Source organism: Hyphomicrobium sp., from assembly GCF_036833075.1.
In the GTDB taxonomy this organism is placed as follows: Bacteria; Pseudomonadota; Alphaproteobacteria; order Rhizobiales; family Hyphomicrobiaceae; genus Hyphomicrobium_C.
Window position 1 is genome coordinate 1 of record NZ_DAITQL010000010.1, and the last position, 55166, is coordinate 55166.

59 protein-coding genes and 1 tRNA gene (1 of these 60 running past the window's edge) are annotated in these 55166 nt (G+C 66.2%); 25 read left to right on the forward strand and 35 right to left on the reverse strand.

Features of this window, described 5'->3' with window-relative positions; genetic code table 11:
• Nucleotides 1-407: 407 nt before the first annotated feature.
• Nucleotides 408-950, forward strand: a complete 543-nt coding sequence (locus tag V7082_RS04780) for a VOC family protein (RefSeq protein WP_334146479.1) — start codon at nt 408-410, stop codon at nt 948-950.
• A 51-nt stretch (nt 951-1001) separates the two neighbouring features.
• On the opposite strand, the gene V7082_RS04785 is transcribed toward V7082_RS04780, so the two are convergent.
• Nucleotides 1002-1913, reverse strand: coding sequence for a PhzF family phenazine biosynthesis protein (locus tag V7082_RS04785; protein WP_334146480.1), 912 nt, complete (start codon nt 1911-1913; stop codon nt 1002-1004).
• Nucleotides 1914-2002: 89 nt separating this feature from the next.
• Nucleotides 2003-2734: an NUDIX hydrolase gene (locus V7082_RS04790; RefSeq protein ID WP_334146481.1), complete on the reverse strand. Its 732-nt coding sequence runs from the start codon at nt 2732-2734 to the stop codon at nt 2003-2005.
• Nucleotides 2735-2898: 164 nt separating this feature from the next.
• Between V7082_RS04790 and V7082_RS04795 the strand changes: the two genes are divergently transcribed.
• From V7082_RS04795 to V7082_RS04805, 3 genes are all read left to right on the forward strand, one after another.
• Complete coding sequence (locus V7082_RS04795) at nt 2899-3393, forward strand: MaoC family dehydratase (protein WP_334146482.1); 495 nt, start codon at nt 2899-2901, stop codon at nt 3391-3393.
• Between the two features lie 149 nt (nt 3394-3542).
• Nucleotides 3543-3632 carry a pyrroloquinoline quinone precursor peptide PqqA gene (gene pqqA, locus V7082_RS04800; protein ID WP_334145354.1) on the forward strand — a complete coding sequence of 30 codons (90 nt, stop codon included), beginning with the start codon at nt 3543-3545 and terminating at the stop codon, nt 3630-3632.
• Between the two features lie 575 nt (nt 3633-4207).
• Nucleotides 4208-4408, forward strand: coding sequence for a hypothetical protein (locus tag V7082_RS04805; protein WP_334146483.1), 201 nt, complete (start codon nt 4208-4210; stop codon nt 4406-4408).
• A gap of 79 nt (nt 4409-4487) precedes the next feature.
• Here V7082_RS04805 and V7082_RS04810 read toward each other — a convergent pair whose 3' ends face one another.
• The 3 genes from V7082_RS04810 to V7082_RS04820 form a co-directional block, all read right to left on the reverse strand.
• Nucleotides 4488-5507 (reverse strand): DUF1775 domain-containing protein, encoded by a 1020-nt coding sequence (locus V7082_RS04810; RefSeq protein ID WP_334146484.1) that lies wholly within the window; start codon nt 5505-5507, stop codon nt 4488-4490.
• Between the two features lie 73 nt (nt 5508-5580).
• Complete coding sequence (locus V7082_RS04815) at nt 5581-7818, reverse strand: TonB-dependent receptor family protein (protein WP_334146485.1); 2238 nt, start codon at nt 7816-7818, stop codon at nt 5581-5583.
• Between the two features lie 91 nt (nt 7819-7909).
• On the reverse strand, nt 7910-8290 hold the full coding sequence (locus tag V7082_RS04820) for a hypothetical protein (protein ID WP_334146486.1): 381 nt from the start codon (nt 8288-8290) through the stop codon (nt 7910-7912).
• A 189-nt stretch (nt 8291-8479) separates the two neighbouring features.
• Here V7082_RS04820 and V7082_RS04825 point away from each other — a divergent pair, with 189 nt between their 5' ends.
• On the forward strand, nt 8480-9241 hold the full coding sequence (locus tag V7082_RS04825) for a DUF1194 domain-containing protein (RefSeq protein WP_334146487.1): 762 nt from the start codon (nt 8480-8482) through the stop codon (nt 9239-9241).
• Nucleotides 9242-9302: 61 nt separating this feature from the next.
• Here the strand turns inward: V7082_RS04825 and V7082_RS04830 are convergent, their stop codons facing one another.
• From V7082_RS04830 to V7082_RS04850, 5 genes are all read right to left on the reverse strand, one after another.
• On the reverse strand, nt 9303-9503 hold the full coding sequence (locus V7082_RS04830) for a hypothetical protein (RefSeq protein ID WP_334146488.1): 201 nt from the start codon (nt 9501-9503) through the stop codon (nt 9303-9305).
• Nucleotides 9504-9592: 89 nt separating this feature from the next.
• Nucleotides 9593-10402 (reverse strand): formylmethanofuran dehydrogenase subunit C, encoded by an 810-nt coding sequence (locus V7082_RS04835; RefSeq protein ID WP_334146489.1) that lies wholly within the window; start codon nt 10400-10402, stop codon nt 9593-9595.
• Nucleotides 10399-11307, reverse strand: a complete 909-nt coding sequence (fhcD, locus tag V7082_RS04840) for a formylmethanofuran--tetrahydromethanopterin N-formyltransferase (protein ID WP_334146490.1) — start codon at nt 11305-11307, stop codon at nt 10399-10401. The genes V7082_RS04835 and fhcD overlap by 4 nt, the downstream gene beginning before the upstream one ends.
• Before the next feature lie 2 nt (nt 11308-11309).
• Entirely contained in the window at nt 11310-12998 is a 1689-nt protein-coding gene (locus V7082_RS04845) for a formylmethanofuran dehydrogenase subunit A (protein ID WP_334146491.1), read from the reverse strand.
• Between the two features lie 23 nt (nt 12999-13021).
• Nucleotides 13022-14323 carry a formylmethanofuran dehydrogenase gene (locus V7082_RS04850; protein ID WP_334146492.1) on the reverse strand — a complete coding sequence of 434 codons (1302 nt, stop codon included), beginning with the start codon at nt 14321-14323 and terminating at the stop codon, nt 13022-13024.
• Nucleotides 14324-14513: 190 nt separating this feature from the next.
• Between V7082_RS04850 and V7082_RS04855 the strand changes: the two genes are divergently transcribed.
• The 4 genes from V7082_RS04855 to V7082_RS04870 all read left to right on the forward strand — a co-directional run bounded on the left by V7082_RS04855 (nt 14514) and on the right by V7082_RS04870 (nt 17246).
• Complete coding sequence (locus V7082_RS04855; RefSeq protein WP_334146493.1) at nt 14514-15041, forward strand: SRPBCC family protein; 528 nt, start codon at nt 14514-14516, stop codon at nt 15039-15041.
• A complete protein-coding gene (locus tag V7082_RS04860) occupies nt 15041-16018 on the forward strand; it encodes a YncE family protein (protein ID WP_334146494.1) in 978 nt (325 codons plus the stop codon). The genes V7082_RS04855 and V7082_RS04860 overlap by 1 nt, the downstream gene beginning before the upstream one ends.
• Nucleotides 16019-16188: 170 nt before the next feature.
• Nucleotides 16189-16866 (forward strand): hypothetical protein, encoded by a 678-nt coding sequence (locus V7082_RS04865; RefSeq protein ID WP_334146495.1) that lies wholly within the window; start codon nt 16189-16191, stop codon nt 16864-16866.
• The gene (locus V7082_RS04870; RefSeq protein ID WP_334146496.1) at nt 16863-17246 is read left to right on the forward strand and encodes a hypothetical protein; all 384 of its coding nucleotides are present in this window, start codon (nt 16863-16865) and stop codon (nt 17244-17246) included. The genes V7082_RS04865 and V7082_RS04870 overlap by 4 nt, the downstream gene beginning before the upstream one ends.
• 129 nt (nt 17247-17375) lie before the next feature.
• On the opposite strand, the gene V7082_RS04875 is transcribed toward V7082_RS04870, so the two are convergent.
• Together V7082_RS04875 and V7082_RS04880 are read right to left on the reverse strand one after the other, a co-directional pair.
• Complete coding sequence (locus V7082_RS04875) at nt 17376-18218, reverse strand: quinoprotein dehydrogenase-associated SoxYZ-like carrier (protein ID WP_334146497.1); 843 nt, start codon at nt 18216-18218, stop codon at nt 17376-17378.
• Between the two features lie 49 nt (nt 18219-18267).
• Nucleotides 18268-19251 (reverse strand): quinoprotein relay system zinc metallohydrolase 2, encoded by a 984-nt coding sequence (locus V7082_RS04880; RefSeq protein WP_334146498.1) that lies wholly within the window; start codon nt 19249-19251, stop codon nt 18268-18270.
• A gap of 554 nt (nt 19252-19805) precedes the next feature.
• Here V7082_RS04880 and V7082_RS04885 point away from each other — a divergent pair.
• From V7082_RS04885 to V7082_RS04900, 4 genes are all read left to right on the forward strand, one after another.
• Nucleotides 19806-21632, forward strand: a complete 1827-nt coding sequence (locus tag V7082_RS04885) for a PQQ-dependent dehydrogenase, methanol/ethanol family (protein ID WP_334146499.1) — start codon at nt 19806-19808, stop codon at nt 21630-21632.
• A 215-nt stretch (nt 21633-21847) separates the two neighbouring features.
• A complete protein-coding gene (locus tag V7082_RS04890; protein WP_334146500.1) occupies nt 21848-22432 on the forward strand; it encodes a c-type cytochrome, methanol metabolism-related in 585 nt (194 codons plus the stop codon).
• Between the two features lie 45 nt (nt 22433-22477).
• Complete coding sequence (locus V7082_RS04895; protein ID WP_334146501.1) at nt 22478-23347, forward strand: substrate-binding domain-containing protein; 870 nt, start codon at nt 22478-22480, stop codon at nt 23345-23347.
• Between the two features lie 129 nt (nt 23348-23476).
• Nucleotides 23477-24037 (forward strand): PQQ-dependent catabolism-associated CXXCW motif protein, encoded by a 561-nt coding sequence (locus V7082_RS04900; protein WP_334146502.1) that lies wholly within the window; start codon nt 23477-23479, stop codon nt 24035-24037.
• A 26-nt stretch (nt 24038-24063) separates the two neighbouring features.
• Here V7082_RS04900 and V7082_RS04905 read toward each other — a convergent pair whose 3' ends face one another.
• From V7082_RS04905 to V7082_RS04925, 5 genes are all read right to left on the reverse strand, one after another.
• Nucleotides 24064-24765 (reverse strand): hypothetical protein, encoded by a 702-nt coding sequence (locus V7082_RS04905; protein WP_334146503.1) that lies wholly within the window; start codon nt 24763-24765, stop codon nt 24064-24066.
• 69 nt (nt 24766-24834) lie between these two features.
• Nucleotides 24835-25923, reverse strand: a complete 1089-nt coding sequence (locus V7082_RS04910; protein WP_334146504.1) for an ABC transporter permease — start codon at nt 25921-25923, stop codon at nt 24835-24837.
• On the reverse strand, nt 25920-26714 hold the full coding sequence (locus tag V7082_RS04915; RefSeq protein ID WP_334146505.1) for an ABC transporter ATP-binding protein: 795 nt from the start codon (nt 26712-26714) through the stop codon (nt 25920-25922). Before V7082_RS04915 ends, V7082_RS04910 begins: the two co-directional genes overlap by 4 nt.
• 196 nt (nt 26715-26910) lie before the next feature.
• The gene (locus tag V7082_RS04920) at nt 26911-27909 is read right to left on the reverse strand and encodes a PQQ-dependent catabolism-associated beta-propeller protein (RefSeq protein WP_334146506.1); all 999 of its coding nucleotides are present in this window, start codon (nt 27907-27909) and stop codon (nt 26911-26913) included.
• Between the two features lie 28 nt (nt 27910-27937).
• Nucleotides 27938-29173, reverse strand: coding sequence for an ABC transporter substrate-binding protein (locus tag V7082_RS04925; RefSeq protein ID WP_334146507.1), 1236 nt, complete (start codon nt 29171-29173; stop codon nt 27938-27940).
• A 340-nt stretch (nt 29174-29513) separates the two neighbouring features.
• Here V7082_RS04925 and V7082_RS04930 point away from each other — a divergent pair, with 340 nt between their 5' ends.
• From V7082_RS04930 to V7082_RS04965, 8 genes are read left to right on the forward strand one after another with little or no spacing between them, the layout of a single operon-like run.
• On the forward strand, nt 29514-30047 hold the full coding sequence (locus V7082_RS04930; RefSeq protein ID WP_334146508.1) for a DUF3280 domain-containing protein: 534 nt from the start codon (nt 29514-29516) through the stop codon (nt 30045-30047).
• Nucleotides 30044-31030 (forward strand): ABC transporter substrate-binding protein, encoded by a 987-nt coding sequence (locus V7082_RS04935; RefSeq protein ID WP_334146509.1) that lies wholly within the window; start codon nt 30044-30046, stop codon nt 31028-31030. Before V7082_RS04930 ends, V7082_RS04935 begins: the two co-directional genes overlap by 4 nt.
• Nucleotides 31017-31805, forward strand: coding sequence for an ABC transporter permease (locus tag V7082_RS04940; protein WP_334146510.1), 789 nt, complete (start codon nt 31017-31019; stop codon nt 31803-31805). The genes V7082_RS04935 and V7082_RS04940 overlap by 14 nt, the downstream gene beginning before the upstream one ends.
• Nucleotides 31793-32545 (forward strand): ABC transporter ATP-binding protein, encoded by a 753-nt coding sequence (locus V7082_RS04945; protein WP_334146511.1) that lies wholly within the window; start codon nt 31793-31795, stop codon nt 32543-32545. The genes V7082_RS04940 and V7082_RS04945 overlap by 13 nt, the downstream gene beginning before the upstream one ends.
• 46 nt (nt 32546-32591) lie before the next feature.
• Nucleotides 32592-33446 (forward strand): (5-formylfuran-3-yl)methyl phosphate synthase, encoded by an 855-nt coding sequence (locus V7082_RS04950; RefSeq protein ID WP_334146512.1) that lies wholly within the window; start codon nt 32592-32594, stop codon nt 33444-33446.
• On the forward strand, nt 33443-33865 hold the full coding sequence (locus V7082_RS04955) for a dihydroneopterin aldolase (RefSeq protein ID WP_334146513.1): 423 nt from the start codon (nt 33443-33445) through the stop codon (nt 33863-33865). Before V7082_RS04950 ends, V7082_RS04955 begins: the two co-directional genes overlap by 4 nt.
• The gene (locus V7082_RS04960) at nt 33862-34521 is read left to right on the forward strand and encodes an amino acid kinase family protein (RefSeq protein ID WP_334146514.1); all 660 of its coding nucleotides are present in this window, start codon (nt 33862-33864) and stop codon (nt 34519-34521) included. The genes V7082_RS04955 and V7082_RS04960 overlap by 4 nt, the downstream gene beginning before the upstream one ends.
• A 23-nt stretch (nt 34522-34544) precedes the next feature.
• Nucleotides 34545-35129, forward strand: a complete 585-nt coding sequence (locus V7082_RS04965; RefSeq protein ID WP_334146515.1) for a DUF447 domain-containing protein — start codon at nt 34545-34547, stop codon at nt 35127-35129.
• Nucleotides 35130-35135: 6 nt separating this feature from the next.
• On the opposite strand, the gene V7082_RS04970 is transcribed toward V7082_RS04965, so the two are convergent.
• Both V7082_RS04970 and V7082_RS04975 read right to left on the reverse strand, forming a co-directional pair.
• Nucleotides 35136-35270, reverse strand: a complete 135-nt coding sequence (locus V7082_RS04970; protein WP_334146516.1) for a hypothetical protein — start codon at nt 35268-35270, stop codon at nt 35136-35138.
• Between the two features lie 140 nt (nt 35271-35410).
• Nucleotides 35411-36433 carry a hydantoinase/oxoprolinase family protein gene (locus V7082_RS04975; RefSeq protein WP_334146517.1) on the reverse strand — a complete coding sequence of 341 codons (1023 nt, stop codon included), beginning with the start codon at nt 36431-36433 and terminating at the stop codon, nt 35411-35413.
• Between the two features lie 59 nt (nt 36434-36492).
• Between V7082_RS04975 and V7082_RS04980 the strand changes: the two genes are divergently transcribed.
• Nucleotides 36493-37221: a HisA/HisF-related TIM barrel protein gene (locus V7082_RS04980; RefSeq protein WP_334146518.1), complete on the forward strand. Its 729-nt coding sequence runs from the start codon at nt 36493-36495 to the stop codon at nt 37219-37221.
• 56 nt (nt 37222-37277) lie between these two features.
• On the opposite strand, the gene V7082_RS04985 is transcribed toward V7082_RS04980, so the two are convergent.
• The 6 genes from V7082_RS04985 to V7082_RS05010 form a co-directional block, all read right to left on the reverse strand.
• On the reverse strand, nt 37278-38084 hold the full coding sequence (locus V7082_RS04985) for a sulfite exporter TauE/SafE family protein (protein WP_334146519.1): 807 nt from the start codon (nt 38082-38084) through the stop codon (nt 37278-37280).
• A 179-nt stretch (nt 38085-38263) separates the two neighbouring features.
• Nucleotides 38264-39019 (reverse strand): sulfite exporter TauE/SafE family protein, encoded by a 756-nt coding sequence (locus tag V7082_RS04990; protein ID WP_334146520.1) that lies wholly within the window; start codon nt 39017-39019, stop codon nt 38264-38266.
• A 50-nt stretch (nt 39020-39069) separates the two neighbouring features.
• Complete coding sequence (locus V7082_RS04995; protein WP_334146521.1) at nt 39070-40629, reverse strand: sulfate adenylyltransferase subunit 1; 1560 nt, start codon at nt 40627-40629, stop codon at nt 39070-39072.
• 1 nt (nt 40630) lies between these two features.
• Nucleotides 40631-41536 (reverse strand): sulfate adenylyltransferase subunit CysD, encoded by a 906-nt coding sequence (gene cysD, locus V7082_RS05000; protein WP_334146522.1) that lies wholly within the window; start codon nt 41534-41536, stop codon nt 40631-40633.
• A complete protein-coding gene (locus V7082_RS05005) occupies nt 41533-42342 on the reverse strand; it encodes a phosphoadenylyl-sulfate reductase (protein WP_334146523.1) in 810 nt (269 codons plus the stop codon). Before V7082_RS05005 ends, cysD begins: the two co-directional genes overlap by 4 nt.
• A 195-nt stretch (nt 42343-42537) precedes the next feature.
• Nucleotides 42538-42978: a VOC family protein gene (locus tag V7082_RS05010; RefSeq protein WP_334146557.1), complete on the reverse strand. Its 441-nt coding sequence runs from the start codon at nt 42976-42978 to the stop codon at nt 42538-42540.
• 562 nt (nt 42979-43540) lie between these two features.
• Between V7082_RS05010 and V7082_RS05015 the strand changes: the two genes are divergently transcribed.
• The 3 genes from V7082_RS05015 to V7082_RS05025 all read left to right on the forward strand — a co-directional run bounded on the left by V7082_RS05015 (nt 43541) and on the right by V7082_RS05025 (nt 44937).
• A complete protein-coding gene (locus tag V7082_RS05015) occupies nt 43541-44143 on the forward strand; it encodes a cold-shock protein (protein ID WP_334146524.1) in 603 nt (200 codons plus the stop codon).
• 67 nt (nt 44144-44210) lie between these two features.
• Nucleotides 44211-44750, forward strand: a complete 540-nt coding sequence (locus V7082_RS05020; protein WP_334146525.1) for a DUF192 domain-containing protein — start codon at nt 44211-44213, stop codon at nt 44748-44750.
• Between the two features lie 110 nt (nt 44751-44860).
• Nucleotides 44861-44937 (forward strand) — tRNA-Pro (locus V7082_RS05025).
• Between the two features lie 168 nt (nt 44938-45105).
• On the opposite strand, the gene V7082_RS05030 is transcribed toward V7082_RS05025, so the two are convergent.
• The 10 genes from V7082_RS05030 to ppk2 form a co-directional block, all read right to left on the reverse strand.
• The gene (locus tag V7082_RS05030; protein WP_334146526.1) at nt 45106-45339 is read right to left on the reverse strand and encodes a hypothetical protein; all 234 of its coding nucleotides are present in this window, start codon (nt 45337-45339) and stop codon (nt 45106-45108) included.
• A gap of 188 nt (nt 45340-45527) precedes the next feature.
• A complete protein-coding gene (locus tag V7082_RS05035; RefSeq protein WP_334146527.1) occupies nt 45528-46733 on the reverse strand; it encodes an NnrS family protein in 1206 nt (401 codons plus the stop codon).
• A gap of 7 nt (nt 46734-46740) precedes the next feature.
• A complete protein-coding gene (locus V7082_RS05040) occupies nt 46741-47967 on the reverse strand; it encodes an NnrS family protein (protein WP_334146528.1) in 1227 nt (408 codons plus the stop codon).
• On the reverse strand, nt 47964-48713 hold the full coding sequence (locus V7082_RS05045; RefSeq protein WP_334146529.1) for an ABC transporter ATP-binding protein: 750 nt from the start codon (nt 48711-48713) through the stop codon (nt 47964-47966). Before V7082_RS05045 ends, V7082_RS05040 begins: the two co-directional genes overlap by 4 nt.
• On the reverse strand, nt 48710-49522 hold the full coding sequence (locus V7082_RS05050; protein ID WP_334146530.1) for an ABC transporter permease: 813 nt from the start codon (nt 49520-49522) through the stop codon (nt 48710-48712). Before V7082_RS05050 ends, V7082_RS05045 begins: the two co-directional genes overlap by 4 nt.
• A gap of 7 nt (nt 49523-49529) precedes the next feature.
• A complete protein-coding gene (locus tag V7082_RS05055) occupies nt 49530-50501 on the reverse strand; it encodes an ABC transporter substrate-binding protein (RefSeq protein ID WP_334146531.1) in 972 nt (323 codons plus the stop codon).
• Nucleotides 50502-50566: 65 nt separating this feature from the next.
• Nucleotides 50567-52924: a TonB-dependent receptor family protein gene (locus tag V7082_RS05060; protein WP_334146532.1), complete on the reverse strand. Its 2358-nt coding sequence runs from the start codon at nt 52922-52924 to the stop codon at nt 50567-50569.
• Between the two features lie 139 nt (nt 52925-53063).
• On the reverse strand, nt 53064-53750 hold the full coding sequence (locus V7082_RS05065) for a Crp/Fnr family transcriptional regulator (RefSeq protein WP_334146533.1): 687 nt from the start codon (nt 53748-53750) through the stop codon (nt 53064-53066).
• A 364-nt stretch (nt 53751-54114) separates the two neighbouring features.
• Nucleotides 54115-54651: a c-type cytochrome gene (locus V7082_RS05070; RefSeq protein WP_334146534.1), complete on the reverse strand. Its 537-nt coding sequence runs from the start codon at nt 54649-54651 to the stop codon at nt 54115-54117.
• A gap of 80 nt (nt 54652-54731) precedes the next feature.
• Nucleotides 54732-55166: the end of a polyphosphate kinase 2 gene (ppk2, locus tag V7082_RS05075; protein WP_334146535.1), read on the reverse strand. The gene runs 441 nt beyond the window's last position; only the last 435 of its 876 coding nucleotides appear in the window; the start codon falls outside the window, past its right edge; it ends in the stop codon at nt 54732-54734.

Below are 55166 nucleotides of genomic sequence, written 5' to 3' on the forward strand. Positions count from 1 at the left end.
GGTCTCGCATCCCCTGAGCACCTGCCCGGCAGTAGCCGGGCCCCCGGTTCTCAGGGGCCGATAAGGAGGAGGGTCAGGAGGCCGGCGGACAGCACCGCGTGGCCGGGCGCGAAAGCGCCGGTCCGGGGCCTGTCGGAGCGGGTGGACGTGCGGCTCATGGGTGAGCGTCTCGGCCAAAAACAAGTCTGTTGCGTTGACACTTACGCGATGCCCCCCCGGGAGCGCAAGAGGCCGGGCCGAAGAGCCGCGCCCCGCGCCGGGCTCCGCGGCCCTTTTTCAGGTGCTCTCCCGATTCCGGACCGGTCCCGCACCGTCGTCCTCACGGGCGGAGGAGCCGCGCGAGGGAACCAATCACGCGCTCCTGAATCAATGGGTTGTAAACTCGAAGAACAGGAAGGGAGACCGACATGGCCAATGCAAAGACCGAGGCAAAGCCCGCGGAGATGGCCGGCGCAGCTTCCCGCGAAAAGCCCGCAAAAGGTGAGCCCCGCGCCCTGCCGACCGTCACGCCGCATCTCGTCGTTGCCGGCGCGGCGAAGGCGATCGCGTTCTACGAGAAGGCGTTCGGGGCCGAGGAGATCATGCGCCTCGAAGGCCCCGACGGCAGCATGTGGCACGCGAGCATCAGGATCGGCGGTTCCCCCGTCATGCTTGTCGACGAGTTCCCGGCCATGGGCTCGGTCGGGCCGCTCACCCTCAAGGGCTCCCCCGTCTGCATTCACCTCAATGTCCCCGACGCCGACGCCTTCGTCGAGCGCGCGGTGGCGGCGGGCGCGACAGTGACGATGCCGGTCACCGATGCGTTCTGGGGCGACCGCTACGGCCAGATCGTCGACCCCTTCGGCCACAAATGGTCGGTCGCAACGCACGTCAGGGACATGACGGTCGAGGAGATCAAGGCGGCGATGCCCGATATGTCCGGGTGTGGGTCCGGGGCGCAGACGGCATAGGCGAAGCGAAGGCAGTCGCGCGTTGCCTCTGCCGAAGAACGTTAGGCGAGGTCAGACGTCGATCGTCCCCTCGGACACGCGCACGGCCGAGCCGCCGATGCGCACCGAGGCGAGCTTCCCGCCGGCCGCGACGAGCGTCAGCACGATCTGGCTCGGCCGGCCCATCTCGTAGCCTTGCTCGACGATGCGCCGGTGCGTGCCGTCGCGCAGGCGGTCGGACTGGTGCACGATGCCGGCAAGCCCGACGGCCGCCGACCCCGTCGCCGGGTCCTCGGCAATCCCGATCTGGGGCGCGAACATGCGCACGTGGAAGGCGCTGGTCGTATGCTCGCACTGGCGCGTGTAAACATAGACGCCCGAGATGCCCTGCTGCTCGAACGCGCGCTCCCAATGGCTGCCGTTGACGCGGGCGCGCCCGATCGCCTCGAGCGATGCGACCGGCACGAAGGCGAACGTGTTGCCCGCGGCATAGCAGATCGGCGCGTGGTTCTCGAAGCCGACCTCGCTCGGGATGAGGCCGAGGCCGGCGGCGAGCACGTCGACCGGCGGCAGCACGCCGGCCTCGGCCGGCAGCTTCGGTGCGTCGAACTCGGCGAACGCGGCACCACCGGTTCTGAGCCGCGCCCCGACGCGCACCGTACCGATGGCCTGCTCGAGAACGACGAGCGCGTCCCTCTCCCCATTGTGGGCCGGTGCGTTGAGCTCGGCGAGCAGAATCGCCGTGCCGATGGTCGGATGGCCGGCGAAGGGGATCTCGCTGCGGGGCGTGAAGATGCGCATCCGCGCCGAGTGGGCCGGGCGCGTGGAACTCTGTACGAACACCGTTTCCGAAAGATTGAACTCCCGCGCGATGGTCTGCATCTGGTCGTCGGAGAGGGTGTCGGCGCCGAGAACGACGGCCAGGGGGTTGCCGCCGAAACGCCGGTCGGTGAACACGTCGAGCGTGTGGAACTTGAGCGCCATTGAAAGTCCGATGAATGGTTCGATTGACCGGTCTGAGAGCGGCCGCACTCTGCCCTATCCGCCGCCCCGCTCCAAGCGGCGTGGATGCCTCAGGACGGGATTTTCAGGCGCGGAAGCCCGGCGAGCAGCACCCGGGCATAATCCAGCATGGGCAATCCGGCGGGGACGTCACCCGGCGTGACGAGCCGGAGATCGGCAAGCTCGCTCTCGCTATCCGATGCGATGTGCGGGCGGGCCGCGTGCAAAAGCGCAGGGCCGGGCAGGGGCGACAGGAACGGAACGGCAATGGAGAGCACCGGCCCGGCGCGGGTGACGATGTAGCCCTCGCCGCGTGCGACCGCGGGCGGCGCGAGCCCCGTCTCCTCGGCGACCTCCCGCGCGACGCTTGCATCGATGTCGATCGCGCCGTCTTCCCGGACGTCTGCGGCGTCGATGAACCCGCTCAGCGGATAGCAGAGACCGCTGTTGAGGTTCCCCGCTCGCTGGCGGCCGAGCAGAACCTCGCCGTCGGCCGAAAGAATGAGCGCCGAGCCGAACCCGTCGAGAACGCTTTCGTCCCGAAATCCCGTCTCGCGCCAGTAGAGGAAGCTCTTGAAGTCGGTGCGGACGAATTGCGCCGAGAGACGGCCGCCGGCCGAAACGGTGCAACTCGTCACCACGAAGACGGCGCCGTTGAAGAAGCCCGGCGTCTCGCGGACCCGCCGCGCCCAGTGGACTTCGATCTCGCTGCGATGGCGGTCGGCGAAGGGCCACGTGCCGCCCGTGACGCGAAGATCGACCCCGGAGACGGTAAAGACCCGTTCCTCGCCGTGAGCCCACATGACGACTCCCTCTTCGCTTCGCACGCCCGCCTGTCTCGACGAGGAGGCCGGAATTCCCTACAAGCGCCCCGACAGGACCGAGACGTAGCACAGGATCGTCTCGGAATGAGCCTCGGTGCGCACACGTGTGTGACGGCCGCAAAGACCGCGGGATCCAGCCATCCATGACTCTCGACAGCCAGACCCCTGACGCCGTGAGCGGCGACGAAACTGGTGCCCGCCTCTATTTCGAGGATCTCGCCGTTGGATGGCGCGTGACGACCGGCACGCTCACGCTTGACGCGGAAGCGATCAGGCGCTTCGCGGCCGAGTTCGATCCGCAGCCCTTTCACCTCGATGCGGCGGCGGCGGAGAAGAGCTTCTTCGGCGGCCTCGTCGCCAGCGGCTGGCACACGGCCGCGCTCACCATGCGCCTCCTGGTGACGAGCGGTCTGCCGATCGCGGGCGGTGTCATCGGTGCGGGCGGCGAGGTCGCGTGGCCGCGGCCCGCGTATCCCGGCGACACGCTCACCGCTGTCTGCGAGGTGATCGCGGCGAAGCCCTCGCGCTCGCGGTCCGACCGGGGCATGGTGACGGTGCGCAGCGAAACGCTGAACCAGAAGGGCGAGGTGGTCCAGGTCATGACCGCGCGCCTGGTGGTTCCGCGCCGCCCAGCCTGAGGCGCGCAAACTGTTACATCATAGCATCAGTGCCGCTGATAGGCGGTCACGGAAAATACGATTGGCCCGGCCCGGGGACCTTGCGGTAGGTTTTCCTCACAAGACAGGCGGATCCGAAACCCTCCGCTGCCAACCCAAGGAGAAGACTCATGAAGACCTGGATGAAGCCCTCGGTTCGCGAGCAGGAAGTCGGCCTCGAGGTGACCTCGTATCTGCCGGCTGAGATCGACCTCGTCTAAGTCGATCGCATTCGAACGAACGTGGGCGGCGGTCGCGAAGCGGCCGCCGCTTTGTTTTTGGCCTCGCCTGCCGGAGGTGAGATGCGGACGGTCTTCGCGCACCGGCGCCCTGCGAGCTCACGACGGCTCGGGCATGAAGCTGACGGCCAAGTCAAGATGTCGCATCGCTGGAGGCGGAGGCTGTCATGCTGCTGCCGCACGCCTGCAGTTAGATCATTGTCGGGCATGAGCCCGGCTCTCGAGCAGTTGCGTTGCGAGGGCCGAGAGATGCACGAAGCCGGCCATGGAAGTTTCCCTGGATGAAAGGAGATGATGCGGAAACGAAGGCGCGAGCGGAGTGTGTCGATTTCTTGACGCGTCGTTTTTTGCGGCGCGTCATGAGATTGTGAAGAATATATCTTCGATTTTCACTTTGCGTGTCGCGCTGCGCGGTGTCTACTCGCCGCCACGAGGGGCATGAAAGCGAAAGTCTGCAAGCGCAAGCCGCTGAAGCCAGACGGGGGAACCGGCGCGGAGCTTACGAGTTCACGTCGGGCCACTGAGCCGAGAATGAAGCGTAACGGAGTAGCCGCCTCATGAACAACTCAGCAGCTCCTTCCAATGTGTCGACGAAGCAGGCGTCGACCGTGACTTGCCTCCACTTCAAGAACCGCCACGCGGCCGAACCGCTTCCGATCCGTTATCCCTGGACGGAAGAGCTTGAGCGCCGTCGCAAAGCCGTCGCCCGGTGGAGGGGAAACGACTCCGGCCTCAAAGAGACGATGATGCGCGAATGATCGCGCGGACGTAAAATCCTTCAACACGCGACGCGGATCCGCGCCTCAGCCACTCGGGCGCGGATCCGCTTTTTACCGCTTAATGGTGGCTGTGGCCGTTATGGTCGCCGCTCTTGTGGTCACCGCCCTTCTTCGCGCCGAGCGCCCGGACCGGGAGAACCACGTCGCCGGTCGCGCCGCTCTTGAAGGTCAGCGTCACGGTCACCGTCGCGCCCTGAACCAGCGGCTCCTTGAGATCCATGAACATGAGATGCATGCCGCCCGGCTGGAGCGTGACGTTCCCGCCCGCAGGGATCTCGATGCCGTCCGGCAGGTGACGCATGCGCATCACTCCGTCGGTCATCGTCATGTCGTGGATCTCGCCGCGCCCCGCGACGGACGTCTTGATCCCGACCAGCGTGTCCGCGGCGCTTCCGGTATTGCGGATGGTGAGATAGCCCGCGCCGACTTTTGCGCCGTCTGCCGTCGCGCGCGTCCAGGCCCCCTCGATGGCAAGGGATCCGATGGTCGCGGCCCCGCCCTCTGCTGCGGCGGCCTTCGCATCGCCGTGGCCATGGTGATCGTGCTGAGTGCCCGCCGCGCTGTTATCGGCGATCCGGAGCACCGCAGCCGGCGCCTTGAGATCGTGCGGATCCTGGCCGGCGGTCGGAACCTCGGTCCACCGCTCCTCGCCCTTGGCGCACTCCTGGACGACCTTGAAGTAAAGCGCCGTGTCGGTGAGCTCGCGGGCGATGAAGCCGTTGGCCACGAACTCGTCATAGTAATCGTCCGGTAGGTCTCCGTCCGACCATTCGATCTGCCGCACGCCCTCGCTGACCGAGCCGTGATGGGTGCCATAGCTCTGCGCGTAGGCGCCGCGCGTGGTCTTGAGGGTCCAGCCCGGCTTCGGCATCGGCTTCACGCCGACGAACCCCTCCGGAACATCGACGCGCACCGTGTGTGTCGCCGTCCCGTCGCAGCCGTGCGGGACCTTGAGCACGGCCTTGTAGAAGTTGCCGCGGGGGGCTTCGCCGCGTTCCAGGGTGACATGCGCGTGGGCCGGGGCGGCGGCGAGAATGAGGAGCGCGGCCCAGGCTGGGACTTTCGATGTGATGGTCATGATAAGCCTTCCGTGTCTGAAAGAGGGAGGGGGAGTGCGAGAGTTTGTGAGGGTGGGTGGATCCGCGTGAGGGTCACCACCTCACCTGGAGCCCGCCATAGATGGCCCGCCCCGTGCCGGGCTCGAAGAGCGCGCTCGTGCCGTCGGCGGCCGTCGCGATCGAGCTCGACGCGATGTAGGCTTTGTCCGACAGGTTGCGCCCTTCGAGATAGGCCGTGATCGGGCCTCCGTTGTCGAAGCCGATCTTGGCGCCCCAGACGGCATACGCTTCGGTCTCGAGCGAGTTGGCGCTGTCGACGTAGTAGGCGTCCGGCACCCACTCGACGTTCGGACCGAGGTAGAGGCCGCTCGGGTGCTTGTAAAGCAGCTCCGCCCGTACGAAGTGCCGCGGCGCGCCGGGAATCTCGTTGTTGCCCCAGAGCGGATCGTCGTCATAGCGGAAGTCGCTGAGCGTATAAGCGGCGGTGAGCCAGAGCTTGTCCGGATCGGCGCCGCCCGCGATCATCGATTTCATCACCGCGGCACCGAAGCCGAGCTCGATACCCTGGTGGATCGTTTCATCGGCATTGCCGACCTGGCATGTGCCCATCGCCGGATTGCTCGTGAAGCAGAGCAGCTCGTTGTCGATGTTGGCGCGATAGAGCGCGAGATCCCAGGTGAAGTCCTCCGTCCGCCCGCGCGTGCCAATCTCGTAGGTCGTGGCCCGCTGCGCCTTGACGTCTGCAAACGAGATGTCGAGCGAGGCCACGCTTTCGCCGAAGCTCGGCACCTCGGCGCTGCGCGAGATGTTGCCGAACATCTGCCAGTCGCGCGTCACGTCCCACAGCACGCCGCCCTTTGGGCTCCAGATGTTGAACTCGGTTTCTCCGGGCGTGGCGCCGAACACGACGCCCCGCTCGCGCGTCGCATGCAGGAACTGCGTGCCGGCGATCAGCGCCACGTCGGATCTCACATAAAAATGGTTCTCGAAATAGGCGCTGAGGTTGCGGGAGGTGTCCTCGGCATCGACGGTCTGCGCGCCTTTGTGCCCGCCGGCATTGACGTACTGGCGCACGTCGGTCGTTCCGTTGTGGATGTTGAGGCCCGCGATCGTCCGGTTCGCGAAGCCCCCGATGCGGCTCTCGCCGGTGATGCGCGCAAAGCCCCCGTAGTCGTCGTAGCGATAGTCGAGCCATTGGTAGATCGGATGCATCAGGTGGCGGTCGACGTTGAAGGCGCCGAGCTCGACGAAGGTGCCGGGCGCGAGACGCACGGTCGTCTTGTTGGCGATGCGCACCGTATCGATGTTGCGCTGGTAGTCGTTGAGGACGTTGCCGGCGGCCGCCGTCCTGGGGTCCGTCAACGCGGCGTGCTTCGTCACGCTGCCGGGAATGCGCTGATCGACGTCGTTGGCGTTGAGATAGAACCGCGTCTCGATGGCCTCCGTGAGCCGGTAGCCGACGTTGAGCGATCCGCGCACGCTTTCGCCGTCGCTGTGGTCGCGGAAGCCGTCCTGCTCCTGCCACGTGCCGGCCATGAAATAGTCGACCGGCCCGGAGACGCCGCCCGAGCTCGCCGCGAGCTTGTGGAAGCCGAAGCTGCCGGCATCGACGCGCGCGCCGAAGAGGTCCGCGTCGTAGCCGGTCGCCATCACGAAGTTGATCGCCCCGCCGAGCGCGTTGGCGCCGAAGCGCAGCGCATTGGCGCCCTTGAAGACCTCGATGTAGCGATAGGCCGTCGGGTCGATCTCCTGGAAATCGCCGTAGCCGTCCGCCGTGTTGATCGGGATGCCGTCCATGAAGAGCTGGATGCCGCGCAGATGGAAGTTGCGCGAGAGCCCCGAGCCGCGGATGGAGAGGCGCGAGTCCTCGCCCCACTTCGGCTGCACGAAGACGCCGGGCACGTAATCGAGCGCGTCCTTGATGGTGACCGCCGGCGTCGAGGCCTTGTAGGCGGTGTCGGGCACGACCTCGACCGCGCCGGGGGTGCGCTCGATGTCGGCCGTGGCTTCGGCCGTCGTCGGGACGCCGAGGCTTCCCGAGCGCGTGCCCGGCGCCGGTAGCCCGGCCTCGCTGGCCGCTTCCACGGCTGCTTGCTGCGGTGCGCCGGACGGAGAGAGCGGGGCGGTCTTTTTCACCGCGGCGGCCTTGGCCTTGGGCGTCGTCGTGACGACGTTGACCGGCGGAAGCTCGGTCGCGCCCTCGGTGCTCTCCTGAGCGAGCGAGGGGAGCGCCGAAAGGCAGAGGCCGGCCGCGGACAGCGCCGCGAGTCCTCCGGCATGGAAAAGAAGGGATGCCCCGGGCAGTTCCCGTGGACGGCGGAACGTTGACATGACGGCAGTCCGGATTTGGGTCTGAGCGCGCGGCCCACGCGCACGCTCCAGCTAACGGAACGCAACGCAGGGCGACAGATGACAAGCGGAATCAGATCGATGCGGACGGGGGAGGGCCTCGGGCCGACGTGGCCCCAGGCTTGGGTGTCTCGGCAAAAACGGCGACCGCCATCGTATAGGTGACGGAGGCGTATTCGGCTTCGCCGACGAGGCTCCTGGGCTCCGCGGCCGCCAGGGCCGCCGCACCCGCGGCGGCGAAGGGGCAAAGCCCGGTATCGACGGACTGCGGTCTCGCCGGAGCGGGCGTGCCGTCGGCCTCGGCGGCGATCAGCTTCTGCCCTGCGCTCGTGCAGATGACGATCTCGGGTGCGCCCGAGGCGGCTGCGACCTGCACCATGTAGCCGGCCGGCAGCAGGCTGCGAAGAGCCAGCACGGCGAGCAGAACGATGTTGGCGACGGCGCGGATGGACACGGGGAGACAAACCCTGATACTGCCGGAGCAGACCCCCAACCCTAGAAGCACCCGCCGGCCTTGGCAAGGCGCGCGGCACTCGAAGCGCATCGGGCGTGCCGTGCGCGCCACGGTGCGCGAGCCTCTGGCGGCTGGACGCTCTCAAAGGTTAAGATCGCCCCAGATGATCAGGCAAATGAGAACAAGAATATGAGATCTCGCGTTTCGGCCGCCGCATGGGGCCTCTTTGCGGCTGTAGCCTTGGTGGCGGCTGGTACGGTCGGTCCGTCGATGTTGTCACGCGCGAGCGCCGGGGCGCAGCAGCCCGATGTCGACACCGCCCTGATCGTCTCGGTCGACGTCTCGAACTCGGTCGACGAGCATCGCTACAAGCTGCAGATGGAAGGCATCGCCAAGGCGCTCGAGGACCCGGACGTATTGAAGGCGATCCTCAACGGTCCGCAAGGCGGCATCCTGTTCTCCATGGTGACCTGGGCCGACAAGCCGAAGCTGGCGCTGCCGTGGCTGCGCATCGCGAGCGCGGCCGACGCGGCGGCCGCGGCGGCCAGGGTGCGCACCCTGCCGCGTCAGACGGGCGAGTTCACGTGCGTTTCGGGCATGCTGCGCTCGATCTCGGACAAGGTCGTGCCGCAGATCCCGGCCAAGGCGCTGCGCATCGTGGTCGACGTGTCGGGCGACGGGCGCGAGAACTGCAACCCCAATGAGCCGCCCGCCCTGGTGCGCGACGAGCTCGCCGCCGGGGGCGTGACGGTCAACGGGCTCCCGATCCTGGAAGGCGAGGAGGGGCCGGTCCTCGAGCAATGGTATCGCGACAACGTCATGGGGGGCCCGGGGGGGTTCGTCCTGCCGGCCGACGGCTTCGATGACTTCGGCCGCGCCATCCGCCAGAAGTTCATGATCGAGATCAGCGGCCTGCCTCTGCCGATCAAGGAAGCCCGCGCCTCAGACTGAGCGCAGCCCGAATCATCACGGCCACTGCCCACTGCTTGCGGCCTGCCCGCTGCCCGCTGCCTCAAATATCGTTCATGGACGACGGCTGGCACGTCCAGCGCCGGATCTGCCACTGCGGATGCTCTTCGGCCCATTGCGCGAAGTAGGGCGGCGCCGCCATCGCGCAATGCAGGGCGTCCATCGACGTATCGAGCGGGATCTTGAAGTCGCGGCACTGGGTCGGATCGGCGATCAGGCAAGCCGAGAGGATGATGCTGAGCATGCATGCGTCTCCTGGTGCCGGACACGGACGCGTCTAGTCACCTTAGGTATTACGCGCCAGCCGCGAAGCGGTTTCAAGTCCCGCCCGTCTCAGGCCGTGAGCAGGATCTCGCCCTTGCCGATCGTCGCCCGGTCGCCCGCGAGCTTGCGCACCATCCCTGGCAGAGCCTTGGGCGCGAGCGGACCCAGCGTCTCGGCAATATAGCGCGAGAGGATGCGCAGGATCACCGGGTCGATGCGGCCGCAATCGGCAAAGGTCGGCAGAAGCGCATCGACGGACGGTCCGATCAGCGTGCCGCGCCGGAGCAGCGGACCCGGAAGCGGTCCGAAGCCCGCCTCCGTCCAGAGCGTGCCGCCGACCATGCGCGAGCCGGCCGCAGCGCCGAACTTGCCCTTGGCCACCACCACGCCGCGCCGCATGCGCTCGCCGGCGCGCTCGCCCACGGTGCCGTCGATCAGAACCGTGCCGCCGAGCTGGCCGAATTTGTCACCGGGCCGCGCACCGCCGAGGTAATCGCCGGCCGAGCCTTTGACGTGGATGAGGCCGCCCTTCGCCGTCGAGGCGAGATAGGTGCCGGCGTCGCCGCCGATCTCGATCTTGCCGCCCCTCATGCCGCGACCGGCATGGTTGCCGACCGCGCCCTCGACCCGGATCGTGCCCTCATCCAGTTCGGCGCCGACGTAGTCGAAGAACGGCGAGCCGCCCGAGATCGCGATCGTGTCGCCGGCCGTCCCGCCGACCGTGAAGATATCGCCGACGCGCGGCGCATGGGGATCGTCGCCGAGCGAGAGCCGCTCGACGTCGCCGAGGGAGAGCCCTGCGAGCTTGCTCGGAAGAAGCGCGGAGAGGTCGAGCGCCGCGGTCGGCGCGGCGCGCAAGGTGAAGCTCAGCGTGCTCATGGCAGCAGATCCTTCAGATGATAGTGGTGCTGTCCGAGCTTGCCGCCGTAATTGCCGGCGGAGACCCGCGTGACGCCCTTGGCCGCACCGACCTCGATGATCGTCTTGAGGCCTGCGCGCATGGCATCCGCCACCGCCTTCGAGGTGAGACCGTCGATGACGATCTCGAGCACGGCGATGGTGTCGGGGCTGCACTCCGTCGCCACCGCGCCCTTGAGCGTCGGGCAGAACGCATCGTTGGTGGAGGCGATGGCGCCCTTGTACTTGGATCCGACCTTCGAGCCTGAGCGTACGATGCCGCCGGGGAACGGCGTGATCACGTCGTCCACCTTCGCGATGGCGGCGACGGCCGCTTCCGTCGCTTCGAGAAGCCCCGCCCGGTCGCGGCCGAGGATCAGGAGGTTGCCGCCGCCCACGGCCTCGGTCGTGAAGCCGCAGACGTCCTCGATCACGAACTCGCCGTCCATGACCGGCACGCGCCAGAAGCGGCGCTTGCCGAGCTTCTTGGCCGTCTGCCACCCGTCGCCGAAGAAGCGCGGGCCTGCGGCGAGGCGGAGCGTCGTGGGGCTGTCGAGGCCGTTGTAGCAGGCCGATCCGGGGCTCGTCAGCACGCACTGGCCGACGCGGTTGAGGAGTTGCGGCGCGAGCGCATCGGGCGAGAACCCGAAGATCAGCACGCGTACGCCGGGCCGTCCGTCCGGCGTCTCGTCGGGCGAAAGCTCGCGGTCGATGCCGCACTCCGCCCCGCAGCCGATGACCGAGGTTCCGAACCCCGTCATCACCTCGGCCGAGATGCGGGCCCACTTGAGCGTGTCGGCGGTGATCACGAGCCCGAGCCCGCTCATGCCGAACGCCTCGGCAAAGGTATCGTCGATGGCGACGCCGTTTCTTGTCATGGCGCTCATGGTCAGGAGGTCCTCGGTCCGCACGGCTGCACGATCACGCAACCGCAATTTCCGCCCGTATGGCCGCAGTTGCTGTCGACGATTTCCTGGTCCGAGATGCGGAAGTTGTCGAGCTTCATGGTGTGGTAGCGGTCGAAATAGGCGTTGAGCGGCTTCTCGATGGCCCGGTCGTAGTCCGGCCGCACCACGTGCGTCGCTCCGGCGACGACTTTGACCACGCGGCCGTCCCTGACGATCAGTTCGCCGTTCTTGAAGACGAACAGCGGCGTCTTGAACATCGCCTCGCGGTCGGCAACGTCCTCGTAGACGGTGATGTCGGCGTTGGCGCCGACGCCGAGGTGCCCCATATCGCGAAGGCCGAGGCTCTTTGCCGGGCCCGCCCGCGTCATGATCGCGATCTCGTAAAGCGAGTATTCGCGGTCGAGCGTCTTCAGGATGGTTGCCTTCTGCGCATCCGGGTGCAGCTTTTCCAGCATCTCGTTGCGGAACGTCCGGTCCATGAGCAGCCGGATAAGGTGAGGATAGAAGTAGAACGGTGCCCCGTTCGGGTGATCGGTGGTCATGAAGATCCGCCACGGATCGTTGACGAGCAGGAACAGCTCGAGTCCGATCGCCCACTGCAGCGCGTTGACGTAGCTCTTGTCGCGGTACTTCATGGGCACCACGCCGCAACCGGCATCGCATTCGATGTCCATCACAACCCACTTCTTCGGGTTGGCGGACTTCGTGTTGCCGTACTGGCGCATGGAGTCGCCGGAGGCCGTGCACGTCTGGCCGAACAGGATCTGGCCGATGTCGATCGAGACGTTGGGGTTCTGGTTGAGCAGCTCGGCGATCTGCGGTGCGCCCGACGAGAACTTGAGGTCGCCCTCGGTGCCGTAGCTGTGGAACTGGATGTGCGTCAGGTGGAGCGGCAACCCTTCCGCGCCGCGGATCGTCGCCAGCGTGGAGCCCATGTTGCCCGGTACGCCGAGGTTGCAGCCGTGGATGTGGATCGGGTGCGGAACGCCGAGCTCCTTCATGCCGCGCGCGAGCGCGAGAATGACGTCGCGTGGCGTCACGCCGTAGTAGACGTGCTTCTCGTCGAGATCGAGGGCGCGCTGGTTGAACTTGAAGGCGCTGATGCCGCCCGGGTTGACGATCTTGACCGCGAGCGCCTGCGAGGCATGCATCGTCCAGGCGATGTAGTCTTTGATGAAGGAGAAGTCCTTCTTTTCGACCAGTGAGCGCAGGAAGAAGTCGTCGCTGCCGAGCATGACGAACGCGCCCTTGTCGATCATGGGCGTGTCGCCCATCTCGAGGTGCGCCTGGCGCGCGTTGGCCGGCAGCATCGCCGGCTCGAAGGCCGCCGTGTAGCCCATCTCCGCATAGCGGTAGCCGGTGGTCATGGTCGAAGGCACGGCGTGCCCGCAGCCCGAGCGGAGGAGGTCCGTGCGCGCGACGGTGTCGCGCTGGTGATCTTCCGGCAGCAGCATACGGCCGATGGTCATCTTGCCGCCGCCGATGTGGCTGTGGGGATCGATGGCGCCCGCCATGACGACGCGCCCGTTGAGCGCGTGCTCGGCGTCGATGCGCGTCCCCGGCGGGGGCTGGGCCACGATGCGCCCGTCCTTGGCGTAGATGTCCCGGACCTCGCCGTCGATCCCGTTCATGGGATCGTACACGGTTCCGCCGGTGAACTTGATCAGCATCTCTTGGGTCCTCGAGGCGGAGATTAAAGCGCGAGTTCGATAGCGGCGAAGATGTCGGACGCCTTGGGCAGGCTCGAGCGGCCGAGATCGCGGAGCGGCAGCGCGACGACGTTGTCGACGCGGATGATGCGCCCGGCGTGATCCGCGCCCGGCGTGCCGACCGGGATGAACACCTTGGGCGGGCTCGGAAGCTTGAGGCCGGGCGTGCCGAGCACGACGGTCGGGACGCGCGTGGCCGGCGGTCCGAGGTCCGGCGAGAAGGAGGCGAGCCAGACGAGCAGGTCGCCCTCGCCGTCGGCCAGCATGCGCGGGATGGCGTAGCGCATGAAATCGTAGTCGGGCTTGCCGCTGGCGAAGGAGACGCGCAGCGGATAGCCGCTCTGCCATGACGCAACCGCTCCCGCCGAGGTGGCCCCCTCGTTGCCGCCCAGCGAAAGGCCCGCCGCGCGGCCCTTGACGTTGAGGTCCTTGACGAGATCGGAGATCGTGCTGACGACCAGGTCCGCGTTCGGGAAGTCGAAGCTCACGGGCGCCCACACGAAGACGGGATAGGCGGCCGACTGGCAGCGCGAGGCAAGCGCGCGGATGTCGGCGGCCGGCACGCCCGCAACGGTGTCGGCGGCGACCGGAGTGCCGCGCACCTCCGCCGCCAGGGCCGCGACGACCTCGCCCACGCGGTCGAGGTCGCAGGGAAGCGTGATGACGTCGCCGATGCGCGGGCCCTTGACGGCAGACTGGTCGAGCCCTTTGCCGACGAAATAGACCGTCCGCTTCGCCGGCGTTTCCGAGAACAGCGACTGCTCGACGTTGATGATGCGCTCGAAGAAGCGCGGATGCAGCTTGTGGAGGTCGCTGCTAAGGACGACGATGACGTCGGCGCGGTTGCGGGTCTCGGTGAGCGTCGACATCACCCAGCCGCGCGTCTGCAGCACGTGGAAATTGCGATACTGCCCCTCCGACAGTGCATGGTCGACGACGCCGCCGGATTTGTCGGCAAGCGCCATCACGGCGCGAATGCCGTCCACGTCCGTGCCGAGGCCGCCGTAGAGCGGCAGCGAGGAGGCGCGGATCAGCTCGGTCGCCGCCTTGATGGCGGTGGCGAGATCGACGTCGCGGCCGTCGACCTGCGGCTTGGCCCCGTCCACCTGACGCTCGAAGCCGGCCACGGCCTTCGCACAGCCGTTTTTCGTGACACGCAGACCGTTTTCATCGAGGGCAAGCTCGAGATCGTCACAGACGAGACCGCAGAAAGGGCAGGCGACATCGGTGATCGCGTTGGACTGGGGGGGAGTGCCCGGGGTCTGGGCTTGCGTCCAATTCGTCATGTGGCAGCGGTCTCGTGATTTTGATTTGGCGCGAAACCAAAGCATGGACGGCGCGGCAAAACAACAGGCGATGATGCTGCGCCGCGGGGCGGCCGATGCGCGCATCGATTGCACGGTTAGAGAGTCTTAACTATTGTCCGGCGCCGGCTCGGGGTAGCGTGAGCCGGCGACGAATTCCGGAGGACTGTTGATGGTTAGATTATTCGCTTCGTTCCTGGCCCTTGTCTGCCTCATGCCGCTCGCGGCGTCCGCGCACGGTCCCACGCGTCAGAAGGTCGTCGAGACGGTGGAGATCAACGCGCCGGCCGACAAGGTCTGGGCCGCGATCGGCGACTTCCAGGATATGAGCTGGCATCCGGCAATCAAGAAGACCGAGGGCACCGGCGGCAACGACGTCGGCGCAACCCGCACGCTCACGCTCGACGGCGGCGGGCAGATCTTCGAGAAGCTGACGAAGTACAATGCCGAGGGCAAGGTGCTCGGCTACGAGATCACCGAGGTCGACGTGAAGGTCCTGCCGGTGACGAACTATTCAGCCACCATCACCGTCACGCCGGAGGGCGACAAATCGACGGTCGAGTGGAAGAGCGCGTTCTATCGCGGCTTCGTCAACAACGACCCGCCGCCGGAGCTCTCCGACGAAGCCGCCGTCAAGGCCATCACCGGCGTGTTCCAATCCGGCCTCGCCGCGCTGAAGGCGAAGCTGGAAGGCGGCTGATGCCGGCCGGGCTGCGCCTCCGAGGCGTCGCGCTGGCTCTGGCCCTCGCGGCTGCGGCGGTGGCGCCGGCGGCGGCCGGTTCCCCGGCCGCGCGCGAAGCCTACGTGACCAATCAGACGGGCGACTCGCTTTCGATCGTCGACCTCCGGGCCGGCACCGCCGCCCCCGAGATCCGGATCGGCGGCAAGCCGGCCGGCGTCGCCGTCGCGCCGGACGGCCGCTTCGCCTATCTGACGTCGCCGGAAAGCAAGGAGCTCGTCGTCTTCGATGCCGGGACGCGCGCCGTTGCCGCGCGCCTCAAAGTGGGCGAGGGCCCGCTCGGCGTCGCTGTCCATCCGGCGGGCGACCGCGTCTATGTCGCCGACTGGTACGAGCACAAGCTGTTCGTCGTCGATCCGGTCGCGGGCACGGTGACGGCCAGCGTCGAGGTGGGGCAGTCGCCCTCGGGCGTGGCCGTGACGGCGGACGGCACGCGCATCCTGACCGCCGACCGCGACAGCAACCAGGTTTCGATCATCGACGCGGCAACGCTCGTCCGCACCGGGACCATCGCCGTCGGCCAGCGCCCCTTCGGCATCACCGTCGATGCTGAAGGCCGCCGCGCCTATACGGCGAACGTGGCAAGCGACGACGTGAGCGTGATCGATCTCGCCGCCGGCCAGGTCATCGGCTCGGTCAAGGTCGGCCACCGCCCCTATGCCGTGGCCCTCACCGGCGGGCGCGCGTTTGTCACCGACCAGTACGGCGGTACGGTTACCGTGTTCGACGTCTCGACCCTGGCCGTGGTCAAGACCATCGAGGTCGGCGCGTATCCGGAAGGCATCGAGGCCGATCCGACCGGCGCCGCCGTCTATGTGGCCTGCTGGGAAGCCAACACGCTGGAGCGGATTGACACGGCAACTCTAACCGTGACGCAGCGCATCCCCGTGGGCGACGGCCCGCGCGCGTTCGGCCGCTTCCTCGCGCCCGGGCCGTGAGACCGGGCGCCGCCCTGACCTCAGGAGCGGTGTCTGCGTAGGTCGCCCAGCCCCCCCCCGCGCCTTTCAGAGAATTCATGTTCCGGACATTGCCCGGGGGCGGGGAGAGAGGATAGAAGAATTCCCGAGAAGGTTGCCGATCTGGCACCCGTAAGAAGGAAAACGGAACCATGTTGAAGCTAGTTCGTGTGTCGGTGGCGCTGGGCCTGACCCTGCTGCCAGTGGCCGCTGCCGCAGCGGGCGATCAGAAAGCGTTGCCGCTCCTGTTCGAGAGCCGCCAGCTCGATCTCGTCGACAAGGGCGCGGAGGTCACTTACCGCTTCGAGAAGACCGGCTCCGACGAGCGCCTGGTCGGCAGGAATTACGCCGACGACATCCGTCTTGGCGTCGCCAAGATCGACGACAAGGGCGGTCGCGACGTCGTGTTCAAGGTGTTCACCGGCGACAACGCGCGCGATCCGCAGAATTGGCCGGAGCTCACCATCAACCCGCTGTTCATCTGGTATCTCGACCGCAGCGTCGCCACGTTCAACGCGCTGGCCGGCGGCAACCAGATGTACCTCAAGCACAAGATGCGCGAGGCTCTGGGCAATGCCACCGCCGAGGAGATCAAGACAGACTACAACGGCACGCAGGTCGATGCCTACAAGGTGACGGTCGTCCCGTTTGCCGACGATCCGAGCGCCTCCAAGATGCAGGGCTTCCACAATTCGGCGTTCACCATCGTCGTCAGCAACCAGGTGCCGGGTTACTTCGTTGATCTCAGCGCGAACTTCGTGAGCGCCGAGGCCGCTGGGCCGGAGCTCAGGGAGCACATCAAGGTCGTCGGCACAGGAGACGCAAAATGATGAGAAAGCTGACCAAGATACTGGCGACGGCGGGCGTGGTTCTGCTGGCGGCGGGCGCCGCGGCGATCGGCGAGGAAAGCGCCGAGCACAACACCGCAGCCAAGCTCGTCAACGACTACCCGACGGCAACCCGCGGCGACTACATCTACGGCTGCATGATGGTCAACGGTGCGACCCGCGACGTGCTCGACAAGTGCGCCTGCTCGATCGACGTCATTGCCTCCGTGCTCCCCTACCAGGAGTACGAGGAGGCCGAGACCATCATGTCCGTGCGCCAGCGCGGCGGTGAGAGCGTCGCGTATATGTATGCGCCGGCCATGCTGGAGAAGGTCAAGAACCTGAAGCGCGCGCAGGTCGAAGGCGAGATCCGCTGCTTCTGACGGCGCCGCGGGCTGTCGTGGAAATGCAAAGGGCGCTTCGATCGAAGCGCCCTTTTAGTTTGTCTCTGTGCGCCCAGCCGTGGATCCTGGTCCGGAACGCCCGATCGATTGATGGCCGAGGAACGCGCCTCAGGAGCCCTTGGGCCCGGCCTGTCCCTTGAAGATTTTGCCGTCCGTGTCCTCGGCGGTCACCTCGAGTGTATTGTCTCCGCCCGCAGCGTAGGTGAAGCGGATGTTGGGGTCCTCCGAGAGCGAGATGCCGCCTTCCAGGCGGAACACGCGCTCGCCGTCGCGCGCGACGTCGATCACGCGCAGGAACTTGGCGGGAATGTAGTAGCCGGTGAGCTGGTTGAGCTGCAGGCCCGAATACTGCGGATGGCGGATCTTGATCTGCCCTTCGCTGAGCCCGCCGGCCGTCGCGGCGAGATGCTTGATCTGCATTTTCCCCGCCTCCGCAAGCACGGCGTCCGTGTCCTTGAGAGCGGGCGCCGAGCAGCCGCCGGCCGCCTTCACGAACCGTGTGGCCATCGCCAGCCTGCCGTCGTCGGTCTCGACGATCGCGCGGACGTTGGAGTACATGTCGACGCGCACGCGCGTTTCGATCACCCGCTCGCCGTCGCCCGCTGCCGGACCGAACGTGAGATCGGCAACGAGCGGAGCCGGGTTCTTGTCGATCACGAGAAGCAGCCTCTTGATCGATCGCGCGGTTGCAGCCGGCAGGCTGATCTTGAGCGGCACCAGGGCCGCGTCATCCGCCCGGTAGGGCGCTTCGAGCACGACCACGGAGTGATCCTCGACCACGGTGCGCGCGCCGAAGAGATCCGTCTGCAGCGACGGCCAGATATCCTCCGCGTCCGCCTCCGCGGATTGCGCTGCGACCGAGCTTGCGACCGCGATCAAGCTGGCAAGCGCGAGCCCTGCGAAGCCGCGCAGAAAGCGCGTGCCGTGCGCTCCAAGGTTCGGGTGGGCCATGGTGTCCTCCGGTTCTGGCGCCTCGGGCGCCTCGTTCCGCTCGGCGGCGCTATTCCCATTCGAGCTCCGCGAACGCCGCCGAGACGTTGCGGACATGATAGTCCTGGAACAGTTTCCATGCATCCTTTTCGGAAAGCCCGACCGTTGTGGTGGCCTCCGAAAGGGACCGGTTTTCCTTGATCAGAACGCGGATCTCGTCGATCAGGACCGCAAGATAGCGCTGGATTGGCTTTGCGGCGTCGGGCCAGGGCATCGAAACCGGGCCGTGGCCGGGAACGACGCGCTGAGCCGGCGCCTGCATCAGAGTATCGAGCACGGCCTGCCAGCCCAGGATGGAGCCGTCGAGCGTCGGCACGTGCTCCGAGAACACGAGGTCGCCGAGGAACACCGTGCCCGTTTCGTTGTCGCGGACGGTAAGGTCGTTGTCGGTGTGCGCCGTCTTCTGCGGCTCGAGCACGATGGTGCGCCCGCCGAGATCGAGCGTCGTCGGCGCGTCGATCGCCAGCGTCGGCAGCACGATCTTCGTTCCTGCGAAGACGTCCTCGCCGAGCGCCTCCTTGTTGATCGCGATGTAGCGCTCCGCCCGTGCGCTCAGGCCGCGCGCGAGCTTGTGATGGCCGACGAACGCCGGTTGGTCGGCTTCGAAGGCGGCGTTTCCGAACACGTGGTCCGGGTGCATGTGCGTGTTGATCACATAGCGGATGGGGAGATCCGTGGCCGACCGGATAGAGTCGCGAAGCCGGGCCCCGACCCGGGCGCTGCCGCCGGTATCGATGACGGCGACCGCATCGCGTCCGACGATGAAGCCCGCGTTGGCGATGTCGCCCTCGTTTTCGGGCGTGTACTCGGCGACGTGCCCATGATGAGCATAAACCCCGGGCGCGATCTCGCCGGCGAAAGAGCGGGCCGCGTCGGACGTGGCGGCCAGCGCCTTGCGGCTCGCGGCGGATGCTACGACGGAAAGCACGGCCAGCATCCCGCCGTCGCGCAGGACGGAGCGGCGGTCGGGTCGGAAGGCGTCATGCTTGGACACGGGCTAAACAACCTCCTGTTGCGGCGAGGGGGATGTAAGCCCCGGCGGACCTGCGCGCAATGCGGAGTATGTGACGGCGCGTGCAGGAACTCGTCAACGTCGAAATTAGGAAAACATCCTGGATTTCAGATGGTTGAGGGTGACGGACACCTGATCTGTCATATTTGCAGGGGCAAAAATTATGCATATTACGGATCGCCAGTCAATGACATGGATTGGAGACTTTCACGAATGGAATTTAGGCGTGCGTCGCAGCATTTGATACTGCGACGCAAGAAAGTTCGATAAAATGGCGCAAGAAAAGGGTCAGAAAGCTTGTCCTATCGGTGTTGCAAGAAAAAATGATCTCACGGATTGTCTTGCGGACCTCACGAGAAAGTGTCTAAAAGAAAGTCACGGTAGCGATGGCTTCAGGCGGCTCGACAGTGCAAGGGCCTCCATTCGCAAGTCAGCGGAAAACAAGGGAAAAAATCCCGACAACCGTAACTGGGCTGTGACACGCTGTCGTTCGCTGCCGCTTGCAAGCGTGGCAAGAACTTTAAGGAGGAAGCGCGATGCGCAGAAGTGCACTCGCATGCGGGCTGCTCGCCACTGTCGCTCTGACTTCGCCGGTTTCGGCGAATGACGAGGTCAAAAAGGCGATTGCTGACCCGAACAACTGGGCAATTCAGATGGGTAACTACGCCAACTGGCGTTACTCGGAATTGGACCAGATCAACACGTCGAACGTTAAGGACCTCAAGGTTGCCTGGCAGTTCTCGACCGGCGTTCTTCGTGGTCACGAAGGCGGCCCGATCGTCATCGGCGACCGGATGTATCTCCACACCGCATTCCCGAACAACGTGTTTGCCCTCGACATCTCGGACCCGGTTGGCCCGAAGATCCTCTGGAAGTACTCGCCGAAGCAGGACCCGTCGGTCATTCCCGTCATGTGCTGCGACACGGTGAACCGCGGCGGCGTCAACATCGTTGGCGATACGCTCGTCATCGGTCAGGCCGACACCAGCCTCGTCGCGCTCGACACCGCGACGGGCAAGGAGAAGTGGAAGGTCGTGAACGGCGATCCCAAGAAGGGTGAGACGCACACGGGCTTCACGATCGTCATCGGCGACAAGGTGATCATGGGCACGTCCGGCGCCGAGTTCGGCGTCCGCTGCCACGTCACCGCCTACAACCTGGCCGACGGCAAGCGCGCTTGGCGCGCCTACTCCATGGGCCCGGACTCCGACATCCTGATGGATCCGGAGAAGACCCTGTCGCTCGGCAAGCCGGTCGGCAAGGACTCCTCGCTCAAGACCTGGACGGGCGACCAGTGGAAGATCGGTGGCGGCTCGACCTGGGGCTATGCCTCGTACGATCCGGATGCCCACCTCTTCTACTACGGCTCGGGCAACCCCTCGACCTGGAACCCGGCTCAGCGCGCTGGACCGGACGGCAAGCAGATCGATCAGAAGTGGTCGATGACGCTGTTCGCTCGTAACCCCGACACCGGCGTGGCCGCCTGGGCTTACCAGATGACCCCGTTCGATGAGTGGGACTACGACGGCATCAACGAGTCGATCCTCACCACCCAGAACATCGGTGGCCAGGACCGCAAGGTTCTCACCCACTTCGACCGTAACGGCTTCGGCTACACGCTCGATCGCCTCAACGGCGAGCTGCTCGTTGCCCAGCCCTACGACGAGGACCTGAACTGGTCGACCGGCGTGGAGATGGACAAGTCGAAGCCCAACTACGGTCGTCCGACCGTCGTCGCTTCGAAGTCCACGTTCCTCAACGGTCCGGACGTCAACACGAAGAACGTCTGCCCGGCAGCCCTTGGCTTCAAGGACCAGCAGCCGGCCGCCTACTCGCCGCTGACGAACTTCTTCTACGTGCCCGTCAACAACGTCTGCATGGACTACGAGCCGTTCAAGGTTTCGTACACGCCGGGTCAGCCGTACGTTGGCGCCACGCTGTCGATGTTCCCGCCGCAGGGTAAGACGAACACCGGCCACTTCACGATCTGGGATGGCGCTGCTGGCAAGATCGTTCACCAGCACGATGAGCCCTTCTCGCTCTGGTCGGGCATCCTGACCACCGCTGGCGGCATCGCCTGCCACGGCACCCTCGACGGCTACTTCAAGTGCCGCGATCAGAAGGACGGAGCGGAGATCTACAAGCACCGCCTGCCGTCTGGCTCGATCGGCAACGCGATGACCTATGCCATCAACGGCAAGCAGTACATCGGCATCTTCTCGGGTGTTGGTGGCTGGGCCGGCATCGGTCTTGCGGCTGGCCTCGACAAGCCGACGGACGGCCTGGGTGCGGTCGGCAACTACGCGGGCCTCAAGCAGTTCACCGATCTCGGTGGCACGCTTACGGTCTATGCGCTGCCCTAAATGGCACGTTGAGAACAGTTCAGCCGGCGCGGGGAAACCCGCGCCGGTTTGTTGCTGGAATGTAATCTTCTAAACGCTTGCGTGACGGGAACAATGTCACCATCTTTTGAGGATTAATCCGGGGATCTTGGCCGTATTGTGAGATCCCTGGCGTTGATGCTTGTGGTGTCCTGCAAGGACGCTAGGGAGAGATTCAAAAAAATAAGGGGAAGCGCGTGAACAGAATTGGTTTTGGTTTGTTTGTTGCCGCGGGCTTGGGCATGGCGGCTCTTTCGTCAGGCATTGCGGCGGCTCAGGATAAGAGCCCTCTTCCGGATCCGGTTCTCGACAAGAAATATCAGGAAGGCAAGAAATTCGAGGACGGCAAGTGGATGCTTCCCGATGGCACGCCGACCTACAACGTCATCCGCGACGAAGCGAATACCGACATCGTCAAGCAGGTCGACTGGAACACCTACTCGGGCTGGCGCCGCTATCATGGCGAGTGCCACGTCTGCCACGGGCCCAACGCGGAAGGCTCCACCTTCGCTCCGGCTCTGCACGACTCGCTCAAGACCATGACCTACGAGAAATTCCTGGAGATCGTATCGAGTGGTCAGGTCCGTGACGTTGCGGGCACCAAGTACGTGATGCCGGCGCTTGGCGATAACCCCAACGTCATGTGCTACATCGACGACCTCTACATATACCTCCGTGCCCGCTCGACGGATGCTCTCCCGGGTGGCCGTCTCAGCGCCGACCAGCGCGCCGAGAAGCCCAAGGAGGCCGTCGAGGCCGAGAAGAGCTGCATCGGAGATTAAGGCCGGCAGTTCGGCGACTGCCTCAGAAAAAAAGGAAATGCACATATGAGGATACGCGCCGTACTTGCTTTTGCGTTCGGTAGTCTGGTCGCCGCTTCCGGCGGCGCCAGCGCCGCCGAGGGCCATCTCGCAGACGCTGTGAACCGCACTGTTCTCCGCGTCTGCGCCACGCCCGCCAACCTTCCCTATTCCGACGAGAAGGGCGAAGGCTTCGAGAATAAGATCGCGCAGATCTTCGCGGAGGAGCTCGAGCGCAAGGGAGTGGAGTACACTTGGTTTCCCCAGGGCATGGGCTTCGTGCGCAAGACGCTTTCGGAGAAACGCTGCGACCTCATCATGGGAACGGTGCAAGCCGACGAGTTCACGCTCAACACCAACCCCTACTATCGCACGACGTACGCGCTCTTGACGAAGAAGGGCTCCGGTCTCGAGGACATCACCTCGATTCTCGATCCCAGACTGAAGGGCAAGAGAGTGGGTATTCAGGCCGGTGCCCCCGCCGCCGACTACGTGGCTAAGGCCGGCCTTATGCCGACGGCCAAGTCCTACCTCTTCATTGTCGACACGCGCTATGAGAACCCGATGCAGGACATGGCCAACGATGTCCGCTCCGGCGAGATCGATGTCGGCATTCTCTGGGGTCCCCACGCCGGCTGGTATGCCAAGCACGGCGGCGAGGAGCTTCATGTGAGCCCTATGCTCGAGGCCAAGCAGCCGGGCCTGCCCAATCTCGAGTACCGCATCACCATGGGCGTGCGCGCGAACGAGACCGCCTGGAAACATGAGATCAACAACGTCATCGCCAAGCGCCAGGGCGATATCGACAAGATCCTCTTGGACTACGGCGTGCCGCTCGTCGATGAGGACAACAAGCTCATCACCCAGCCCCGCTATCCTACCAAGAGCACGAACTGACGCGCCGCGCGCGCGTCAGTCGTCTTTTCCGTTTGGGTTTGGCAGGCGTCGACGGCGAACCTTCAGCAGAGCCTGCGAGCACGAAATGGAAGCCGGGCCGTGTCGATAGGGGAGCCGAAGAGAACACCGATGCGGCGTGCGGCGTGCGGGCTTTTGGCCGCCGCCGCGCTCTGCCTCGGGTTGGCCGCCGGCGTTGTCCGTGCGGACGAGATCACCGTGCCCGAGCCCGACGGCTACCGCACCGACGCCTACCGTGAGCCCGTCCCCAAGACCCTGACCGGCGCCCGCGTCATCGGCGCGGATGAGGCGGAGACCCTGCTCAAATCCAGCGCTGCGGTCTTTCTCGACGTCTATCCGCGCGCGCCCAAACCGCCGAATTTGCCCGCAGGCACCGTCTGGCGCGATCCGACCCATATGACCATCGAGGGGGCCCATTGGCTCCCCAACGTCGGCTACGGCGTGCTCTCGCCGGAATTCGAGGCCTACTTCAAGTCGCGCTTGGCGAGCCTCACGGGCGGCGACCTCGCGAAACCCGTGGTGTTCTTCTGCCTCAAGGACTGCTGGATGTCGTGGAACGCCGGAAAACGAGCGTTGAGCTGGGGCTACACGAACGTGATCTGGTTCGCCGACGGCACGGATGCCTGGCAGCAGGCCGGCTTCGATCTCGTGAAGGCGACGCCCGAACCCTGACGGGTCGGTTGGCGGCCGTCCGTTCGTCAGGTCGACATCAGGCCGCGGATGGTGCGCGTGAGCGCATAGAGCCGCTCCTCGATCAGCACCGGCAGCTCGCAGGCCAGTGGAATGCTCGACTGGCGTTCCTGGAAGATGCGCTGCGCCCAGTTGAACTTCTCGCGTAGCGCCGCGATCTCGGGCGTGTCGTCCACCGTCGTTCCGGGCGGCTGCTTGCTCTCGAGCTCGCCGATCGCCGAGCTCTGCCGCTCAAGCTCCCGCGCGCGCTCTTTCTGCGACTTCTGGTACTTCTCGATGCCGCTCATCACGCTGCGGCGCTGGCTCGCCATCTTGTCGAACAGGCCGGCGAACAGCATGACCAGCTTCTCGTCCCGTTGCTCCTTGGGCAGCCCGTCGGCGTACTTGGTGATAGCCTGCTCCGCCTCATCGACGGGGATGCGCCGGGTCGAGAGAAGCTCGATCAGGTCCGCCATGCCGGGCTCGCGGAACCATCCCTTGACGCCCTCGATCGAGGGGCCGTCCCAGATCGCGGCGACGGACAGCGTCTCCACCTTGCGCTGCACGCACGGCCAATCCTTGGTCAAGTCGATCGGCGGCGCCGTAGCCTCCTTCTCGCCCTGGATCTCGGCTTGCGGCATTTCCGCGGCACCCGCGAAAAGAGGGAGAGGCCCGGCAACGAGGGCCGCCAGCAGCAAAGGCGCGCGGAGTTTCAAAGCGATCCTGGTCATGTTTTGCTCTCGTTTTTTTCCAGCCCCGCCGAAAGGCCAAGCGTGATGTCGGGCTCGGGATATCGAAGCTCAGGCTGAGCCGCCGGGTCCGCCTCGCCGCGCGATCAGCCCTTTCGAGGGGTTATAAGCGTACACGGCTGCAGCAAGGAAGAGCACCGTATAGGCTGTGACAACATAAAGGTTGGTAAGGTCGAGCGAGCCGTCCTCGAGCCGCGCCCCGATCTGCCCGTAAAGGGCGAAGCGGATGAGCTCGACCGCGTAGGTGAAAGGGTTAATCAGACAGATCTGGTAGAGCAGCGGGCTGCTCTCGCGGATGCGCCAGAGCGGATAGAGCGCCGACGATGCGAAGAACATCGGGAAGATGACGAAGTTCATCACGCCCGCGAAGTTCTCGAGCTGCTTGATCACCGACGAGATGAAAAGCGCGAGCGAGCCGAGCATGAGGCCGGCGAGAAGCAGAGCCGGCAGCACGGTGAAATAGTTCATAGAGGGCGCGGGGAGCTGCCAGTAATAGATGACGCCGGCCAGGATGACGATCTGGGTGAGCGCCGCCGCGGTAATGGCGCGCCCGATGAAGGTCTCGGAAAAGGCTTCCGTCGCCGCGTTGAAGATGAGCAGCGTGAAGAGGAGCGCCGGAACCGCGAGCAGCGCCAGATGGGCGGGATAGGAGATGTCGGCCTCCCAGAAGTAGAAGATGCCGAGGAACACGTAGGCTTGGATCGCCGCCACCGCGACGCCGCCGAGCAGCTTTGAAAGCAAAAGGAACGAGCGCGGGAACGGGCTGACGAGAAGGGTGCGCATGGCGCCCGTCTCGCGGTCGTAGACCATCGACAGCGACGACTGCATGGCGTTGAACAGCAGGATCATGCCGACGAGCCCCGGCACGACATAGACCTCGTAAAGCACGTACGTCTCGTAAGGCGGGATGATCGAGACGCCGAGCACCTGCCGAAAGCCCGCCGCGAAGATGAAGAGCCACACCAGCGGCCGCACGAGGGCGGAGAAGAAGCGCTCGCGCTGGTGCAGGAAGCGCAGCACCTCCCGCCAGACGATGCCGCGGAAGCAGGCCCAGTACCCGAGCAGGCCGAGCCGGCGCGGGCTTTCGGCTGCGTAGCGCGCCTCGATGGCGCTGTCGGAGCGCACGATGTCGACGGTCATGCGGCCTCCTCGTCGGTCGATGTCGTGCCCGTGATGATACGAAACGCCTCACGGGTGGATTTGGCTCCCGTGTGGGCGAGGAAGCCGGGGAGCTGGCCCGAAAACAACACCTTGCCTTTGTGCAAGACGATGACGAGGTCGGTGTCCGCAATCTCGTCGATGAGGTGCGTCGCCCAGAGTACGCCCAGCCCCTGCCGCTGGACGAGACCCCGCACGATGTTGATCACGCTCTCGCGCGAGCCGATGTCGAGCCCGACGGTCGGCTCGTCGAGCAAGAGGCAGCCGGGGCGATGCATCAGCGAGCGCGCGATCTCGACGCGCCGGCTCTGGCCGCCGGAAAGGTTGCGGACCTTCTCGTGCGCGCGGTCCGAAAGGCCGACGATATCCAGCGCCTCCGCAGCGCGCCGCTTCGCCTCCGGACGGCCGAGCCCATGCAGCGCGGCGTGATAGAGGAGGTTCTGCTGCAGCGAGAGATCCTGATCGAGCGTCTTCGACTGGAACACGACGCCGAGCCTCTGCAACGCGGCGCCGGGTGTGCGCCGCACATCGTTGCCGAGGATGCGGATCTCGCCCGTGACGTTGTCGTAGAGCCGGGTGATCAGCGAGAAGAGGGTCGATTTTCCAGCGCCGTTGGGGCCGAGCAGGACCGCGAACGTGCCGCGCGGCACCGTGAGCGAGACGGTGTCGAGCACGCGCTTCTCACCGAAGCTGTGGCTCACGCCGCTGACGACGAGCGCGTCCGGTTGAGATGGGGCGGAGCCCTGCGGATGAGGGGCGGCATCGGTCGTCACGGTGTGTCACGCTTTCCGGCCGCGTCCGTGCGGACGCGGCCCGCGAGGGGACTGGCAGGCTCGGAGGCTATGATCGCGCACGCGTGCGCGCCCGTCGACCTGTCGCTGAAGAGGGAGCCTGGCGCCGTCACGATCGATGGGTCCTGTCTCTCCGGTTGAAAAATCGCCAGGTGCGCCGCGGCTGGCGTCGTGTCCGTCAGTTTGCGTCTGCCCGGGGGGGAGCGACGACCACGCCCCAGGGGTAGCGGCCGACCTTGATGGACTTGATCACCTTCTGCGCGGCGACGTCGATGACGGAGACATCGTTCGACGTGCCGTTGGTCGTGAAGAGCAACCGCTCGTCGGGCGTGAACCCGAGGTTCCAGACGCGCTGGCCGACGAGGAGATACTTCAGCACCTTGCGCGTCGCGACATCCACCACCGCCACGCGGTTGGCCGGCCCGAGCGCCACGAACGCCGTCTTTCCGTCGCGGGTGATGCGCACGCCCACCGGCTGGATTGCGTCCTTGGTGATCCCTTGGATCTCGAAGTTGATCTTCCCGAGAACCTTGCGCGTCGCCGTGTCGATCACCGTCACGGTGCCGCCGATCTCGGCGCTGACCCATACCTGCGAGCCGTCGGGCGTGAACTCCGCGACGCGCGGGCGGTTGTCGACCAGCACGTTGTCGATGCTCTTGTAGGTATGCGCATCGATGAAATGCGCCATGTTGGTGGTTTCGGACGTATTGACGAGGATCTTTCCGTCCGGGCTCATTCCCATGCCCTCCGGCTCCACGCCGACCGGCACGTCGGTGACGATGATCCCCTTGAAGATGTCGACCACCGTCACGAGGTTGTCGTCCTCGTTCGACACGTAGAGCGGATTGCCTGACGTATGCAGGATCGGCAGCTCCGGATCCGGCCCCGAAGGCAGGTCCTTGATGAATTCGAACGTCTTCGTGTCGAACACCTGCAACTTGTGATCGTCGCTCACGCTCACGATCACCCACTTGCCGTCGTTGCCGAGAATGATGCCGCGCGGACGATTGCCGGTCTTGATCGTATGCACGACCTCGAGCGTCTCGCTGTCGATGACCGAGACGGTGTTGTCCTTCTCGTTGGATACGAACACGTTGTAGGCGAGCGCGTTCGAGGTGGCGAGCACCAGCAGGGAAGCGGCCAGTGCGAGAACCCGGCCTTGCCGTTGTGTGGTCACTTAGAAGCTCCTTGGTCGGTCGTGCGCATCATTTCTTGAAGGCGGTGCATTTGGTCTCGGGCTGGTCGACGCCGAGCGTGTCGAGCTCCGTCACCTGGTGCAGGAAGCCCGGTTGGGGCGACACCGAGACCAGCATCTTTGCCGTCGCGACCAGGATCGGCTGGCGGAGCTGTCCGTTCCAGGCCCGGTAGGTGACCTTCTGCCCCTTGAAGGCGGCAAGCTCGAACTCCGCCGACCGCATGTAGGGGATGAGCACCTTGGGATCGTTCGTGTTCGTGCGCGTCGCGGCCTCTCCGACGCTGCGTACCGCCACCCAGACATTGTAGTCGAGCGGCCGCATGGTGCGACCCGCGAGGCGCTTGAAGCGGTTCTGAAACTGTGTGCCGCCCCAGAGCTCGATCGCCGGATGCCAGGGCGTTGCGACAAGCCCCGCCGTGCCGATGACCGGACGCGGAATCCAGGTTCGATAGGGGAAGTACTCGCCGAACAGCTCTCCCTCGTCCGCGACCACCACGACGTCGTGATCCGGAAGGCCCTGCATGAAGCTCGGGATCTGTTGCTGGACCTGCTCGAACCCGCCGTCGGCGCGGCGGCTGCCGGGATCGTAGTCGAACGTGCGCTCTTCGACGATCTTGTGCCCGAAGCGCTTGGCGGTCCGCCGGACTGCGTCGGCATAGAGCTTGTCTTCCGGCGTGGGGCCGATCACGAGCGCCCATTTGCGCCACTGCTTCCAGGCCATGTACTGGCCGATCGCATCGGTCAGCATCGAGCGCGACGGCGCCGTGTGCTTGACGTTGACGCGGCATTGCTCCTCGCGCAGCACTTCGTCCGGAGCCGACGTGTTGAACACCACCGCATCCGTGTCCTTGATCGCATCCGCGATCTTGAGCAGCGTGTCGGCCGAGACGTCCGCGACGACGTAGGGAAGCCCCTCGCCGACGCGCTTCTTGATCTCGGCCACGAGATCCTCGGGCACGGCGCTCTGAACGACGTCGAGCGTGAACGTCTGCTTGAGGAAGCGGCCCGTGGTGTTGTTGTCGGAGATCGCGAGCTTGGCCCCGGCGACGCCGTCGTCGGGCGGGGGGATGTCGAGCAGCGACAGGGGCGGCAGACGACCCTCGCGGATCTCGCGCGCCATCAGGATGGGGATCTTCAGAAAGGTCTCGTCGGCCGCCGCCGTTGCGTCCGGCGCGGCGGGCTGGGCGGCAGGCGCCGGCGCGCCGTCTTGCGCACCGGCAGGCAAGGCAAGGACTGGAAAGGTCAACAGCAGGGAGGCGCTCAGGAGGCGGATCCCCCTAAGGAAGGGGACGCGCGGACGGCGAGCAACGGACCGGGCGGGCCGAGGCGCCGACCCAGTTGAGACCTGCATAACGTTGTCCTCCCGCGGACGTTCCGGCAGCGCCGACCATACCGGTATATTGTAACATCTTCCCGGGGAACATCGCATCGAATTGCCAATTGTCAAGTTGGCGCCCGCCGCGCCTCTCGGTTTTGTGACGGCCTGTGAGGCGGACCCTTCGGACATTGCACTTGCAAATCCCGGTCGAGCGAACGCACGTTATAGTGTAAGCAAATGCGCCCACTTTGGAGGATGACGAACCAGCATGACCCTAAGTCGAGTGGCGGCTTGGCTTACGATGACGATCGCGATGATGACGATGGCTTCGGCTGCCGCGTCGGCGGGTCAGAGGTTGGCGATATTCCCGATCGATATGTCGATGCCGGCCTCGGAGGAGGATTATTTCCGGGGCGTCACGGGCCCGACTCCCGCCGAGCAGGCGCGGCTCGACATGGCGCGGTCCGAGTTCGAGAAGCTGCTCGCCGCCGACGGGCGTTACGACATCGTCGACCTCGGTCCCCTCAAGGACGAGATCGCCGCCGCCCAGCCGATCTCCGAATGCAACGGCTGCGAGATCGACATCGCCGCCAAGGCCAAGGCCGACCTCGTCATGACGGCTCTGATCGACAAGATCTCCGAAACGCACCTGAGCTTGAACGTATCGATCGCCGACGTGGCCCAAGGCAAGCTCGTCAGCAGCGCGAGCGTCCTGATCCAGGGCAACACCGACGAGGCGTGGCTTCACGGCGTGCGCTGGCTCGTGAGGAACAGGCTTAAGGCGGAGGCGAGCGCGCAATGATCGACCGCCGTCGTTTTCTTGCGCATGGAGGAGCAGCCGTCGCGGTTCTCGCGCTGCCGGGTGGGCTCCGTGCGGCGGGCGCGCCGTTGCGTCTCGGGTCGGTGAAGTACGGGTCCCTCTCGTGGGTCATCGAAACCATCCGCAGACTGGAGCTCGACAAGAAGGCCGGCCTCGAGATCAAGGTCGTCGATGTGGCGTCCAACCAGGCTGGGCCCGTTGCGCTCCTCGCCAACGGCGCCGACGTGATCGTGTCCGACTGGACCTGGGCCATGCGCCAGCGCGCCCTCGGCGAGAAGCTGAAGTTTGCGCCCTATTCGTCGGCTCTCGGCTCTCTCGTCGTGCCGGATGAGAGCGCCATTAGGGGGATCCAGGATCTCCAGGGGAGGACGCTCGGGGTGGCGGGCTCCGCCATCGACAAGAGCTGGCTGCTGCTGCGTGCCTACAGCAAGCGCACGACCGGCCGCGACATCGCAAGCTTTGCGCGTCCGTCCTTCGGCGCCGCCCCGCTCCTCGCCGAGGAGCTCCGCTCCGGACGCATCGATGCGACCCTGAATTTCTGGACACACGCGGCGCGCCTCACCGGCAGCGGCTTCCGGGAGATCCTGACCGTGAGCGACATCATGAGGAGCCTCGGCATCGATCCCGTGCCGTCGCTCGTCGGTTTCATCTGGAAGGAAAGCTACGAGGAGGCCCACGGCGCCGAGATCGAGCGCTTGCTCGAGGTCGTCGCGGAGGCCAATGCCGTGCTCGCGACCGACGATGCCGCCTGGGAGCCTCTCCGCCCCCTCGTGAAGCCCGCCTCCGATGGCGAGTTCCGGGCCATCGTCGCCGCCTACCGCGCCGGCATTCCGAAGCCCTGGGGGCCGCGCGAGCTGGAATCCGCCAGGAAGCTGATGGCCGTTCTCGTCGAGGCGGGAGACGCGGAGCTGATGGGCCACGGCACCGAGTTCGACGCGAATCTGTTCCGCAATGCAGCGACTTAACCCGACACCCCGTGCGAGCGTCGACGAGCCCTGGCAGACCCGGGTCGCCTGGGGCCTGGGATCGCTGATGGGCTTCCTCCTGTTCTGGGAGGTGCTGGCCCTCTTGATCCAGCATCGCCATCTTCCGCCGCCCACGGTCGTCTTTTCGGCCATGGTGCGCGAGGCTGAAAGCGGCGAGCTCGGCTATCACATCGCCATGACGCTGTTCCGCGTCGCCGTCGCGTTCGTGTTTGCGATGCTGATCGGCTCGGCTATCGGCATCGTCATGGGCCGGAACGGACGCATCGACCAGGCGTTCGACAGTTGGCTGATCCTGTTCCTCAACCTGCCGGCGCTCGTCATCATCATCCTCTGCTACGTCTGGTTCGGGCGCACGGAGGTTGCGGCCATCATCGCCGTCGCCGTGAACAAGCTCCCGAACGTGGCCGTCACCGTGCGCGAGGGCGCGCGCGCTCTCTCCCGCGATCTGGCGGAGATGGCCCACGTGTACCGCTTCGGCCCCTGGAAGACGCTGCGCCACGTCACGCTGCCGCAGCTCGCGCCGTTCTTCCTGGCGTCTGCGCGCACCGGCCTGTCGCTCGTCTGGAAGATCGTGCTGGTGGTCGAGCTCCTGGGGCGCTCCGACGGCGTCGGCTTCCAGCTCGGGACCTATTTCCAGATGTTCGACGTATCGATGATCCTCGCCTATGCGCTGGCCTTCATCCTCGTCGTCCAGGTCATCGAGTTCGCCGTCCTGCAGCCCATCGCCGCGCGGGTGAACAAATGGCGCAGATAGGCGAGCGTGCGGCGGGGCCGGCGGCGGGTGGCCTCGAGGTCCGAATCGACCGCAAGGTCTTTCCGGCCGCGGGGTCGCGACCCGCGCAGCAGGTTCTGCGCAACATCGCCATCGACATCGAGCCCGGCTCGTTCGCCGTCATCACCGGGCCGTCGGGGTGTGGGAAGTCGACGCTGCTCAACATCATCGCCGGCCTCGATCACGACTTCGAGGGCAAGGTGACGCTCGGTGGCCCCGATACGAAGGTGGGCTACATCTTCCAGTCCCCGCGCCTGCTTCCCTGGCGCACGGTCTACGAGAACATCGCCCTCGTGCTGCCCGACGGCGATGCCCGTCACGCGCAGATCGACGACATGCTGCGCCAGGTGGGGCTCGAGGGCTTCGGCTCGCAGTATCCGGAGCGCCTGTCGCTCGGCATGCAGCGGCGGGCGGCGCTCGCGCGCGGGTTCATCACCGAGCCCGACGTGCTGCTCATGGACGAGCCGTTCGTCTCGCTCGACGACCCGACGGCCCAGGCCCTGCGCGAGCTTCTGATCGGCCTCTGGAACCGGCGCCCGACGACGGTCGTCTTCATTACCCATGATCGCGCAGAGGCGGTGATGCTCGGGACCCGCATCTTGCGCATGTCCGGCTCAAATGCGACTATCGATCAGGACGAGACCGTGCGCCTCTCGCCGTCCGAGCGGACAGACAGAGACAAGGTGCTCGCCGAGCAAAGGCGCATATTCCACGAGACCTGAGTCCCCGAGAGACTTCCATAGACATGACGACGACGAGAGGACGGCCGTGACGCACCGGTTCGTCCGCCTTCTGGCCAGCGTGACGTCGGAGGCGGAAGCCCGCCTCGCCGCGCACGGAGGCGCCGACATCATCGACTGCAAGGACCCGGCCGCGGGCGCGCTCGGCGCCTTGCCGCACGCTGTCGTGGCGCGCATCCGCGGCGCCCTCCCGGCGCACATTCCGGTGAGCGCCACGGTGGGCGACCTCGTCGCCGAGCCGCAACCCGTTCTGGAAGCCGCGTGCGCGATGGCGGCGACCGGCTGCGACCTCGTCAAGGTCGGCTTTTTTCCCGGCGGCGATGCGCTGGCGACCGTCGCGCATCTCGGCCGACACCTCGCCGGGCGCACGCCTGTGGTCGCGGTGCTGATGGCCGACGCGCCGCGCGACCGCGCGCTCGTGCCGGCGCTGGGCGAAGCGGGCTTTGCGGGCGTCATGCTGGACACGGCGCGGAAGGACGGCCGCACGCTGCTCGACCATTGCCCGCCCGGCGCGTTGCGCGCCTTCATCGCCGAGGCGCGCGCGGCGGGACTGTTCGCGGGGCTGGCCGGCTCGTTGCGCCACGCTCAGGTACCGGAGCTGCTCGCGCTCGGCGCCGACGTTCTTGGTTTCCGCGGCGCCCTCTGCTCGGCATCCGACCGCCGCTCCGCGCTCGACGCTGCGGCGCTCGCCGACATCCGCCGCGCAATCCCCTTCGCGCCCACGTCTCCTCCCCCCTTGTGGGGGAGGGCGGGAGGAGGGGAACCCCAAACGCTAGCAGCGTTCAGGACTCCCTACACCCCTGACCCCTCCCCACGTCGAATGGAAGACTCGCCTTCGACGAGAGGGGGAGGGGAATGCGTCGCGTTGGAACGCATCCCATGAGCAAGACGACATCAGACGCGTGTGAAGCTTGGGCCACCGCCAAGGCGCCCGCAACGCTTGGCCGCGACTGCATCTTCCTCAAGGACTGGGTGATCGACTGCAACATCGGCGTCTATGCCGAGGAGAAGGGCGTCACGCAGAAGGTGCGCCTCAGCGTCGACGCCTATCTCGCGCCGCACGTGCGTGCCGCTGGCGACGACATGGACACCGTGCCGTCCTATACCGACATCATCGATGCGGTGGCCGACATTACGAGCGCGGGCCACATCAACCTGATCGAGACCTTCGCCGAGGACATCGCCGCGCGCCTCCTTAAGGATCCGCGCATCGACGCCATGCGCATCTGCATCGAGAAGCTGGAGCGCGGCCCGGTACGCGGCGTCGAGATCTTTCGCACCCGGCCGGGTGGCGTCGCATGACGCCCGTCGTCCTCAAGCTCGGTGGCAGCCTCGCAGAGAGCGGACGGCTGCGCCGCTTGCTTTCCCTCGTCAGCCGCGCGCGCCGTCCCGTCGTCGTGGTGCCGGGGGGCGGTGCATTCGCCGACGCCGTGCGCGAAACGCAAAAGAAGCTCGGCTTCTCCGACGAGGCCGCCCACGACATGGCGCTGCTCGCCATGCACCAGATGGCGGATGCGATGATCGCGCTCGCGCCGCGTCTCGTCGGCGCCGAATCGCTGATCGGCATCACGCGCGCCTGGCACCGCCGCCGCATTCCCGTGTGGCTGCCGGCGAGCCTCTGCGCCGGCGACCGCCGCATCCCGCGCGATTGGTCCATCACTTCCGACGGTCTTGCCGCGCGTCTGGCGGAGCGATTGGGCGACGTCGAGCTCGTGCTCGTCAAATCGCGCGCCGTGCGCAAGACGGCCTCGGCCAAGACCCTGGCGCGCCAGGGCATCGTCGATCCCGTGTTTCCGCTCATCGCCGAGCGCGCGGATCTCGCCTGGCGCGTGCTCGGCCCCAACGATGACGCCGTGCTCTGCGATCTGTTGGACATTGCGGCACGGGATGCGCGCCAGAATCCGGCGGGCCGCCGCGGTGCCGCGCGGCCGACGGTGCGTACAACGCGTGGCAGGTAGCCGCGCAAGCGGAGGAAGCAGAAATGCCACGCATCGTCGAAACCATCGTGACGACGACGGACGCAAAGGGCATGCCGCACATCGCCCCGCTCGGCCTGATCGAGGACGGCGACGGTTGGATCGTTGCCCCCTTCAAGCCCTCGCGCACGCTCGACAACCTCAAGGTCAACCCCTGCGCGGTGGCGAGCCATACGGGCGACGTGCGCGTCTTTGCGGGCTGCGTCACCGGGCGCCGCGACTGGCCCACGGTTCCGGCGGACGTGGTGAAAGGCGTACGGCTCGCGGATGCCGTGTCCCATTGGGAGCTGGCGGTGGAGCGCGTGGCCGACGATATGCAGCGCCCGCGCTTCCGGTGCAGGATCGTGCACGCTGCAAGCCACGCCGTCTGGAGCGGCTACAACCGTGCCGAGGCCGCGGTGCTGGAGCTGGCGGTTCTGACGACGCGGCTCTCCATGTTGCCGCCGGAGAAGATCGACGCCGAGATCGGCTACCTCGAGATTGCGATTTCGAAGACGGCCGGCCCGCGCGAGCGCGAGGCCTGGGGCTGGCTCATGGACCGTGTGGCCGCCTACCGCGGCGGCGATGCGGGCGCCGCGCTTAAGACGTAGCGGTCTTTATGCCGGCGCGCCGAGGACGACCTTTGCGCCCGCGCGATGCCGCGTGACGAGGAACGTGCCGAGCGCGATCGCGAGGACGATGAACCCGCCCGGCATGACGACGGCTGCAAGGATGGTGAGCGTGGTCTTCATAGGGCTCCCCCTGGGAAGTCTTTTTGCTCATTCTGGGGTGAGTCTAGCAGGCACGCATTAGAGTCCGGTTCAGCCGCCGCATAGGATCGGAGGAAAACTTTTAACGGCTGTGTAAAGGTTCTGTTTGCGCTGCAATAAGCTTACGCCGAGCCGAGCAGCAGGGCGACGGCGACGGCGGGCGCCGCGTGCGTTGCACTCTGACGGCAGGATGCGTCCGCTTTCACAAGCTCGCCGAACGCGAGCGCGTCTCGTCCGAGACGATGCGCAACGGCGGTGGCGTCGGACGCCCCGATGCCGGCCACGACGACGGGCGCGTGCTTCGCAAGCGCCTGGCCGGACAGAACCTGGAACGCGCCCTCGACGATCGAACGGATCTGTTCCTCGCGGAGCCAGTCGGCGACGAGCCGCCAATCCGCGTCCCCGCCGTCTGCCGCGTCCCGGCCCAGCATGCGCGCGAGGCGCGTGATGCTTTCGGCAACGGACTTGCCCTTGCCGTCGGCGGTGGCGTGCAGGTCGATGCCGTCGAGCGGCTCGCCGCGGATCCGGCGCACGTCGGCCATGGTTGCCAGGTACTCGCGCGCGAGCGTGACCCATTGCCCGCGGAACGGCGCGCGCGCCGCAATGCCCATCACGGCCGTGCGTGTATAGCCCGTGTAGACGAGCTCGCCCGTCGTCTGGCGCTCCGCGTCCGTGAGCCCGCGTGGTTGCGGCCTGCCGCCGGCGATGGGAATGATGTCCGCCGTCGTGGATCCGAAATCGATGAGCAGGGCATCGCCGAGCTGCGCGCCGACCAGTGCCGCCGTCGCCAGGAAGTTCGTCGAGCCGACGTCGCCGGGCTGCCGTCTCGCGTCGTCGGCACCGCCGAAGCCGCGCGCCCCCATCCAGAAGCGAACGTCGCCGAGCTGCTGGCCGAGGCGCGCGACGAGCACCTCGACGCCCGTCTTGCGGTCGGGAAACAGATCCGACAATTCGCCGGTCATGGTCACGGCGAAGCGCGCGGCCCTGTCGAGCATCGGGCGGGCCCCCGCGAGCGCGGTGTCGAGCTTGTCGAGCCCCTGCCACAGTGGGCAGGCGAGCTGGCGCACGTCCACGGGACGCCCGTCCTCGACGAGCGCGACCTTGAGATGTGCTCCCCCGACATCGAGGCCGGCTGTGATGGTCATGCGTGATCCTTCCCCTGGTTCGTCCCTGTGTTACATCCCTTGCGAGGAGAGGGAAGCCCATGGAGGTCATTCCGGTTATCGATCTGCGGGGCGGCGTGGTCGTTGCGGCCCGTCGCGGCGAGCGCGCGCGCTACCGCCCGCTCGAAACGCCGCTCGCGGCAAGCGCCGATCCCGTCGTGGTGGCGCTCGGGCTGAGGTCGCTTTACCCTTTTTCGACGCTCTACGTCGCCGATCTCGACGGCATCGAAGGCCGCGGGCCCGACCTCGCGACGCAACACCGCCTCGCCGCGGCCTGGCCCGGCGAGCTTTGGCTCGACGACGGCACCGCAGGTTCTGACAACGCAGACGTCGGGCTTCCCCCCACCCCAGGAGGGGGGGATACCCAACGCACGCAGATGCGCATTCACCCCGTGCTCGGATCGGAGACCCTGACATCTCTCGCCGACTACGAATCCGCGCGCAAGGCCGCTGGCGCCACGCTCTCCCTTGACTTCCGCGGCGACACGTTCATCGGCCCGCCCGGCTTGTTGGACGATGCGGCGCTCTGGCCCGGCCGCGTGATCGTCATGACGTTAGCGCGCGTCGGCAGCGGCGAAGGCCCCGACACGCAGCGTCTCGCGGAGATCGTCGCGCGGGCCGGCGCGCGCCGGGTCTACGCGGCCGGCGGCGTGCGCCACGTCGCTGATCTGCACGCCTTGCGCGCCATTGGCGTTGCCGGCGCGCTGGTCGCGACCTCGCTCCACGACGGGCGCCTGTCGCGGCGGGATCTGGAAGAGGTCATGACGTAGGCGAGCACTTTTCCGAATAAGGGCGCGGCGCAAGCTCTGCCGCCGCCGGAAGGACGTCAGAGCGTCGCGTAGAGCGTCGAGGCCGCGAAGACGAGGATCGCCGCGAGCGCGATGCGTAGGAACCAGTCCGGCAGCCGTCCGGTGAGACGCGAGCCGATGGCGATGCCGGGCAGCGATCCCAGGAGCAAGAGGCCGAGCAGGGTGAAGTTCGTATTCCCCATGCCGAGATGACCGAGCCCCGAGACCAACGTCAGCGGCACGGCGTGCACGATGTCGGTGCCGATGAGGTGGCGCGTCCTCAGCGCCGGATAGAGCAGCGTCAGCACCACGACGCCGATCGCGCCGGCGCCGACCGACGTCAGCGTGACGATGGAGCCGAGCAGGAGCCCGAGCAGGATGGTGGGTATGGGGCGCACGGCAGCGTGCGCCGCCTCCGCCGCGGCTTCGACCCACTTGCCGCGCATGAGAAAGGGATAGACGAGGATCGCCGCCGAGCTCAGGATCAACGCTGCCACGAGCGCGGTCTTGATGACGTGCGCCATCGTCGCGAGGTCCGGCTCAAGCCATTTGATGAGCGCCAGCATGGCGATCGACCCCGGGACGCTGCCCGCGGCAAGCCAGCGCACGATGCGCCAGTTCACGTGTCCGTACGTGTGATGCGGCGCCGCCGCGGACGCCTTGGTGATCGAGGCGAAAAGCAGGTCCGTGCCGACCGCCAGCGCGGGCTGGATGCCGACCTGCGTGATGAGGAACGGCGTCGTCAGCGACCCCGCGCCGACACCGGTCATGCCCACCAGGAAGCCGACGCCGAATCCGCCGGCGACGATGAGGGGCCACAGAACGAGGAGGGAAGTATCGATCATCGGCGCCGTCGCCCGCTAGGTCATGAACTGGATGGCGCGTTGACGCGAGGACTTTTGTGTCGCTGGCAGGAGCGAGACCGCCGCAAACCTCCCCGGCTTGCAGGCTTTCGCGGCCAACCGGCCGTACGAAAGGGCCGCGCCGCTCCGGGGTGAGCAGGACTCATCGATGCGCCATCCCGTCATGGGGTCAGAGCCTTGTTGAGGGTCCTGATGAGCGTGGTGGCGCTGAGTCCGATGATCACGCAGCCGACGGCCAGCATCAAAAGCTTGGGCGGGATGCGCTTGGCCGCCAGCGCCGCAAACGGCGCGGCGATGATCCCGCCGATGATGAGCCCCGCGATGATCGGCCAGAGGCTCAAGCCCACGGTGAGGAAGAACGTCGTCGAGATCGTGAGCGTCACGAAGAATTCGGCGAAGTTGACCGAGCCGATGGCATAGCGCGGCGTCGCCCCCTGCCCGAGCAGGCTCGAGGTGACGATCGGCCCCCATCCGCCGCCGCCGATGGCGTCCAGAAGCCCGCCGAAGAAGCCGAGCGGCGCTACCGAGCGCGGCTCCGGCGTTTCCGGGGGACGCGTGGCGAGCGCCTTGCGGATGATGACGAGGCCGAGCAGCAGCAGGTACGCGCTGATGAAGGGCTTCAGCGTGTCGCCGTCGAACTCGGAGAGCGCATAAGCGCCGATCGCGCCGCCGATAGCGCCGGGGAGGGCGAGCCGCCACAGGAGCTGCCGGTCGACGTTGCCGAGCTTCCAGTGCGCAAGACCGGAGGCGCCCGTGGTGAACGTCTCGGCCGCATGCACGCACGCGCTCGCCGTCGCCGGCGGCACGCCGGTCGAGAGGAGGACGCTCGTTGCGGTGACCCCGTAGGCCATGCCGATGGCGCCGTCGATCATCTGCGCCACGAAGCCGATGGCGACATAAAGAAAAATCTCATCCATGATGATAGGCGGCGTCTCCGTGATTACCGCCAACCGATAGCAGACATCGTTTAGATCGAATAGTCGGCAGCGCTTTCGATCTCGACGTTGATTCCGGCTGCTCTGAGGATCAGCGCCACCTCGTTCGCCCGTCGCCGGAACTCTGCCTCCGATTGCGGCTGGTCGCTGAGATCGGCGTTGAGCCCGCGCTCGAGCATGGCGCGCGTCAGCACGAAGGTCGTCTCGTCGGCTTCGGCCGCTTCCGGATTGGCGACAGTCACCACGCCGCCCGCAACGGAAGCCCCCGTGATCGCGTCGACCAGCATGAAGCTGCCCGTCTCGGGGGCGTCCGCGAAGGTGTCGATGGCGGCCGGCCGGCCGAGCGCGATGTCGCCGAGGGCGATGTCGTTGGTTCCGCATACATCGGCGGGATGCGTCTCGAGGGACTCGAGGTCGAGCAGCGCGCGGATCTTGAGACTCGAGACCGGCGTGAGGTCGGTCGCGGTGCGCAGGAGATAGGAGCCGCGCGGGTCGTAGGGCGTCTCGCTGAGCCAGACCATGCGCGCTTCGACGACGCGGGCGGTTACGGGCCGCGTGTCGGCCTTGGAGAGCACGGCGCCGCGCGCGACATCGATGTCGGTGTCGAGCTGGATGGAGACGGCTTGGCCTTGCGCGGCCTGCTCCAGGTCGCCGTCCATGGTGGCGATGCGCAGCACCTTGGCGCTGCGCTTGGAGAGCGCATCGACGATCGTCTCGCCCACACGCACGCTGCCTCCGCTGACGGTCCCCGCCAGTCCGCGGAAGTCGTTTCGGGAATCGCGCAGCACCGTCTGCACCGGGAAGCGGAACGGCCCCGTGGGCTCGGTGACACGGCTCGGCAGGCTTTCCAGGTGCTCGAGCAGCGTCGGGCCGGGATACCAGGGCATGTTCTCGGACGCGCGCGCGACGTTGTCGCCGGAGACGGCAGCGGTCGGGATCGCCTTCGCCTCCCAGAAGCCGAAGCGCCACGAGAACGTCTCGAAGTCGGCTTCGATCTTGCGGAAGGCGGATTCGGACCAGTCGACGAGATCCATCTTGTTGACGACGAGGATGACGCGCTTCACGCCAACTAGGTCGAGGATCGCTACATGCCGCCGCGTCTGCTTCTTGATGCCGTGGCGCGCATCGATGAGCAGGATGGCGACGTCGGCGTGCGATGCGCCGGACGCCATGTTGCGCGTGTACTGCTCGTGACCGGGGCTGTCGATGACGACGAAACGCCGGTGCTGCGTGTCGAAATAGCGCCAGGCGATGTCAATGGTGATGCCCTGCTCGCGCTCGGCGACGAGGCCATCCATGAGCAGGCTGAAGTCGGGATTGCCGCCGTCGACGGTCTTGCCGCGGCGCAACGTCTCGCGCTGATCGTCGTAGAGGTCGGTCGCATCCCACAGCAGGCGCCCGATCAGCGTCGACTTGCCGTCGTCGACCGAGCCGCAGGTGAGCACGCGCAGCATGCCCGAGAGCTCGGGCGCGATCTTCTCGAGATCGGGCGCTTGGGACGAGGGTGCGGACGTCTGATCCGAGACGACCTTGAGCGGCACCTTCGTCTCCTTGCCTTTCGACTTCTGAAGGGTATTGGGCTGCGCTGACATCTTAGAAATACCCTTCCTGCTTCTTCTTTTCCATGGCGCCCGCCTGATCGTGGTCGATGAGGCGCCCCTGCCGCTCGGAGGTGCGGGCCCCGAGCGTCTCGGCAACCACGCTCTCGATGTCGGCGGCATCCGACTCGACAGCGGCCGTCAGCGGATAGCAGCCGAGCGTGCGGAAGCGCACGCGCCGGGTGACGACCTCCTCGCCCGGCTTCACCGGCAGGCGGTCGTCGTCGCGCATGAGAAGCTGCCCGTTGCGCAGGATGGTCGGGCGCTCGGCGGCGAAATAGAGCGGCACGACGTCGAGCTTTTCGCGCAGGATGTAGCGCCACACGTCGCGCTCGGTCCAGTTGGAGAGCGGGAACACGCGCACCGTCTCGCCGGCGCCGAGCCGGCCGTTCAGGAGCCGCCACATCTCGGGCCTCTGCCGCCGCGGATCCCAGCGGTGGCCCTCGGCGCGGAACGAGAACACGCGCTCCTTGGCGCGGCTCGCCTCCTCGTCGCGGCGCGCGCCGCCGAACGCGGCGTCGAAGGCATATTTGTCGAGGGCCTGCTTCAGCGGCACCGTCTTCATGACGTCGGTATAGACCGAAGGCGCGTAGTCGACGGGGTTGATGCCCTTCTGGGCGCCATCCTCGTTGGTGTGCACGATGAGATCGAGATCGAAGTCGCGCGCGGTCTTGTCGCGGAACGCGATCATATCGCGGAACTTCCAGCCGGTGTCGATGTGCAGCACCGGGAACGGCAGCTTCGCGGGCCAGAACGCCTTGCGCGCGAGATGCAGCAGCACCGTCGAGTCCTTGCCGATCGAGTAGAGCAGCACGGGCTTGCGGAACTGCGCAGCCGCTTCGCGGAAGATGTGGATGCTCTCGGCCTCCAGGAGATCGAGATGCGAGATCGGCTGCGTCATGCGTGGGCCTCTTTCGGCTTCGGGCGATTGTGCAGCCCGCATTCTTTTCCGTCCTCGTTCTCCCACCACCAGCGCCCCGCGCGGATGTCCTCGCCGGGGCGGATCGCGCGCGTGCACGGCTGGCAGCCGATCGACGGGAAGCCGCGCGCATGAAGGGGGTTAACAGGAACGCTGTTGTCGGCGATGTAGGCTTCGAGCTGCTCGAGGCTCCAGTCGGCGATCGGATTGAGCTTCACGAGTTGATGCTCTCCGTCCCAGGATGCGAACGGAACATGCGCGCGCCCAGCCGACTGGTCGCGGCGAAGCCCGGTGATCCAGCCTGCTGCGCCGGCGAGCGCCGTGTTGAGCGGCCGTACCTTGCGCACGTCACAGCACGCCTTGCGCGCCTCGATCGACTGGCGAAAACCCATGATGCCGTCGCGCGCCACCAGCATCTCGACGTCGGCAGCGTCCGGGAACACGACGCGGATCTTGAGGGGCGCGTAACGCAGCTCGCTCGCCTCGATCGTCTCGAGCGTCTCGGGAAAGTGCCGGCCCGTATCGAGCGTGAACACGTCGAAGGAACGCTTCGAGGCCGCGATGGCATGCAGCACCGCCTGATCCTCGAGCCCAAGGCTGGTCGAGAACGCGACCCGTCCCGGGATGGCGTCGGCGATGGCCGCGAGACGCGCCTCCAGGCTGTCGCACCCCGCCAGGGTCGCATCGAGGTACGCCGCAAGCGCTGCGCCGTCGGGATGGGGCGTCGAAAGCGCGTTGCTGGCTCCGGTTGCGCGGCCGGCGTGCACCCGAACGTTGGCCTTGGTCATGGAAGTCCTCCGCTGACCGGAACCTAATGAAATCATGTTTCAAGATAAAGGGTAAGAAACAAATAAAAATAGGATCACATTCCGAAAGGATGGTCATAGAGAAAAATTGTTCCACAACCGGTTCCGGCGCAAAGTTTTCTTGCGGAGCAGCATCTTCAGCTCAAGGGCATGCTTCCTGCGGGCGTCGGGGGCGTCCTACCAGCTCCCCGTATTGGGCATCGAAGCCCAGGGCTCGGCCTTCGGCAGGGCCGCACCTTTCTGCAAGAGCTCGATTGAAATCAGGTCCGGCGAGCGAATGAAGGCCATGCGGCCGTCCCGCGGCGGCCTGAGGATCGTGACGCCGCCCCGCGCGAGCCTGTCGCAGGTCGCGTAGATGTCGTCGACTTCGAATGCCAGGTGCCCGAAATTGCGCGCCGAGCCGTAGTCCTCCGGGTCCCAATTGTAGGTGAGCTCGACCAGAGGCGCCCAGTCCGCCGCGGCCCGCGTCTGGTCCAAGGGGGCGGCCAGGAAGACCAGCGTGAACCGCCCCGCCCGGTTCTCGATGCGCCGCATTTCGATGAGTCCGAGCAGCCGGACGTAGAACGCCAGGCTCGCATCGAGGTCCCTGACGCGGATCATCGTATGGAGGAAGCGCATGTCATTGCCCTGTTGTTGCAGAATAGACACGAGAAACATCCCGTGAACATTGGCAGCGAACCCATCCAACCCGGCAGGATCGCTCGCGTTTCGACGCCCCACCGTGCCGGCGGAGGTTATCCCCAGAGTGAAAGCCACACGGGCGAGCCCGTCAATGCGCTGCCGGACGAGGGCCGGACGCCCGAAGAGCGGGAATTATGCTCCGAATCACCCCTGGCCCGGAGAGGCCGGCCGGGAGCGAAAACGCCGCCTTGCGAGCCGCCGTTCTGCCGGCCCGGGCCCCCGCGAAGAAATTTTCTCGGACTTGGGAATATTAAAAAATAATAAACGCGATCAGTCTCTTGGAGTTCATCACTCATGTGGACACCCGTTGCGCGGAACGGGTCCGGAAGTGGCGGCTTCCTGCGGGGGGCTGGTCTCGGAGATCGCAGATGGTATTCTCCGCTCCGTCACACGAGACACGACGCCGGTCGATGTAGAGGGCAGAGACCGAACGGCTGTCGAAGTGACGTTGAGTTCAACGTAGGCCATGAACGTAGGCCAAGTAAGGCGGGGTAAAATTATGGGGGATTCCAAGCTACCTCCGGAGTTTCCGGGCGGCGGAGTATTGGCTGAAGGCGATCTCGAGCGCCTGGAAGAGGGTGGTCTCGAAGTATTCGAGATCGCTGGAATCATTAAGTGGTTTGACGTCGCCAAGGGATATGGGTTCATCGTTCCCGACAACGGCTTGACCGACGTGCTGCTGCACGTGACCTGCCTGAGGGCCGGTGGCTATCAGACCGCCTACGAGGGGGCCCGCATCCACTGCCAGGTCCTGAAGCGCCCGAAGGGCATGCAGGCGTTCCGCATCCTCTCGATGGACGAGTCGACGGCGATCCACCCCTCGCTGCTGCCGCAGCGAACCCACGTCCACGTGCAGCCCGAAAGCGATTGGGAGCGCGTGATTGTGAAGTGGTTCAACCGCGTGCGCGGCTTCGGCTTCCTGACCAAGGGCGAGGGCACGCCGGACATCTTCGTCCATATGGAGACCCTGCGCCGCTTCGGCTTCACCGAGCTGCGTCCGGGCCAGACGGTCCAGGTCCGTTGGGGCATGGGCTCCAAGGGCTGTATGGCCGCGGAGCTGAAGCCGGACGGCTCGTCGACGGGCCTCACATCGTCTCATTGAGGGAGCAGCCATTGATCGGCGCCGGCGTCCATGGTGATGTCGGCAGGCCGATCAGAAGGATGCACCGATGAGGACTGCGCGCAAATCGCGAAGGGCTGCCGCTGGGGTGGCCCTTCTGCATTCCATGGCCGCGAGCCTGGGCGCTGTAGTCTCTTTCGCCGTCGTCCCTGCGGGCGATGCCAGCGGCGGAACGCCGGCCGCCGAGCACCGGGCCCCGCACGAGGAGCGCCTGGAGCTCGTGACGGCCAGCGGCGTCCATGTGCTCGACGTCGAGGTCGCCGCCACCCCCGAGAAACAGGCGCTCGGCCTCATGTACCGCACGAGCCTGCCCGATACGAAAGGCATGCTGTTCCCGCACCCGGAGCCGCGTGAGCTTTCGATGTGGATGCACAACACTTACATCCCGCTCGACATGGTCTTTATCCGCGCCGACGGCACCGTCCACCGCATTGAGGCGCGCGCCGAGCCGCTGTCGGAGCGCATCATCGGCTCGAACGGCCCGGTGCTGGCCGTGCTCGAGATCGCCGGCGGCAACGCCGAGCGGCTGGGCCTGAAGCCCGGCGACAAGGTCCGCCATCCTGCGTTTGGCTCGGCGCCGGCCCCGTGAGGGGATAGACGAGGGGTACTGACGAGATGCCGCCGGTTGGAGCGCTTGACCGGCGAAGCGCGAAGCGGCACATCATGCGGCGAGCCCATGGGCGTCCGCAACGATGGTTTCGGGGCATAGCTCAGCCTGGTAGAGCGCCTGCTTTGGGAGCAGGAAGTCGCGAGTTCGAATCCCGCTGCCCCGACCAACGATGTCAATGAGGTACGCACATTCCGCGGCGCCATTCTGAATTCGGGTGAGCGTTCGGAGACTTGAACTCGGAGAAGCTGCGGAACGCCAGCCCGTTCGTGGCTCTCGTCGGCCGGGCCCTAACCGGCAATGCCGCTGCCGCGCATGCCGGCCACGCCATGAAGAGTCAGTCGAGCTGTTCAAACGCGGTCAGGACACGAGCGAGCAGGTCATCGGGATCCGTTGTAACGTCCGCCTCCTGAAAGATCACGATCGCCAGCTGTTCCCGGCGCGGGTTGTCGAGACCGGTCCCAAGGCGCTCGCGGGCGCGCTCGTAGACGAGCTGGAGCCGCGCGATCTCGACGTCATCGTAGGATCGGGCCGGCCTCGCGCGGTAGAGATAGTTGATCAGCTTCGGCATGACGGTCCGTTCTCTCCGATCTTCTGCGCCACCAATATAGTCCGTATCGCGACGAGCAAGAACCCCGGAGCGATGGTCACCGGTACGCTGTCCATCGCCGAGGGGCGGGAACGCCGCGAACGGCCTCGCCATGCTCAAAATCGCCGGCCGCCGCCGAAGCCTCGAACCTTGCCGGTCGGCGGTCGAGGTCACAGGCGTGGCGAGAGGAGCATGCGTCCATAGAGGATGACGAATCCGCCGAAGGCTCCGATCCAGCCGACGCCGGAAATCGGCAGCAAGATCGAGGTGGCTTGCGGGTAGAGACCTGCAAATATCCGCGCCGTCGCCGCCACTAGGACCAGCGCATAGAGCACGACCGTGCCAGCCGGCGCCGTCAGCGGCCTGCCGGTGTGGCCGCGCGAGACCCGCGTCATGACGCCGATCATCATTGTGCCGATGGCGCCGGCAGTCCAGGCGTGGAGGCCGGCGGTCGTAAAGTCATAATCGTCCCACAGCACGCCGAGCCCGGCGAGCAGGAACCCCAGTCCAACGAACACGTACGCGACGTGCAGGATGGCAAGCAGCGGCTGGGCACCCGTCCGCTGCGGCTGCCAGCGTGCCTGGCGCAGGATGTTTGCGGCGGCCGCGGCGAGCATGAGGCCGGCGACCAGCGGGCGGCCCCACGCAATGTCGTCGAGCGACGCAACGCCCACCCAGCCGAGCAGAGCCGCGCTGCTGAGAAGAACCGTCGCGAGATCGATGCGATCGAATGCGGGCGGCAGCGGCGCGCCCGCCCGGTTGGCTTTCAGCCAGTTGGTCGTGAACGTCGGGATGATACGCCCGGAGATGATGATGACGAGAAGCAGCGCCAGCGCCACGGCGACGGCCAGCGCATGCCGCGGCCGCCCGAACTGCCAGATCTCGTAGTGAAACAGTAGATCGGCGGCGGCGAGAGCGACGAGCACCAGCACGACCTTCAGATTGCGCCGGTTGCCCGCGAGCGCGATCTCGCGCCCGATGACGGCTGCCAGCACGATCGGGAAGGCGGCCGAGAGTGCGCCGACCGTGGCCGGATCGAGATGCGCCGCAAGCGCAATTCCAAGCCGCCCCGCAAGCCAGACACCCACGAGACCCGCGAGCGGCCAGCCGGCAATCGGGCGCCGTCCTGTCCAGTTGGGTACGGCCGTCAGCAGGAAACCCGCAATGATCGCCGGCACGAAGCCGAACAGAAGCTCGTGCGCATGCCAGGCGGCCGGCGCAAAAGCGGCGGGCCCCGCGATGAACCCCAGGAACCACGGCACCCAGATTGCGATCATGGCCGCGGCGAAGAGTGCGCCCAGAAGAAAGAACGGGCGGAAGCCAAGGCTGAGCACGGCGGGCTTCCAGCGACGGGGCGTGTCGGAGATCGTGGTCATGGCGTTTTCAACTCCCGTCGTGCTGGAACGTAGCTTGATCGCGGATGAACGGCCAGTAGACCCTGAGCCAGAGCAGGAAGGCTGCGCCCCACAACAGCGCGACGAGGGTATAGGGCGGCGCGGGCATCACCTCGGTCGGCCAGATCTCGGGACCGACGCGCAGAGCCATGGCCGCGACCAGCAGCAGCATCGCGATCCGCGTGCGGCGAACGAAAACGAGCGCCTGGCCCGTATGCCGCAGGCCGGCAATGGAGAACACGGCAAGCACGCCGAGGCCGAGGCCGCCCATCAGCGCCATATGCAAACCGGGAAGCTCCGATATCGGCAGGCCCAGGCGCGAGGCTCCGACCAGCATGAGGCCGAGGCCGGCGAAGGCGCTGGCTCCGGCGAGCGCCAGGATCTCGGACCGCGCGCTCTCTCTGCCGATGAACGCTTCGGCGACTCGGTCCATGAACGCCGCGCCGGCAGCGATGAGGAGATAGCCGGTGGTGGGCGCCGAGAGGCCGGCCGCATCCGCGATCACCAGCACGGCCACCAAGCCCGGGGCGAGGTTCACGCGCCCCGGATGAGGCCGGAACGGCGAGGTCTGCTCCGTGGGATCGAGCACGAGGTTCGTGACCGGCACCGTGACGCGCGCCAGCGCGATTCCCAGAATGCCGATGAAGATGAAGCCCGCGAGATGCGTGGCCTGCGTCGCCAGCGCCATCCTGGCCTCGATATCGAGAAAGGCATAGCGCGTGACCGCTTCCGCGATCAGGAGGCACGTCACCCAGAAGAGGAAGCTTTTGAGTCGCGTCGTGCGCTTCTCGAGCGAAATCTTCGCGATATAGAGCACGAGCACGCCGAGCCAGAGGAGATCCGCAACCGCCCCCACGACGCCGAGCGCCTCGAAGCCCAGAAGCCCGATCAGGCGCGCGGTGCCCCATAAGCCGGCCAACACCAGCAATATGCGGCCGCGAAGCCGCTCGGTATCGGTCCACTCGGGGACGGCGGTGGTGATGAAGCCGATGAGGGCAGCGCCGAAGGTGCCGATGATCATCTCGTGCACGTGCCAGAGACCGGGTGGGATCGCATGTGCAAGCGGCAGCGAGAAGCCGAACGCCACCACCCACAGCAGCGGCCACGCTGCGGCATGCAGGGCCGCGAGCGGGAAGAAGAGTCGAAATCCCTCGTCCGTCAGCACGTCGCGGGCCGCGAGCAACGCATCGATTTTTCGGGGCCGGGCCATGGTCATGGGATGCTCCGCCCTTCGCGGTCGTAGATGTGGGCGAACAGCGGGTCCTCTTTCAGATAGGCCTGCACGGTCGCGAAAACGGCGTCGTCGTCCCGCGCGCTTTCGGGCAGGGAGATGAAGCGCTCGCCGGCAATGCCGCGCACACGCTCGTCGATCACCAAAATGCGGTCGCTCACCCGTACCGCCTCGGCCAGGTCGTGCGTCACGAACAGGCCGGCGAACCGGGTCTGGCGAGCGGCGGCGATGACGAGATCCTGCATCTGCCGTTTCAAGGCGACGTCGAGGGCCGTGAACGGCTCGTCGAAAAAGACGAAGTCGGGCTCGACGACGAGGGCGCGCGCGATCGCCGTCCGTTGCCGCATGCCACCCGAGAGCTCGATCGGATACTTGCTGAGATCACTCGGATCGAGCGAGACGAGGTCGGCGGCATGCCGCGCGCGCCGGCGCCGCTCGGCGCCCCGAAGGCCGGCAAGCCGCAAGGGAAAGGCAATGTTGTCCTCTGCCGTCGCCCACGGCATGAGGCGCGGCTCCTGGAAGATCATGCCGTGACGGGCATACGTGCGCGTCACACGGCCGCGCAGTGGCTCGATGAGGCGTGCCGCGATGTGGATGAGGGTGCTCTTGCCGCAGCCGGAGGGTCCCACGAGTGCCACGATCTCGCCCTCCCGCACGTCGAGCTTCACCCGCTCGAGCACGGTGCGGCCGAAGTAGGCGTGCGAGACCCCGTCGAGGGAAAGTGCCGTCATCGCCGGACGCCCCAGGGCCGCGCGGCCTCTCGCCAGCGCTCGAGCTCGGCCCGCACCGGCTGCACGACGCCATACTCGACGATGAAGATCACGGCCACGATGATCACGACCCAGGCGATGGATTGCGCCACGTCCAGGTTGGAGCGCGACATGGCGAGCGCAACGCCGATGCCGTCGATATTGGCGAGCAGCTCGGCCATCACCGCGACCTTGAAGGTCGAGCCGAGCGCCACCGCAAGCGCTGGGAAATACTGGCCGGCGACATGGCGGATCACGATCGTCCAGAGCCGCTGGAAGGGACCTGCACCGAAAACCCTGGCCATATCCTCGAGCGCGCGGTCCCGCGTGGCGACGGCCTCCGCCACGTTGGCGAAAACGAGTGGGAACGCCGCCACCACCGTCGTCGTCAGCACTGTGCCCGTGCTCGATCCGAACCAGATCATCGCCAGCACGATCCATGCGATCGGCGGCACGCCCATGATGATCGTCAAAAGCGGGCGGGCGAGACGCATGGCCGCCGCCGAGTAGCCGACTGCAATTCCGAGCGCGCCTCCCAGCACGGCCGTCAGGAAGAACCCCTGTATGGCCCGGGTCGAGGTGGCTTCTGCCAGCCGCCACGTGTTCTCGGCGCGCAAGAGCTCGCCCGTGGCCGCGAGCGTCGTCAGCGGCGACGGCAGGATGAAATCACCGTACGCCTCATGTCCCTGTTGCCAGATGGCGGCGAAGACCGCGAGCCCCGCCACGCCAACCCAGCCCGACCAGAGAAACCGACCGAGCCGCCCAAGCCGGTCGAGCAGGAAACGCATCATCGCCGCCTCACAGATAGAAGGCCGAATCCGGCAGGCGCCCCCCGATATAGCCTGGGTTGACATCGGCCATGGCCTGCAACACGGCCTCGATAGCAGGCCGTACATCGCGGGCCGGCGTGGCGACGAGGTTGCAGAAGGGGATCGATGCCTCGATCACCGGCCAGGGCATCTGCAGGGGCGCGGCGGCATTATTAGCGGCCCGCGCCGGATGCGCAACGACATCGGCAGCCGCCTTCACGAGTCCCGCCTGCAGGGCCTCGACGACGGGCCCGTTCGCGTCGCGGAAGCGATCGGTCACTATGAGACCCGCCTGCGGCACGGTTTTGTGCTCCCCGGTCATCTTCGCCCATTCGACCTGGAGATCGATCACCCGGTGCACGGTCTTGCCGGCGAGGCTGCCTTTGACGATGGCAGCCGAGGCCGCAGGCTCGGGAATGAGCGCGGCATCGACGCGGCCGAGCACGAGGAGCTGCATGGCTTCGAGCGGCGTCGCCGTCGGGATCTGCTCGAGATCCTTGGCGCCATCGATACCGGCATGCTGGAACAGGCGCGTAAGCAGGAGGCTCGGCAGCTCGTTCGGAAACAGCGTGGCGAGCTTGCGTCCCTTGAGTGCCTCGAGGCTCGTCAACGACGGGTCCGTCGACATCACGTACAGGATGCCGTCGGTCATCACATTCACGAGCCGCACGCCGAGCCCGCGGTTGAAGAGATTGGCGGCCACCGGCACCGGCACGATGCCGACGTCGAAGCTCTTCGAGGTGAGACCGGCGCGGACCTCGTCCACCTGCCGCCATATCCTGAGGCTCGGCTTGCGCACCGCGGCGTCGAGCTTGCCGGTGGCGATCGCATGCAGAACCGTGATCGAGGGGCCGGCCGGCGGTCCCCAAATCTCGAGCTGATCGATGGGTGCGGCGTAGGCCGGCTGTGGCGCCGCCGCACAAACGGCAAAAGCGCCGCAGAGCGACGCGCCACCTTTCAAGATTGCACGACGTGTAAGGCCGCAAGGCCCGGCGGGCCGAGCCTCGCGGCACAGGTCTTTTTTCATCAGAACTTCGCTCTGGCTCCTATGATGAAGGCGCGGCCATCGCCGGGGATGAAGACAGCCTGCTCCGGGCTGCTGACCCTGTCGACGATCAGGGTCGCCGAGGCATACTTCTCGTCGAAGATGTTCGAGACCTCGCCGAAGAGGCTGATGTTCTCCGTGATAGCGTAGGCCGAACGCAGATCGACCAGCGTGTAGGAGTCATTATAAAGCGTATTGGCGTTGTCGACGGGCGTCTCGTCAGGCACCCAGTTCACCTCCGCCTCGACCCAGAGACCCGGCATGACGGTATAGCGCAGCGCCGCGTTGAGGACATGGCGTGGCACGCCGCCCAGACGATTGTCGCCGACCACGGGATCACCGTCGAAGCGATAATCTTGATAAGTGTAGGCCGCCCGAGCGCTGAGGTCACGCGTGATGTCGAAGGCGGTGCCGAGCTCGATGCCGAAGTGCGTGGTCTTGTCGGCGTTGGTGCCGCCGAGTGAAACGCCATTGGCATCGCGCAGGTTCAGAAGCTCGTCCTCGACCCAAGAATAGTAGGCGATCGCGGACCAGGCGAACGCATGCGTCGTGCCCTTCCAGCCGCCTTCGATCGTGGTGGCAGTCTGCGCATCCAGATCCGGGGTTGAAAATACGGCGGCATTAGTGTTTCCCGGCGCGCCACCAAATCCGGCGCTGGCATTCGGACTGCCGTTGACGGTGGCGATGAGATCGTCCTGCGTCGGCGGCTCGAAGCTGCGGCTCACGGCAGCAAAGAGGGTCTGGTCACGCATCAGCTCGTAGCTCAGCGCCAGGCTCGGCGTCCACTCCGAGTACGAGCGGTCATAGCTCGTATCCACGAATGTCCTTGGCCCGGAGACGACACCGCCCGGCGTGAACGCCAGGAACGGCCGCGTGGCCCCCGTGAAGACGTCGTCGTTCTCGCGCTTGGCGTAGGAGTATGCGATGGCCGGCGAGAGCGTCAGGCGCTCGGTAAGCGGGATGTTGAAGCCGGCATGGATCGACAATGTCGTCGAGTCGAACTCGTTGTCGCCGACCAATGCGCCCTTGTCACCGCGGTCGTTGATGAAATACTTCCTGTCAGCGGAGCCGACGACATACTGCCCGGTCACCTCGAACAACGGCAGCGGCCGGCTCGCGTCCGGCGCATAGGCGTAACGCAGCACTGTTGTGAAATCACCGCCCTCCGTGTCACGTACGCCGCCCGAGATCGGGAACGTGAAGCTGTCGTCTGTATAAGTATAGCCGAACCCGACATCGAACAGGTTGGCGCCGTAGCGGGCCGTCGTGCGCGAGCCGATGCGGAACTGTTCGGCCTCGCGGTTGGGTTCGTCGCGGAGCACGTTCGGTCCCAAGCAGCCCGGAGGGCCGGAGCAGTTCTGTTTCGGGTTCTGCTCGAGCAGTGTGCGCGACAGCGGTCCGCTCACGTCAAAGCCGAGGTCGGTGTAGCCGAAGAAGAGGCGCGTCGAGATGTTCTCGTTCACGCGCGCACCCGCGTTGAGGTTGAAGTTGGTGCGCTCGGATTCGTTGTGCTCGCGGAAGCCGTCGCGTTCCGTGTAGCTGAGGCTCGCGTGCGCGTCGAAATCGCCCTGCCGGGCGCCGGCCTGGGCCTGCGTCGCGAAATGGCCGAAGCTTCCGCCTTCAACGCTGACCTCGACGCCGGGGTCGGTGATGCCGGTCGGCGACACGAAGTTGATGGCGCCGCCGAGCACGGTCGCGCCGAGGCGATTGGCGGTGTAGCCGCGATAGATCTCGACGAACTCGGCGCTTTTCGGATCGGCAAAGCCGACGATATAGGAGCCGTCGGCGCGATTGATGGGGAGGCCGTCCTGGAGCACGAGCGTGCCGCGCTCGGACGGGTTCTGCTGCAGGCCCGAGCCGCGGATCTGAAGGCGGGGCTGATCGTTGCCGCCGAAGAAATTCTGCACCACGACGCCCGGCACGAAGGCGAGCATTTCCGAGAGTGACGCCGTGGCCTTCGGGCCCATCTCCTGGTTGGTGACGACATCCGTGCCGCCGGCGATCGCGTCGAGCTTGCGCCGGGCTTCGGCAGCAGGGGTCGACTGATTGCCGTCAGCACCGGCAGCCGCGGCTTCGTCGGCAAGAGGCGATGCCTGTGCGCTCGCCGACGACGTGGGGCCTGTCGCCTTGCTCTTGTTCGCCTTAGGGGACGGCCGCGGCGTTGTGCCTTCGACCACCACGGGGGGAAGATCGACCGACGCGCCCGGCGCGGCGGATTGGCTCAAGGCGCTGGTGGAGCACAGCAATAGCGCGGTCAATCCGGCACCCAAGCCGCCGACGGGGCCGCAGACGCCGATGGAGAGGCCTCGCGACCGTTGAAAGATATCCGTAATATACATCTTTTTGGCGCTCCGGATGGACCTGTTTGTTGACGAAATTAATCCTCTTACGGGGTAAAGGACTTGTCCGAGGACAAATGCGACATTTGAAGTCGTTGGATGTGGCCGTTGGGCCACATCGAGGCGGGCGGCGCGATGCTTACGATTGGTCTTCGTTCACGAAACGCAGCAAGCGGTCGACGTCGCTGATGACGATCTTGCGCCGTTTGGCTTCCACGCCGATCGCCGATAACTCGGCCAGCGCGCGGGAGAACGTCGCCGGCGTCATCGAAAGGCGCGCCGCGATGTAGCGCTGCTCGACCGGGAGCTCGAAACTGCAGAAGCCGGCCTGCTCTCCACAGATCCGATGCAGGAACGCGGCGATGCGCCGCGACGGCGACCATCTCTGGTTCTGCTCGATCCGCGTCACCAGAAAACGCAGCTTTCCGAACATCGCGGAGATGATCGACAACGAGAGCTCCGGCGACTGGATGATGAGATCGCGAAACCGCGCCGTGTCGATCCGCGCGAGGCGCAGATCGGTGGCCGCTTCCGCGCTCGCCGGATAACGCGCCTCCCGGGCGAGAACGCCCTCGGCGAACGACTCGCCCGGTCCCACGAGATGAATGGCCGTGCGCCCGCCGTCCGGACCTTCCCGGAAAACAGCCGCCCACCCCTCCAGAACGAAGTAAAACGCCGTCGCCGGATCGTCCTGATGGAAAATGATCTGGCCCGATGCAAACGTCGCGACGGGTGTCGTGGATGCGAAGCGCTGCAGGGCCTCCTCCGAGATCCCGCTCAGGAACAAAGCCCTCCGCAACATTTCAAGATCATGTCCGACGACCATGGGCCGGTCCCTTGCGCAACTCCGGGAGAGCCCTGCGCACAACGAGCTATTCCATACGAAAGATGTACATCTTATACTTGATAAAAAAAGTCAATATATGCCGCTGCCAATCGATCCTGGGTCCGTTCGGCGTATCGGTTGCCGAGCGTCAACCGCGCCCGAGACCGTGCGGGGGCCGCTTCGAATAGGCGCGTTTTTGCAGTTGCGCCCCGCTGAGCGCTCGGCGATTTCAATGGCAAAAGCTGATGCTGAGGGCGGAGGTCCCCGCGACCGTGCAACAGGCCTCGAAGCCGGCCGGAGTCACGGGAGCGTCATGCCGCGATGCCAACCGCGACCGGCTTCCGGCCGGGCTCCGGTGCGCCGCTCACTTCGCCTGAATGCTCTCGAGATAATGCGTGAGCTCGAGGATGCGGACGTGGGTCGGCAGATAGCCCGGCTTGAAATCGTCGCCGCGCATACGCTGCGAGTAGAGCGGCATCTGAAACGTCTCGTGGCCCGCCACCGGCCGTTCGCCGGAGATGATCTCGAACACCTGCCAGAAAGGGAAGGCGCCGCCGTTTCGCGCGCTGATTGCCGTGAGGTCCTTTGCAGGGCGGATCAAGTGCGCGGAGAGTTCGCCGGTGCCCGATCCGTCCGCGGCATGACAAGCGGCGCAGTTCTCTGCGAAGTCCTGCCGTCCCTCGTCGATGACTTTGCGCCGCATCTGCGTGTCTGCGGCGGCCGCATGCGATAGCACGCCAAGCGTCAGACATACGGCGCATAGAAACGACATCCATCCCCACGGATGCCAAATCTGTCTCTGGCAAGTCTGTCCCTGGATCGATCTCGCGCGCGCACGGTACGGCATGTTCAGCCCTCCCGAGTTTTCCAGCGAAGGGCTGATTAAACGATCCTCGCGCACCGCACTCGTTGATCGGGATCAAAAATGCGCGCGCCGAAAATCCCAACGGTGTTCTGCCGGCGGGAACGACTGCGCCTGCTTCAGTAGCGGGACTTCACCTTGAGGTGCTCGTGGTCGGCCTCGACATAGCCGTCGGACTCCTGCCGCTTCGGCAGCTTGACGGTTTCGTCCTTCGTCTTCTCGAACGGGATCAGGCTCAGGAAGTGGGCGATGCAGTTCAGCCGCGCCCGGCGCTTGTCGTTGCCGTCGATGACGTGCCAGGGCGATTTCGGCGTATGCGTCGCAGCCAGCATGGCGTCGCGCGCGCGTGAATAATCGTACCAGCGCCGATGCGATTCGAGATCCATCGGGCTCAGCTTCCAGGTCTTGCGCGGATCGTTGATGCGGGAGGTGAAGCGCCGCGTCTGCTCCTCCTTGCCGACCTCGAGCCAGTATTTCACCAGCGTCATGCCGGATTCGATGAAATCATGCTCCCAGGCCGGGCAAACACGCAGGAAGCGCTCGTATTGCTCGTC

Excerpts from the sequence above, each read along its gene's own strand:
- V7082_RS04985 (WP_334146519.1), bottom strand. The coding sequence starts at position 38,084 with ATGATCGATACTTCCCTCCTCGTTCTGTGGCCCCTCATCGTCGCCGGC.
- V7082_RS04955 (WP_334146513.1), top strand. The coding sequence starts at position 33,443 with ATGAGCAAGACGACATCAGACGCGTGTGAAGCTTGGGCCACCGCCAAG.
- V7082_RS05040 (WP_334146528.1), bottom strand. The coding sequence starts at position 47,967 with ATGACCATGGCCCGGCCCCGAAAAATCGATGCGTTGCTCGCGGCCCGC.
- V7082_RS04995 (WP_334146521.1), bottom strand. The coding sequence starts at position 40,629 with ATGTCAGCGCAGCCCAATACCCTTCAGAAGTCGAAAGGCAAGGAGACG.
- V7082_RS05045 (WP_334146529.1), bottom strand. The coding sequence starts at position 48,713 with ATGACGGCACTTTCCCTCGACGGGGTCTCGCACGCCTACTTCGGCCGC.
- V7082_RS04945 (WP_334146511.1), top strand. The coding sequence starts at position 31,793 with ATGGCGCAGATAGGCGAGCGTGCGGCGGGGCCGGCGGCGGGTGGCCTC.
- V7082_RS04990 (WP_334146520.1), bottom strand. The coding sequence starts at position 39,019 with ATGGATGAGATTTTTCTTTATGTCGCCATCGGCTTCGTGGCGCAGATG.
- V7082_RS05035 (WP_334146527.1), bottom strand. The coding sequence starts at position 46,733 with ATGACCACGATCTCCGACACGCCCCGTCGCTGGAAGCCCGCCGTGCTC.
- V7082_RS05030 (WP_334146526.1), bottom strand. The coding sequence starts at position 45,339 with ATGCCGAAGCTGATCAACTATCTCTACCGCGCGAGGCCGGCCCGATCC.
- V7082_RS05005 (WP_334146523.1), bottom strand. The coding sequence starts at position 42,342 with ATGACCAAGGCCAACGTTCGGGTGCACGCCGGCCGCGCAACCGGAGCC.
- V7082_RS04825 (WP_334146487.1), top strand. The coding sequence starts at position 8,480 with ATGAGATCTCGCGTTTCGGCCGCCGCATGGGGCCTCTTTGCGGCTGTA.
- V7082_RS04810 (WP_334146484.1), bottom strand. The coding sequence starts at position 5,507 with ATGACCATCACATCGAAAGTCCCAGCCTGGGCCGCGCTCCTCATTCTC.
- V7082_RS04855 (WP_334146493.1), top strand. The coding sequence starts at position 14,514 with ATGGTTAGATTATTCGCTTCGTTCCTGGCCCTTGTCTGCCTCATGCCG.
- V7082_RS04815 (WP_334146485.1), bottom strand. The coding sequence starts at position 7,818 with ATGTCAACGTTCCGCCGTCCACGGGAACTGCCCGGGGCATCCCTTCTT.
- V7082_RS04790 (WP_334146481.1), bottom strand. The coding sequence starts at position 2,734 with ATGTGGGCTCACGGCGAGGAACGGGTCTTTACCGTCTCCGGGGTCGAT.
- V7082_RS04900 (WP_334146502.1), top strand. The coding sequence starts at position 23,477 with ATGCGGCGTGCGGCGTGCGGGCTTTTGGCCGCCGCCGCGCTCTGCCTC.
- V7082_RS04885 (WP_334146499.1), top strand. The coding sequence starts at position 19,806 with ATGCGCAGAAGTGCACTCGCATGCGGGCTGCTCGCCACTGTCGCTCTG.
- V7082_RS04910 (WP_334146504.1), bottom strand. The coding sequence starts at position 25,923 with ATGACCGTCGACATCGTGCGCTCCGACAGCGCCATCGAGGCGCGCTAC.
- V7082_RS05020 (WP_334146525.1), top strand. The coding sequence starts at position 44,211 with ATGAGGACTGCGCGCAAATCGCGAAGGGCTGCCGCTGGGGTGGCCCTT.
- V7082_RS04930 (WP_334146508.1), top strand. The coding sequence starts at position 29,514 with ATGACCCTAAGTCGAGTGGCGGCTTGGCTTACGATGACGATCGCGATG.
- V7082_RS04935 (WP_334146509.1), top strand. The coding sequence starts at position 30,044 with ATGATCGACCGCCGTCGTTTTCTTGCGCATGGAGGAGCAGCCGTCGCG.
- V7082_RS04795 (WP_334146482.1), top strand. The coding sequence starts at position 2,899 with ATGACTCTCGACAGCCAGACCCCTGACGCCGTGAGCGGCGACGAAACT.
- V7082_RS04980 (WP_334146518.1), top strand. The coding sequence starts at position 36,493 with ATGGAGGTCATTCCGGTTATCGATCTGCGGGGCGGCGTGGTCGTTGCG.
- V7082_RS04965 (WP_334146515.1), top strand. The coding sequence starts at position 34,545 with ATGCCACGCATCGTCGAAACCATCGTGACGACGACGGACGCAAAGGGC.
- V7082_RS05010 (WP_334146557.1), bottom strand. The coding sequence starts at position 42,978 with ATGCGCTTCCTCCATACGATGATCCGCGTCAGGGACCTCGATGCGAGC.
- V7082_RS04850 (WP_334146492.1), bottom strand. The coding sequence starts at position 14,323 with ATGACGAATTGGACGCAAGCCCAGACCCCGGGCACTCCCCCCCAGTCC.
- V7082_RS04940 (WP_334146510.1), top strand. The coding sequence starts at position 31,017 with ATGCAGCGACTTAACCCGACACCCCGTGCGAGCGTCGACGAGCCCTGG.
- pqqA (WP_334145354.1), top strand. The coding sequence starts at position 3,543 with ATGAAGACCTGGATGAAGCCCTCGGTTCGCGAGCAGGAAGTCGGCCTC.
- V7082_RS04860 (WP_334146494.1), top strand. The coding sequence starts at position 15,041 with ATGCCGGCCGGGCTGCGCCTCCGAGGCGTCGCGCTGGCTCTGGCCCTC.
- V7082_RS04905 (WP_334146503.1), bottom strand. The coding sequence starts at position 24,765 with ATGACCAGGATCGCTTTGAAACTCCGCGCGCCTTTGCTGCTGGCGGCC.
- cysD (WP_334146522.1), bottom strand. The coding sequence starts at position 41,536 with ATGACGCAGCCGATCTCGCATCTCGATCTCCTGGAGGCCGAGAGCATC.
- V7082_RS05060 (WP_334146532.1), bottom strand. The coding sequence starts at position 52,924 with ATGTATATTACGGATATCTTTCAACGGTCGCGAGGCCTCTCCATCGGC.
- V7082_RS04805 (WP_334146483.1), top strand. The coding sequence starts at position 4,208 with ATGAACAACTCAGCAGCTCCTTCCAATGTGTCGACGAAGCAGGCGTCG.
- V7082_RS04835 (WP_334146489.1), bottom strand. The coding sequence starts at position 10,402 with ATGAGCACGCTGAGCTTCACCTTGCGCGCCGCGCCGACCGCGGCGCTC.
- V7082_RS04830 (WP_334146488.1), bottom strand. The coding sequence starts at position 9,503 with ATGCTCAGCATCATCCTCTCGGCTTGCCTGATCGCCGATCCGACCCAG.
- V7082_RS04895 (WP_334146501.1), top strand. The coding sequence starts at position 22,478 with ATGAGGATACGCGCCGTACTTGCTTTTGCGTTCGGTAGTCTGGTCGCC.
- V7082_RS04870 (WP_334146496.1), top strand. The coding sequence starts at position 16,863 with ATGATGAGAAAGCTGACCAAGATACTGGCGACGGCGGGCGTGGTTCTG.
- V7082_RS04865 (WP_334146495.1), top strand. The coding sequence starts at position 16,189 with ATGTTGAAGCTAGTTCGTGTGTCGGTGGCGCTGGGCCTGACCCTGCTG.
- V7082_RS04875 (WP_334146497.1), bottom strand. The coding sequence starts at position 18,218 with ATGGCCCACCCGAACCTTGGAGCGCACGGCACGCGCTTTCTGCGCGGC.
- V7082_RS04975 (WP_334146517.1), bottom strand. The coding sequence starts at position 36,433 with ATGACCATCACAGCCGGCCTCGATGTCGGGGGAGCACATCTCAAGGTC.
- fhcD (WP_334146490.1), bottom strand. The coding sequence starts at position 11,307 with ATGAGCGCCATGACAAGAAACGGCGTCGCCATCGACGATACCTTTGCC.
- V7082_RS04845 (WP_334146491.1), bottom strand. The coding sequence starts at position 12,998 with ATGCTGATCAAGTTCACCGGCGGAACCGTGTACGATCCCATGAACGGG.
- V7082_RS04785 (WP_334146480.1), bottom strand. The coding sequence starts at position 1,913 with ATGGCGCTCAAGTTCCACACGCTCGACGTGTTCACCGACCGGCGTTTC.
- V7082_RS04780 (WP_334146479.1), top strand. The coding sequence starts at position 408 with ATGGCCAATGCAAAGACCGAGGCAAAGCCCGCGGAGATGGCCGGCGCA.
- V7082_RS05065 (WP_334146533.1), bottom strand. The coding sequence starts at position 53,750 with ATGGTCGTCGGACATGATCTTGAAATGTTGCGGAGGGCTTTGTTCCTG.
- V7082_RS05015 (WP_334146524.1), top strand. The coding sequence starts at position 43,541 with ATGGGGGATTCCAAGCTACCTCCGGAGTTTCCGGGCGGCGGAGTATTG.
- V7082_RS05050 (WP_334146530.1), bottom strand. The coding sequence starts at position 49,522 with ATGATGCGTTTCCTGCTCGACCGGCTTGGGCGGCTCGGTCGGTTTCTC.
- V7082_RS04970 (WP_334146516.1), bottom strand. The coding sequence starts at position 35,270 with ATGAAGACCACGCTCACCATCCTTGCAGCCGTCGTCATGCCGGGCGGG.
- V7082_RS04960 (WP_334146514.1), top strand. The coding sequence starts at position 33,862 with ATGACGCCCGTCGTCCTCAAGCTCGGTGGCAGCCTCGCAGAGAGCGGA.